54 protein-coding genes, 2 pseudogenes and 1 riboswitch (1 of these 57 only partly in view) are annotated in these 56,664 nt (G+C 72.9%); of the genes and pseudogenes, 36 read left to right on the top strand and 20 right to left on the bottom strand.

All coding sequences use genetic code 11. From position 1 onward, the window contains the following. The 4 genes from DEP02_RS03100 to DEP02_RS03085 form a co-directional block, all read left to right on the top strand. On the top strand, window positions 1-609 hold the end of the coding sequence (locus DEP02_RS03100; RefSeq protein WP_112465769.1) for a S8 family peptidase. The gene continues 942 nt to the left of window position 1, outside the view; only the last 609 of its 1,551 coding nucleotides appear in the window; its start codon lies off the left edge, out of view; its stop codon occupies window positions 607-609. Window positions 610-704: 95 nt separating this feature from the next. Next, window positions 705-2,237, top strand: a complete 1,533-nt coding sequence (locus DEP02_RS03095; protein ID WP_112465768.1) for a S8 family peptidase — start codon at window positions 705-707, stop codon at window positions 2,235-2,237. A gap of 37 nt (window positions 2,238-2,274) precedes the next feature. Next, window positions 2,275-3,663 carry a CoA transferase gene (locus DEP02_RS03090; protein WP_112465777.1) on the top strand — a complete coding sequence of 463 codons (1,389 nt, stop codon included), beginning with the start codon at window positions 2,275-2,277 and terminating at the stop codon, window positions 3,661-3,663. A gap of 99 nt (window positions 3,664-3,762) precedes the next feature. Next, window positions 3,763-4,770 (top strand): CopD family protein, encoded by a 1,008-nt coding sequence (locus tag DEP02_RS03085; protein WP_112465767.1) that lies wholly within the window; start codon window positions 3,763-3,765, stop codon window positions 4,768-4,770. A 31-nt stretch (window positions 4,771-4,801) separates the two neighbouring features. Here DEP02_RS03085 and DEP02_RS03080 read toward each other — a convergent pair whose 3' ends face one another. After that, window positions 4,802-5,509, bottom strand: a complete 708-nt coding sequence (locus DEP02_RS03080) for a VIT1/CCC1 transporter family protein (protein ID WP_112465776.1) — start codon at window positions 5,507-5,509, stop codon at window positions 4,802-4,804. Between the two features lie 169 nt (window positions 5,510-5,678). On the opposite strand from DEP02_RS03080, the gene DEP02_RS03075 reads away from it, so the two are divergent. From DEP02_RS03075 to DEP02_RS03055, 5 genes are all read left to right on the top strand, one after another. Further along, window positions 5,679-6,665, top strand: a complete 987-nt coding sequence (locus DEP02_RS03075) for a DEDDh family exonuclease (protein WP_112465766.1) — start codon at window positions 5,679-5,681, stop codon at window positions 6,663-6,665. Window positions 6,666-6,743: 78 nt separating this feature from the next. Then, entirely contained in the window at window positions 6,744-6,977 is a 234-nt protein-coding gene (locus DEP02_RS03070; protein WP_112465765.1) for a metallothionein, read from the top strand. Between the two features lie 92 nt (window positions 6,978-7,069). After that, complete coding sequence (locus DEP02_RS03065; protein ID WP_198668268.1) at window positions 7,070-7,873, top strand: SURF1 family cytochrome oxidase biogenesis protein; 804 nt, start codon at window positions 7,070-7,072, stop codon at window positions 7,871-7,873. Window positions 7,874-7,967: 94 nt separating this feature from the next. Next, the gene (locus DEP02_RS03060) at window positions 7,968-9,788 is read left to right on the top strand and encodes a glycoside hydrolase family 15 protein (protein WP_112465764.1); all 1,821 of its coding nucleotides are present in this window, start codon (window positions 7,968-7,970) and stop codon (window positions 9,786-9,788) included. Then, window positions 9,773-10,528: an SDR family oxidoreductase gene (locus DEP02_RS03055; RefSeq protein WP_112465763.1), complete on the top strand. Its 756-nt coding sequence runs from the start codon at window positions 9,773-9,775 to the stop codon at window positions 10,526-10,528. Before DEP02_RS03060 ends, DEP02_RS03055 begins: the two co-directional genes overlap by 16 nt. A 109-nt stretch (window positions 10,529-10,637) precedes the next feature. Here DEP02_RS03055 and amaP read toward each other — a convergent pair whose 3' ends face one another. The 8 genes from amaP to DEP02_RS03015 form a co-directional block, all read right to left on the bottom strand. After that, complete coding sequence (gene amaP, locus DEP02_RS03050) at window positions 10,638-11,225, bottom strand: alkaline shock response membrane anchor protein AmaP (RefSeq protein WP_112465762.1); 588 nt, start codon at window positions 11,223-11,225, stop codon at window positions 10,638-10,640. Further along, window positions 11,222-11,893: a DUF6286 domain-containing protein gene (locus tag DEP02_RS03045; protein ID WP_112465761.1), complete on the bottom strand. Its 672-nt coding sequence runs from the start codon at window positions 11,891-11,893 to the stop codon at window positions 11,222-11,224. The genes amaP and DEP02_RS03045 overlap by 4 nt, the downstream gene beginning before the upstream one ends. Then, complete coding sequence (locus DEP02_RS03040) at window positions 11,890-12,228, bottom strand: Asp23/Gls24 family envelope stress response protein (RefSeq protein ID WP_112465760.1); 339 nt, start codon at window positions 12,226-12,228, stop codon at window positions 11,890-11,892. Before DEP02_RS03040 ends, DEP02_RS03045 begins: the two co-directional genes overlap by 4 nt. A 6-nt stretch (window positions 12,229-12,234) precedes the next feature. Continuing rightward, window positions 12,235-12,420 carry a hypothetical protein gene (locus tag DEP02_RS03035; RefSeq protein WP_112465759.1) on the bottom strand — a complete coding sequence of 62 codons (186 nt, stop codon included), beginning with the start codon at window positions 12,418-12,420 and terminating at the stop codon, window positions 12,235-12,237. Window positions 12,421-12,494: 74 nt separating this feature from the next. Further along, the gene (locus tag DEP02_RS03030; protein WP_112465758.1) at window positions 12,495-12,992 is read right to left on the bottom strand and encodes an Asp23/Gls24 family envelope stress response protein; all 498 of its coding nucleotides are present in this window, start codon (window positions 12,990-12,992) and stop codon (window positions 12,495-12,497) included. Between the two features lie 82 nt (window positions 12,993-13,074). Next, window positions 13,075-13,878, bottom strand: coding sequence for an enoyl-CoA hydratase/isomerase family protein (locus DEP02_RS03025; RefSeq protein ID WP_112465757.1), 804 nt, complete (start codon window positions 13,876-13,878; stop codon window positions 13,075-13,077). Between the two features lie 133 nt (window positions 13,879-14,011). Continuing rightward, entirely contained in the window at window positions 14,012-14,233 is a 222-nt protein-coding gene (locus DEP02_RS03020; RefSeq protein WP_198668267.1) for a helix-turn-helix domain-containing protein, read from the bottom strand. A gap of 335 nt (window positions 14,234-14,568) precedes the next feature. Further along, a complete protein-coding gene (locus DEP02_RS03015) occupies window positions 14,569-16,167 on the bottom strand; it encodes an ABC-F family ATP-binding cassette domain-containing protein (protein WP_112465756.1) in 1,599 nt (532 codons plus the stop codon). A gap of 213 nt (window positions 16,168-16,380) precedes the next feature. On the opposite strand from DEP02_RS03015, the gene DEP02_RS03010 reads away from it, so the two are divergent. Then, a complete protein-coding gene (locus DEP02_RS03010) occupies window positions 16,381-16,794 on the top strand; it encodes a VOC family protein (RefSeq protein ID WP_112465755.1) in 414 nt (137 codons plus the stop codon). A 19-nt stretch (window positions 16,795-16,813) separates the two neighbouring features. On the opposite strand, the gene DEP02_RS03005 is transcribed toward DEP02_RS03010, so the two are convergent. From DEP02_RS03005 to DEP02_RS02995, 3 genes are all read right to left on the bottom strand, one after another. Continuing rightward, window positions 16,814-18,454, bottom strand: a complete 1,641-nt coding sequence (locus DEP02_RS03005) for a hypothetical protein (protein ID WP_112465754.1) — start codon at window positions 18,452-18,454, stop codon at window positions 16,814-16,816. A gap of 226 nt (window positions 18,455-18,680) precedes the next feature. Then, window positions 18,681-19,811, bottom strand: a complete 1,131-nt coding sequence (locus tag DEP02_RS03000; RefSeq protein WP_112465753.1) for an alpha/beta hydrolase — start codon at window positions 19,809-19,811, stop codon at window positions 18,681-18,683. Between the two features lie 126 nt (window positions 19,812-19,937). Then, window positions 19,938-20,675, bottom strand: a complete 738-nt coding sequence (locus DEP02_RS02995; RefSeq protein WP_112465752.1) for a class II aldolase/adducin family protein — start codon at window positions 20,673-20,675, stop codon at window positions 19,938-19,940. Between the two features lie 154 nt (window positions 20,676-20,829). On the opposite strand from DEP02_RS02995, the gene DEP02_RS02990 reads away from it, so the two are divergent. From DEP02_RS02990 to cobI, 9 genes are all read left to right on the top strand, one after another. Next, complete coding sequence (locus tag DEP02_RS02990; protein ID WP_112465751.1) at window positions 20,830-22,095, top strand: inorganic phosphate transporter; 1,266 nt, start codon at window positions 20,830-20,832, stop codon at window positions 22,093-22,095. A 32-nt stretch (window positions 22,096-22,127) separates the two neighbouring features. Next, a complete protein-coding gene (locus DEP02_RS02985; RefSeq protein ID WP_112465750.1) occupies window positions 22,128-22,352 on the top strand; it encodes a hypothetical protein in 225 nt (74 codons plus the stop codon). 158 nt (window positions 22,353-22,510) lie between these two features. Continuing rightward, window positions 22,511-22,653: riboswitch (cobalamin riboswitch) on the top strand. Window positions 22,654-22,752: 99 nt separating this feature from the next. After that, complete coding sequence (locus DEP02_RS02980) at window positions 22,753-23,694, top strand: cobalamin biosynthesis protein (protein WP_112465749.1); 942 nt, start codon at window positions 22,753-22,755, stop codon at window positions 23,692-23,694. Next, complete coding sequence (locus DEP02_RS02975) at window positions 23,691-25,199, top strand: cobyric acid synthase (protein ID WP_112465748.1); 1,509 nt, start codon at window positions 23,691-23,693, stop codon at window positions 25,197-25,199. Before DEP02_RS02980 ends, DEP02_RS02975 begins: the two co-directional genes overlap by 4 nt. Next, window positions 25,196-28,900, top strand: coding sequence for a cobaltochelatase subunit CobN (cobN, locus tag DEP02_RS02970; RefSeq protein WP_112465747.1), 3,705 nt, complete (start codon window positions 25,196-25,198; stop codon window positions 28,898-28,900). Before DEP02_RS02975 ends, cobN begins: the two co-directional genes overlap by 4 nt. A 169-nt stretch (window positions 28,901-29,069) precedes the next feature. Next, the gene (locus DEP02_RS02965; protein ID WP_112465746.1) at window positions 29,070-31,061 is read left to right on the top strand and encodes a putative cobaltochelatase; all 1,992 of its coding nucleotides are present in this window, start codon (window positions 29,070-29,072) and stop codon (window positions 31,059-31,061) included. Next, window positions 31,061-31,660 (top strand): cob(I)yrinic acid a,c-diamide adenosyltransferase, encoded by a 600-nt coding sequence (gene cobO / locus DEP02_RS02960; protein ID WP_112465745.1) that lies wholly within the window; start codon window positions 31,061-31,063, stop codon window positions 31,658-31,660. Before DEP02_RS02965 ends, cobO begins: the two co-directional genes overlap by 1 nt. Then, window positions 31,654-33,129 (top strand): cobyrinic acid a,c-diamide synthase CobB, encoded by a 1,476-nt coding sequence (locus DEP02_RS02955; protein WP_112465744.1) that lies wholly within the window; start codon window positions 31,654-31,656, stop codon window positions 33,127-33,129. The genes cobO and DEP02_RS02955 overlap by 7 nt, the downstream gene beginning before the upstream one ends. Then, the gene (cobI, locus tag DEP02_RS02950) at window positions 33,126-33,875 is read left to right on the top strand and encodes a precorrin-2 C(20)-methyltransferase (RefSeq protein WP_112465743.1); all 750 of its coding nucleotides are present in this window, start codon (window positions 33,126-33,128) and stop codon (window positions 33,873-33,875) included. Before DEP02_RS02955 ends, cobI begins: the two co-directional genes overlap by 4 nt. A 23-nt stretch (window positions 33,876-33,898) precedes the next feature. Here the strand turns inward: cobI and DEP02_RS02945 are convergent, their stop codons facing one another. Beyond that, the gene (locus DEP02_RS02945) at window positions 33,899-34,630 is read right to left on the bottom strand and encodes a ZIP family metal transporter (RefSeq protein ID WP_112465742.1); all 732 of its coding nucleotides are present in this window, start codon (window positions 34,628-34,630) and stop codon (window positions 33,899-33,901) included. A 94-nt stretch (window positions 34,631-34,724) separates the two neighbouring features. On the opposite strand from DEP02_RS02945, the gene cobM reads away from it, so the two are divergent. Genes cobM through cobC form a run of 6 tightly spaced genes read left to right on the top strand, consistent with a single transcriptional unit; the run spans window position 34,725 to window position 41,060 of the window. Further along, complete coding sequence (cobM, locus tag DEP02_RS02940) at window positions 34,725-35,543, top strand: precorrin-4 C(11)-methyltransferase (RefSeq protein ID WP_112465741.1); 819 nt, start codon at window positions 34,725-34,727, stop codon at window positions 35,541-35,543. Then, window positions 35,540-36,784 (top strand): precorrin-6y C5,15-methyltransferase (decarboxylating) subunit CbiE, encoded by a 1,245-nt coding sequence (gene cbiE, locus DEP02_RS02935; RefSeq protein ID WP_112465740.1) that lies wholly within the window; start codon window positions 35,540-35,542, stop codon window positions 36,782-36,784. The genes cobM and cbiE overlap by 4 nt, the downstream gene beginning before the upstream one ends. Beyond that, window positions 36,781-38,481 (top strand): precorrin-3B C(17)-methyltransferase, encoded by a 1,701-nt coding sequence (gene cobJ / locus DEP02_RS02930; protein ID WP_112465739.1) that lies wholly within the window; start codon window positions 36,781-36,783, stop codon window positions 38,479-38,481. Before cbiE ends, cobJ begins: the two co-directional genes overlap by 4 nt. Further along, window positions 38,478-39,074, top strand: a complete 597-nt coding sequence (locus tag DEP02_RS02925; protein WP_112465738.1) for a precorrin-8X methylmutase — start codon at window positions 38,478-38,480, stop codon at window positions 39,072-39,074. The genes cobJ and DEP02_RS02925 overlap by 4 nt, the downstream gene beginning before the upstream one ends. Beyond that, the gene (locus DEP02_RS02920) at window positions 39,071-39,997 is read left to right on the top strand and encodes a sirohydrochlorin chelatase (protein WP_112465737.1); all 927 of its coding nucleotides are present in this window, start codon (window positions 39,071-39,073) and stop codon (window positions 39,995-39,997) included. The genes DEP02_RS02925 and DEP02_RS02920 overlap by 4 nt, the downstream gene beginning before the upstream one ends. Continuing rightward, window positions 39,987-41,060: an Rv2231c family histidinol phosphate aminotransferase CobC gene (gene cobC / locus DEP02_RS02915; protein ID WP_112465736.1), complete on the top strand. Its 1,074-nt coding sequence runs from the start codon at window positions 39,987-39,989 to the stop codon at window positions 41,058-41,060. Before DEP02_RS02920 ends, cobC begins: the two co-directional genes overlap by 11 nt. Before the next feature lie 28 nt (window positions 41,061-41,088). Here the strand turns inward: cobC and DEP02_RS02910 are convergent, their stop codons facing one another. Together DEP02_RS02910 and DEP02_RS02905 are read right to left on the bottom strand one after the other, a co-directional pair. Beyond that, entirely contained in the window at window positions 41,089-42,042 is a 954-nt protein-coding gene (locus tag DEP02_RS02910; RefSeq protein ID WP_112465735.1) for an SCO1860 family LAETG-anchored protein, read from the bottom strand. A 209-nt stretch (window positions 42,043-42,251) separates the two neighbouring features. After that, window positions 42,252-42,701, bottom strand: a pseudogene (locus tag DEP02_RS02905) (serine hydrolase domain-containing protein); the annotation flags it as partial. On the opposite strand from DEP02_RS02905, the gene DEP02_RS02900 reads away from it, so the two are divergent. After that, window positions 42,679-43,368, top strand: coding sequence for a Rossmann-fold NAD(P)-binding domain-containing protein (locus DEP02_RS02900; RefSeq protein WP_198668266.1), 690 nt, complete (start codon window positions 42,679-42,681; stop codon window positions 43,366-43,368). The pseudogene DEP02_RS02905 and the gene DEP02_RS02900 overlap by 23 nt on opposite strands. Window positions 43,369-43,548: 180 nt before the next feature. Here DEP02_RS02900 and DEP02_RS02890 read toward each other — a convergent pair whose 3' ends face one another. Continuing rightward, window positions 43,549-44,646, bottom strand: coding sequence for an amidohydrolase family protein (locus tag DEP02_RS02890; protein WP_112465734.1), 1,098 nt, complete (start codon window positions 44,644-44,646; stop codon window positions 43,549-43,551). 109 nt (window positions 44,647-44,755) lie between these two features. Between DEP02_RS02890 and DEP02_RS02885 the strand changes: the two genes are divergently transcribed. The 6 genes from DEP02_RS02885 (at window position 44,756) to thpD (ending at window position 50,078) form a co-directional block, all read left to right on the top strand. Continuing rightward, window positions 44,756-45,859 (top strand): pyridoxal-phosphate-dependent aminotransferase family protein, encoded by a 1,104-nt coding sequence (locus DEP02_RS02885; protein WP_112465733.1) that lies wholly within the window; start codon window positions 44,756-44,758, stop codon window positions 45,857-45,859. A 73-nt stretch (window positions 45,860-45,932) separates the two neighbouring features. Beyond that, the gene (locus DEP02_RS02880) at window positions 45,933-46,460 is read left to right on the top strand and encodes a DinB family protein (protein ID WP_112465732.1); all 528 of its coding nucleotides are present in this window, start codon (window positions 45,933-45,935) and stop codon (window positions 46,458-46,460) included. 315 nt (window positions 46,461-46,775) lie between these two features. After that, window positions 46,776-47,315 (top strand): diaminobutyrate acetyltransferase, encoded by a 540-nt coding sequence (ectA, locus tag DEP02_RS02875; RefSeq protein WP_112465731.1) that lies wholly within the window; start codon window positions 46,776-46,778, stop codon window positions 47,313-47,315. An 84-nt stretch (window positions 47,316-47,399) separates the two neighbouring features. Next, a complete protein-coding gene (gene ectB / locus DEP02_RS02870; RefSeq protein WP_112465730.1) occupies window positions 47,400-48,671 on the top strand; it encodes a diaminobutyrate--2-oxoglutarate transaminase in 1,272 nt (423 codons plus the stop codon). Window positions 48,672-48,729: 58 nt separating this feature from the next. Continuing rightward, complete coding sequence (locus DEP02_RS02865) at window positions 48,730-49,134, top strand: ectoine synthase (RefSeq protein WP_112465729.1); 405 nt, start codon at window positions 48,730-48,732, stop codon at window positions 49,132-49,134. A 5-nt stretch (window positions 49,135-49,139) separates the two neighbouring features. After that, window positions 49,140-50,078 (top strand): ectoine hydroxylase, encoded by a 939-nt coding sequence (gene thpD, locus DEP02_RS02860; RefSeq protein ID WP_112465728.1) that lies wholly within the window; start codon window positions 49,140-49,142, stop codon window positions 50,076-50,078. A gap of 73 nt (window positions 50,079-50,151) precedes the next feature. Here the strand turns inward: thpD and DEP02_RS02855 are convergent, their stop codons facing one another. The 4 genes from DEP02_RS02855 to DEP02_RS02840 form a co-directional block, all read right to left on the bottom strand. Beyond that, window positions 50,152-51,201, bottom strand: a complete 1,050-nt coding sequence (locus DEP02_RS02855; RefSeq protein WP_112465773.1) for an aminotransferase class V-fold PLP-dependent enzyme — start codon at window positions 51,199-51,201, stop codon at window positions 50,152-50,154. A 106-nt stretch (window positions 51,202-51,307) separates the two neighbouring features. Further along, window positions 51,308-52,024, bottom strand: a complete 717-nt coding sequence (locus DEP02_RS02850) for a DsbA family oxidoreductase (RefSeq protein WP_112465727.1) — start codon at window positions 52,022-52,024, stop codon at window positions 51,308-51,310. 79 nt (window positions 52,025-52,103) lie between these two features. Continuing rightward, window positions 52,104-52,607: a GNAT family N-acetyltransferase gene (locus DEP02_RS02845; RefSeq protein ID WP_198668264.1), complete on the bottom strand. Its 504-nt coding sequence runs from the start codon at window positions 52,605-52,607 to the stop codon at window positions 52,104-52,106. Between the two features lie 46 nt (window positions 52,608-52,653). After that, window positions 52,654-54,180 (bottom strand): aldehyde dehydrogenase (NADP(+)), encoded by a 1,527-nt coding sequence (locus tag DEP02_RS02840; protein ID WP_112465726.1) that lies wholly within the window; start codon window positions 54,178-54,180, stop codon window positions 52,654-52,656. A 172-nt stretch (window positions 54,181-54,352) separates the two neighbouring features. Here DEP02_RS02840 and DEP02_RS02835 point away from each other — a divergent pair, with 172 nt between their 5' ends. The 4 genes and pseudogenes from DEP02_RS02835 to DEP02_RS02820 form a co-directional block, all read left to right on the top strand. After that, complete coding sequence (locus DEP02_RS02835) at window positions 54,353-55,126, top strand: IclR family transcriptional regulator (RefSeq protein ID WP_112465725.1); 774 nt, start codon at window positions 54,353-54,355, stop codon at window positions 55,124-55,126. Between the two features lie 3 nt (window positions 55,127-55,129). After that, complete coding sequence (locus DEP02_RS02830; protein ID WP_112465724.1) at window positions 55,130-55,666, top strand: GNAT family N-acetyltransferase; 537 nt, start codon at window positions 55,130-55,132, stop codon at window positions 55,664-55,666. Window positions 55,667-55,734: 68 nt separating this feature from the next. Further along, window positions 55,735-56,301, top strand: coding sequence for a SigE family RNA polymerase sigma factor (locus DEP02_RS02825; RefSeq protein ID WP_112465723.1), 567 nt, complete (start codon window positions 55,735-55,737; stop codon window positions 56,299-56,301). Beyond that, window positions 56,298-56,664 (top strand): annotated as a pseudogene (locus tag DEP02_RS02820) (hypothetical protein); the annotation flags it as partial. The gene DEP02_RS02825 and the pseudogene DEP02_RS02820, both read left to right, overlap by 4 nt.

Raw genomic sequence — 56,664 nt, 5'->3', positions numbered from 1 at the left:
GACGCCGTCAACCGGGCTCAGCTGTACGCACAGCGCAAGGGCACCCTGCACGTGGCCTCGGCGGGCAACTCCAACCATGATCTGGCCGCCAGGTCGATCGAGGACGCCTCCAGCCCGAACGACACCACCCCGGTGACCCGCACGATCGACCCGAAGAAGTGCCTTGACGCACCGGCCCAGCTGCCGGGTGTGGTGACGGTCGCCGCCACCGGTGTGCAGAACCTCAAGTCGTACTACTCCAACTACGGCGACGGCGTCATCGACGTCGCGGCGCCGGGCGGCGACAGGTACCAGATCCCCGACACCCCGTCGGGCAACGGCCGCGTCCTGTCCACGATGCCGAACGGCGAGTACGCCTTCCTGCAGGGCACCTCGATGGCCGCCCCGCACGTGGCCGGTGTGGCCGCGCTGCTGAAGTCGACGCATCCGCGCGCGACGCCCGCCCAGCTGCAGGCCCTGCTCAAGGCCCAGGCGGACAACCCCGGATGCCCGGTCGAGCCCTACGACCCGGACGGCAACGGCACCGTCGACTCGTTCTGCAAGGGCAACAAGCACCGCAACGGTTTCTACGGCTTCGGCGTCGTCAACGCGCTCCGCGCCGTCAAGTGACCGGTTCCGCCCTTCACTTCCTCAAACGAACCCCCCACGTTCCGCATGCCGTGTCGCATGCCGCACTGCAATGGTTCGACAAACTGGAGTTTCACATGAGCGTTCGCCTCAACCGGCGTACCGTCACCATCCCGCTCGGCATGGCCGTCGCCTCCGCTCTCGCGTTCCTGCCGAACGTGGCGTCCGCCGCCGAGGCCGGTCCGCGGGTGCCCGCCGCGCAGAGCACGTCCGCCGCTGACGGGGAGACGCTGAGCTACGTCGTCAACGTCCGTCCCGGGCACAGCTCCGCGTCCGTGCAGAAGGCGGTCGCCAAGGCCGGCGGCACGGTCGTCATCGCCTACGACCAGATCGGCGTCATCGTCGTCCACTCGTCGAAGGCCGACTTCGCCGAGCAGATACGCAAGTACAAGGGGGTCGAGTCGGCCGGCGCCACCCGGACCGCTCCGCTGTCGCCGCAGACGACCACGGAGATGTGGGCGCCGCAGATGCTCACCGACGCGGAGGCGAAGGCCGCGGCCGCGGCGGCCACCGACGGTCAGGAGCCGCTGCAGGAGCTGCAGTGGGACCTGCCGATGATCAAGGCGGACAAGGCGCACGAGGTCACGCTGGGCAGCTCCGAGGTCACGGTCGGCGTGATCGACACCGGTGTGGACGACACCCACCCGGACCTCGCGCCCAACTTCGACCGGGCGGCATCCGTCAACTGCGTGTCGGGCAAGCCGGACACGACCGACGGCGCCTGGCGGCCCAACCCGGGCGAGAGTGCGCACGGCACGCACGTCGCCGGTGAGATCGCCGCCGCGAAGAACGGCATCGGCATGGTCGGGGTCGCCCCGGGCGTGAAGGTGTCCGGCATCAAGGTGTCGACGCCCGGCGGCTGGTTCTACACCGAGGCCGTGGTGTGCGGCTTCGTCTGGGCCGCCGAGCACGGTGTGGACATCACCAACAACAGCTATTACACCGACCCGTGGCAGTTCAACTGCAAGGACGACCTCGACCAGAAGGCTCTGCTGGAGGCCGTGTCGCGAGCCACCAAGTACGCGGAGCGCAAGGGCACGGTCAATGTCGCGGCCGCCGGCAACGACAACTGGGACCTGGCCGGCAAGTCGATCCTCGACGACGGCAGCCCGAACGACGGCACCCCCGGTGACCGGGTGATCGACCCGAAGAAGTGCCTGGACATCCCGGCGCAGCTGCCGGGTGTCGTCACGGTCGCCTCCGTCGGCGCCAAGGGCATCAAGTCGTCGTTCTCCAACTACGGCCAGGGCGTCATCGAGATCGCCGCGCCCGGCGGCGACTCGACCCGCTACCAGACGCCCGACGCCCCCGCCACCAGCGGCCTGATCCTCGGCACGATCCCGGGCGGCGGATACGGCTACATGGCCGGCACGTCGATGGCCTCGCCGCACGTCGCGGGTGTCGCCGCGCTCATCAAGTCGACCCACCCGAACGCCAGGCCGAACCAGGTGAAGGCGCTGCTGGCCCAGGGTGCCGACAAGAAGGAGTGCACGACCCCGTACGACATCAACGGCGACGGCACCGTCGATGCCGAGTGCAAGGGCGGCAAGGGCAACAACTCCTTCTACGGCAAGGGCATGACGAACGCCCTGAACGCCGTGAAGAAGTAGCTGCGGGAACATCAGCCGGTACCGCACAGTGGCGGTCATGACTGATCTTTCCTTCGCGTGGTCCGCGGTGGGTGGCGATCCCGCCCTTCTCGGGCGGGCCACCACCGTGGAGCGGGAAGGCGCGCTTCCGGCGCGCCTTCCCGTGCGGGAGACGGCACGCGCGTGTGTGGGTGCCTGTGCGCTGGCCGCCGCCGAACTGGGCGCGGCGCGGGCGGGGCTCGCCGAGGTGCCGGCGGTGCGGGTCGACGACGGGGCCGTGGCCACGGCGTTCCTCAGTGAGCGGCATCTGCTGGTGGACGGGCGGGCGCCGGTCTCCTTCACGCCGCTGTCGCGGTTCTGGCGGACGGCGGACGGCTGGGTGCGCACGCACGCCAACTATCCGCATCACCGGGAGCGGTTGCTCTCCGCGCTGGGCGTGCCGGACGGCGTGGACCGTGTCGCCTCCGTGCTCGCCGAGCGGTCCGCGCTCGAGGTCGAGGAGGCCGTGTACGCGGCCGGCGGCCTCGCCGTCGCGCTGCGCACCCCCGAGGAGTGGGCCGCGCACGAGCAGGGCGCCGCGGTGGCCGCACGGCCGCTGGTCGAGCGGGAGCGGCTGGATCAGACACACGCGCGCGTACTGCCGCCCGTCCCGGGTGCTCCCCTGCTGCCCGCGGCCGGGCTGCGCGTGCTGGATCTGACCCGGGTGCTCGCGGGCCCCGTCGCCACCCGCACGCTCGCCCTGCTGGGCGCGGACGTGCTGCGCGTGGACGCGCCGGACCGTCCCGAAGAGGCCGGTCTGCACGCGGACACCGGCTTCGGGAAGCGGTCGGCGGTGCTGGACCTCGCGGCCGACCGGGCCGTCTTCGAGGAGTTGCTCGCGGCGGCGGACGTCGTGGTCACCGGGTACCGGCCGGGCGCCCTGGACCGGTTCGGGCTCTCCCCCGAGGCACTGGCCGAGCGGCGGCCCGGGCTGGTCGTGGCCCAGTTGTCGGCGTGGGGCGGGTACGGGCCGTGGGGCGGGCGGCGGGGCTTCGACAGCCTCGTACAGGCCGCCACCGGCATCGCCGCGATCGAGGGCGCGCCTCAGCGGCCCGGCGCACTGCCCGCGCAGGCCCTGGACCACGGTACGGGCTATCTGCTGGCGGCCGCGGCACTGCGCGCCCTGACCGAACAGTCGCAGCAGGGCGGCACCCGGGTGATACGGCTGGCCCTGGCGCGTACGGCGGCCTGGCTGAAGGACGCGGACGCCCCGAAGCCCGCCCACGCCACGGAGGAGGGCTCCTCCTACGACGGCCCCGCTGACGGCCCCGCTCCCTGGCTCACGGAGACCGACAGCCGCATCGGCCGGCTGCGGTACGCCCGCTCCCCCATCGCCTTCACCGACGGTCCGGCCGACTGGCCCCGCCCCCCGTCCCCGTGGGGCTCGGACGCGGCCCGATGGATCTGAGGGGACGGACGGCACGGGAAGTCGTGTCGCGCGGAACGGTGTTGTCCACTTGATGGCGTCCCCTTGCCCCCTTTCGGGGTGGCTGGTGAAGATCCTTGGGTGACGCTCATACCACCGGCCGCCACGGCGGAGGACACGCGCGGGGTCGGGCGGCGGGCCGCGACCGTCCGGACCGTCGCCGTCCTCGTCCTGGTGGCCCTCGCCGCGCTGATACCGCTGCTCGGTCCGTCCGCCGCCCTGCGCGACACCGGGGAGGCCGCCGCGCCCGGGGTCGGTGGCATAGCGGTGTTGCGGACGGTGCTGTTCGCGGCGGTCTGCGTCCCCGTCGGTGAGCTGTTCGTGAAGCGGCTGGCCGCCCGCGTCCCCGAGGCGCCCGGCCGGCTGCCGCCCAGCTGGTCGCCGTACGCGGCCGCCGCCGGTTTCCTCGCCGCCCTGGGCCTGGCCTCCGTGGTGGCCACCGGCAACCTGGTGCCGCACAGCCCGGCCCAGATCGACGTGGGCGGCCTGTACCGGACCCGGGACGGCTCACTGGCCCTGCTGGAGGTCAACGCCTTCCTCGTCATGGGCCTGTGCGCGCTCTCGCGGCGCCCGTCGCGGCAGGTGTGGCCGCTCGCCGCGGTGGTCGTCGCCGAGGCCCTGCGCGCGCACCCCGGCACCGAGAGCAGCCCGTTGGTCGGTACCGCCCTGACCGTCGTGCATCTGCTCTGCGGGGCGCTGTGGGTGGGTGCGCTGCTGTACGCGCTGCGCACGCTGCGGCTGTGGCGCGGCGCGGCGGCGGGCGCCGCCCTGCTGGGCCGCTACGCGCGCGTGGCGGCCGTTCTGCTGGCCGCCGTCACCGCGACGGGCGTGTGGAGCACCCTGCGCCGGATGCCCCCGGACACGGTGCTGCACCAGCTCACGGCGACGGCCTACGGCCGCACCCTGCTCGCCAAGGTGATCCTCATGGCCGGTGTCGCCCTGCTCGCCCTGTGGGCGCGGATCCGGCTGAGCCGGGCCCCCGGCCCGCCGGCCGCGTCCGCTCCCGCCTGGGCGGAGGTCGCCGTGCTCGGCGTGGTGGTCGCGGTGTCGGGGCTGCTGACGGCGCTGCCGCTGCCGATCCGCTGGTGAGCGGTGGGCGGCGGGGTGGGGCGGGGTGCTGTCACACGCCCGCCGCCCCCAGCAAGGTCCCCGCCGCGTAGGTCACCGCCATGGCCAGCGCCCCGCCGCCCACGTTCCGCAGCACCGCCCGGCCGGGCCTGGCCGCGCCCAGCCGCGCGCTGCTCCAGCCGGTGAGGGCGAGGGCGGCCAGGACGGACAGCACGGTGACGCCCAGCCGCCACCCCGGCGGCGGCAGCACGATCGCCAGCAGGGGCAGCAGGGCGCCGACCGTGAACGCCAGGAAGCTCGCCCAGGCCGCGTGCCAGGGATTGGTCAGCTCGTCGGGGTCGATGCCGAGCTCCACGCGCGCGTGGGCCCGCAGCGCGTCCCGTGCGGTGAGCTGCTCCGCCGCCTCCCTGGCCACGTCACGCGACAGCCCCCGCTCCTGGAGCATGTCGGTCAGCTCCCGCAGCTCCGCCTCGGGCTGCTCGCTCAACTCCTGCCTCTCCAGGGCCAGCGCGGCCCGCTCCGAGTCCCGCTGGGTCGACACCGACACGTACTCCCCCGCCGCCATCGACATCGACCCCGCGAGCAGCCCGGCCAGCCCGGCCGTCAGCAGCACCGAACGGGAGTCCGTCGCGCCGGCCACGCCGACGACGAGTCCCGCGGTGGACACGATGCCGTCGTTCGCTCCGAGAACCGCCGCCCGCAACCAGTTGAGCCGCGCTCCGAGCGCACCCCCGTGCGCCTCGTCGTGCGTCGGTTCCATCGGTTCCATCGGTTCCGTCACAGAGCGGAGAATCGCACACTTCGCCCGCCGTGCGGCACTCTGACCGGCGGTCAGCCCCCGTACCGGCCCTTCGGACCACCGTCGGCCGGCCCGGTGCGGGGCCACCGGGGGGCAAGGCTGTCAGTCGGGGACCGTATCCTCAGGGACCATGCTCGAAGACCGCACGCTCGCAGGGTTCTCCGCCACCCCGTGGCCGACCGCGTACCCGAAGGGATACGCGGTCGTCGACGTGGAGACGACCGGTCTGGCGCGGGACGACAGGATCGTCTCCGCGGCGGTCTACCGGCTGGACGCGCGCGGTGAGGTCGAGGACCACTGGTACACGCTGGTCGACCCGGAGCGGGATCCGGGGCCGGTGTGGATCCATGGGCTGACGAGCGAGGCGCTTCGGGGCGCGCCGCTGTTCGCGGACATCGCGGAGGAGTTCGGGGCGCGGCTGGCCGACCGCGTGCTCGTCGCGCACAACGCGGTGTTCGACTGGCAGATGATCGCGCGGGAGTACGCGCGCGCGAAGCGTGAGGCGCCGGTGCGGCAGCGGCTGTGCACCATCGCGCTCGCCAAGGAGCTGGGCCTGCCGCTGCCCAACCACAAGCTGGAGTCGCTGGCGGCGCACTTCGGCGTCGTGCAGCAGCGGGCGCACCACGCGCTGGACGACGCGCGCGTGCTGGCGGAGGCGTTCCGGCCGAGTCTGCTGGCCGCGGCCGCGGGCGGGATGCGGCTGCCGCTGCTGGAGTGCCTGCCGCTGACGGAGTGGTCGGACCGAGCGGTGCCCCGGCAGTCGTCGGGCGGCTACGGCGGCTATCGGCAGAGCAGCTGGCGCCCGTCCCGCAAAAGGCCCGCGTGCCCCTACCCCAACCCGGGCCGCTACGAGGTGGGCAGGCGTCTCAAGCAGGGCATGCGGGTGGCCTTCTCCGGGGACACCTCCACCGACCGCGAGCTGCTGGAGGACCGGGCCGTGGAGGCCGGGCTGCACGTGTCCACCAGCCTGTCCCGGCTGACCAGCCTGCTGGTGACCAACGACCCGGACTCGGGCACGTCGAAGGTGGTCAAGGCGCGGCAGTACGGCACTCCGGTGGTGGACGAGGCGGCGTTCGGGCAGCTGCTGGGGGACGTGGAACCGGCGGACGGCCGCTGACGGGCGTACGGGTGATTGCCGGACGAATCGCCCGCCGCCCGCTCGCCCGCGCGGCGGCCACGGCTCACCCTGTGGCGCATGGCGAGATGTGAAGTGTGCGGCAATGACTACGCAATGACCTTCGAGGTGCACGCCCAGGGCGCGGTGCACGTCTTCGACTGCTTCGCCTGCGCGATCCACCGCATGGCACCGATCTGCGAGCACTGTCGTGTGCAGATCATCGGGCAGGGCGTCGAGGTCGAGGGCCACTGGTACTGCGGCGCCCACTGCGCCCGCGCGGAGGGGAGGGTCGGAATCGTCGACCGCGTGTGAGGACGGCGCGGGCGAGGACAGCGCATGCCAGGACTCCGTATGGGGACACCCCTGCCGAAAACACCCCACGGCCCGGGAGGTACCGTCGTGGGGTGTACCGCTTCCTGTGGACCCGCCAGTGGGTGATCCTCACCATCGTCGCGATCGCACTGATCCCGGCGATGATACGGCTGGGCTTCTGGCAGCTGCACCGCCATGAGCACAAGGTCGCGCTGAACAAGGTGATCTCCGCCTCGATGGCGGCCAAGCCGGTCCCGGTCGAGTCGCTGACCGCGCCCGGCGCGACGGTGAAACACGCCGACCTGTACCGCGAGGTCACCGCCAAGGGCCACTTCGACACCGCGAACGAAGAGGTCGTGCGCCGCCGTACCAACGCCGACGACAAGGTCGGCTACCACGTGCTGACCCCCTTCGTCCTCGAGGACGGCAGGGTCCTCATGGTCAACCGGGGCTGGGTCCCCGCGGACGTCTCGCAGACGGCGTTCCCGAAGATCCCGGCGCCCGAGCGCGGCGAGACCACCGTCACCGGCCGGCTGATGCCCGACGAGACGACCGCGGAGAGCGGCATCAAGAACGTCAAGGGCCTGCCCGACCGCCAGGTGATGCTGATCAGCAGCGCCCAGCAGGCCGACCGGCTCGGCAGGCCGGTCCTCGGCGGCTACATCCAGCTGACCTCGCCCGCGCCCGAGAACGGCAGCCCCCAACTGCTGCCCGCACCCGAGCACAGCGACGTCGGCCCGCACCTGGCGTACGCCGTCCAGTGGTGGCTGTTCGCGGCGGGCGTCCCGGTCGGCTGGGTGGTCCTGCTGCGCCGCGAGGCCCGCGAGCGCGCTCAGGCGGCGGCGAAGGAGGGGGCGCAAGAAGGGGCGCAGGAGACGGAACCGACGTCGGCGTAGCGAAGAGGCACGGGCAGCGAAGAGGTCACGGGCCGTCTCACCCGCGCGGCACGTCCCTGATTGCCGCCCGCGTCCGCCGGGAATCCGGTCATCCGTGCACCCGCGGATCGAGGACTACGCGCTCATCGGCGACGAGCAGACCGCCGCACTGGTCGGCAGGGACGGCTCCGTCGACTGGCTTTGCCTGCCCCGCTTCGACTCCGGCGCCTGCTTCGCCCGGCTGCTCGGCGACGAGGACAACGGCCACTGGCGCATCGCCCCCAAGGGCGCCACCGGCCCCTGCGCCCGCCGCGCCTACCGCCCCGACACCCTGGTCCTCGACACCGAGTGGGACACCCCGGACGGGTCCGTACGCGTCACCGACCTCATGCCGCAGCGCGACCGCGCGCCCGACCTCGTACGGATGGTGGAGGGCCTGAGCGGCCGGGTGACCGTGCGCAGTACGCTCCGGCTGCGTTTCGACTACGGCTCGATCGTCCCCTGGATGCGCAGAGCGGACGACCACCGGGTGGCCGTCGCCGGCCCGGACTCGGCGTGGCTGCGCAGCGAACCGGCGGCCCGCACCTGGGGCGAGGACTTCGGCACGCACTCCGAGTTCACCGTCGCCGCCGGCGAGAAGGTGGCGTTCGTCCTGACCTGGCACCCCTCGCACGATCCGCGCCCGCCGCTGATCGACCCGTACGAAGCCCTTGAGCAGACCGTCGAGGACTGGAGGGCCTGGGCGGCGCGCTGCCGCTACGCCGGCCCGCACCGGGACGCCGTCGTCCGCTCCCTGATCACTCTCAAGGCGCTCACCTACGCCCCCACCGGCGGCATCGTCGCCGCCCCCACCACCTCCCTGCCCGAGGAGCTGGGCGGCGTACGCAACTGGGACTACCGCTACTGCTGGCTGCGCGACTCCACCCTCACCCTGGGCGCCCTGCTGTCGGCGGGCTACCAGGAGGAGGCCGAGGCATGGCGGAACTGGCTGCTGCGCGCGGTCGCGGGCAACCCGGCCGACCTGCAGATCATGTACGGCCTCGCCGGCGAGCGGCGGCTGCCCGAGTACGAGCTGCCGTGGCTGCCCGGCTTCGCCGGCTCCGCGCCCGTACGCGTCGGCAACGACGCCGTCAGACAGCTCCAGCTCGACGTGTACGGCGAGGTCATGGACTCGCTGTCGCTGGCCCGGCGCTCGGGCCTGTCCGCCAAGCCGCACATATGGTCGATGCAGTGCGCGCTGCTGACCTTTCTGCGCGAGGCCTGGCGGCAGCCCGACGAGGGGCTGTGGGAGGTACGCGGCGGCCGGCGCCACTTCGTGCACTCCAAGGTGATGGTGTGGGTGGCCGCCGACCGCGCGGTGCGCACGCTGGAGGAGAACCCGTCGCTGCGTGGCGACCTCGACGACTGGCGGGCACTGCGCGAGGACGTGCACCGCGAGGTGTGCGCCAAGGGCTACGACGCCGAGCGGAACACCTTCACCCAGTCCTACGGCTCCCGCGAACTGGACGCCGCCCTGCTGCTCATCCCCCGGGTGGGCTTCCTGCCGCCCGGCGACCCGCGCGTGCTCGGCACCGTCGACGCGATCCGCGCGGAACTCGGCGAGGGTGGCCTCGTACGCCGCTACAGCACCGACACGAGCAGCGTCGACGGGCTGCCCGGCGGCGAGGGCACCTTCCTGGCCTGCTCGTTCTGGCTCGCCGACGCGCTGCACATGACCGGCCGTACGCAGGAGGCCCGGGAGCTGTTCGAACGGCTGGTGGGCCTCGCCAACGACGTGGGGCTGCTCGCGGAGGAGTACCAGGTGGGCCGCGACGGGGTGCCCGGCCGACAGCTCGGCAACTTCCCGCAGGCGTTCAGCCACATCGGCCTGGTGAACACGGCCCTCGCGCTGTACGGGGGCGAGCGGGCAGGATGGATGCCATGGATCTTGGACTGAAGGACCGGGTGTACGTCGTCACCGGATCGACCCGCGGACTGGGCAACGCCACCGCGCGCGAGCTCCTCGCCGACGGCGCGAAGGTGGTCATCACCGGGCGGGACGAGAAGCGGGTCGCCGAGGCGGCGGCCGAACTGGGCCCGAACGCGGTCGGGGTGGCCGTGGACAACGCGGACCCCGAGGCCGCCGCGCGGCTGATCGCGGCGGCGCGGGACGCCTTCGGCGGCTTCCACGGCGTCCTCGTCAGCGTCGGCGGGCCGCCGCCCGGCTTCGTCGCCGACAACACCGACGAGCAGTGGCAGGCGGCGTTCGAGTCGGTGTTCCTCGGCGCGGTGCGGCTCGCTCGCGCGGCGGCGGCCGAGCTGGAGCCGGGCGGGGTCATCGGGTTCGTGCTGTCCAGCTCGGTGTACGAGCCGGTTCCCGGGCTGACCATCTCCAACGGGCTGCGGCCCGGGCTCGCCGGGTTCGCCAAGTCCCTCGCGGACGAGCTGGGGCCGCGGGAGATCCGGGTGGTGGGGCTGCTGCCGGGGCGTATCGACACGGACCGCGTGCGCGAGCTCGACGCGTTGTCGGCGGACCCCGAGGCCACACGGGCGGCGAGTGAGTCGCGTGTGCCGTTGCGGCGGTACGGGACGCCGCGGGAGTTCGGCCTTGCGGCCGCGTTTCTGCTTTCGCCTGCGGCGTCCTATTTGACTGGGGTGATGCTACCTGTGGACGGCGGGGCCAGGCATGGTTTTTAGCGCCCATTCAGCGGGGTGCCATGTTTTCACGCGTGTGCGGGTCGTTTGTGGCTGGTCGCGCCCACGCGGCAGAGCCGCATGTCGACACAGCCCCGCGCCCCTGGGTAGGTCAGCTCACCCTCTCTGCGCGGTACTTGACGCTGCTCAGTCTTACCTCTGCTGGGAGTGACTGGAGGTTGGCCGAGTCCCTGGCGCGGGTCAGGGACTCGGTCGTGAGGGCGTTCAAAGTGGTCCTCGGGTCCACGTACGGTTCCAGGAGGAGCCGGACGTGGGCCGCGGGGGCGTCACAGCGGCCGGTCAGACGGGTTTGAGCCCTGGTCACGCCGTCCAACTGCTCGGCGTCCGCCGCCAGTACGTCCGCCAGGGCCCGGCCCCGCAGCAGGGCGGTCTCGCCGTCGCCCGTGTCGACCAGCACCTCGGCCAGCCGGCGGCGGCGCAGTACGGCAGCCAGCCACCACAGGGCCAGCAGGAACAGGACGGCCAGGCCGGCGAGGACGGCGGGCCACCACCAGCCGGTCTCGCGCCACCGGGTTCGCTCGGCGGTGGTCAGCAGTACGTCGTGCCGGCCCCGGTGGATCCACCAGGAGGGCGGTCGTGCGCCCAGCCCCACGGCGAGCACCGAACCGCCGCCGACGAGCAGGACCAGTCCGATGACCCCGGTCAGCACCCGGTTGACGATCCTGAGCACCGGTCTCACCCCTTCCGTCCGGGCCGGGTGACGCGCACCGACAGGGCGGGCGGCCGGGTCAGCCCGAGGCCGGCGACCGCGTCGGTGAGCACGGTGTCCAGGTCGGCGCGGACCTCCGCCGGCTCCCGGAAGTGCGAGACCGCGCGTACTGTGGCCCGGCGGCGGCGCAGTCGTACGCGGACCGACCGCACTCCGGAGATCTCCATGGCCCGGTCGCGCAGCACGAGCGCGGCGGCGGCGCGGTGCAGCCCTGCCCGTACGTCGGGGTGGGTGCGCCGCATGGGCAGCAGGCGGCGCAGGCCGGGGGTGACGGCCAGCACGATCAGCCACAGGCCGAGCAGGGCGGTGACGCACGCGCCGACGCGTACCCAGGTGTCGTCCAGGGGGCGCTCGGCCAGTTGCCGGGCCAGTCCGCGGCGCCAGGACAGGGCGGACCGGTCGGCGCGGACGGCCGCGACGTCGTACAGGAACGCGCCCGTGAGGATCAGGAGCAGCAGGGCGACGATGCCGGCGGGCACCCGGCGCGCCGACCAGAAGCGTCCGCCGCGGCCGTCCGCGCCGTGCTGGACGGGCGGGGGTTCGTGGGCGTCGGGGGCCGCGGGCCGTCCGAGGGCGTCGCCCTTCTCGATGACCGGTAGGGGCTGCGTGGTGCTCTCCGAGCCCCGGAACTCGCTCATGGCGTCCTCCCCTGTGCCGCGCCGTGTACGGGTGTCAGGTGCAGCCGCTGCACCCCGACGGCGACCTCCGGCACCCGCATTCCCACCAACGCGCCTACCCGCTCGGCCACTTGACGACGCACCGCGCGGCAGCACGCGCCGATGTCCCGCGGATAGGCGAGGTCGAGGAGGATCCGGACGCGTGCGACGTCGTGGTGCACGACCACCGTGGCCTGCGGCGGTGCGGCGTGCGGCGGCAGCGGGCCGAGCGCCTCGCGGGCCGCCTGTGCGGCGATCTTGGCGACGACGCGGTCGGCGATCGTCGTGGCGCCGCGCTCACCGGGCTCGACGTTCACCGCGGGTCACCGCCGGCGGTCGTCACGGGAGCGGAAGAAGTCGCCGAGTTCCAGATCCCCCTCCAGGAACCGGCCGACGACGAAGCCGATGGCGCCCAGGGCCGCCACCAGCAGGAAGGCGCCGAATCCGCCGAAGTAACCGGCGAAGCCCAGCGCCATGCCGGCGATCATGCCGACCACGGCCATGCTCATCCCGCGCTCCTCAACTGCTCGGCCGGTCCTGTCCTTCGGTGGTGCCGCGTGGTGGCGCCGCGGTCGCCGTCGTGTCACTGGATGCGCGGCTCCGGTTCCTCCTCCTCTTCCTCCGGCAGCTTCACGTCGCCGACGGCGATGTTGACCTCGACGACCTCCAGTCCGGTCATCCGCTCCACCGCCGCGATCACGTTCTCCCTGACCGCTCGGGCCACCTCGGTGATCGACACTCCGTAGTCGACGACGATCTCCAGGTCGAGCGCGGTCTGCACCTCGCCGACCTCGGCCTTCACTCCCCGGGTCACGGACTTCGAACCGCCGGGCACCCGGTCCCGGACGGCCCCGAAGCTCCTCGCCAGGCCGCTGCCCATGGTGTGCACGCCGACGACGTCGCGCGCGGCGAGTGCGGCGATCTTCTCCACCACACCGTCGGCGATGGTGGTCCGCCCCCGGGTGGCGGGCTCTCCCAGTCCGCGCCGGGTCGCGGAGGCCCTGCGGGTCACGGGGGTCTCCGGTACCCCCCGCTCGGCTTCGAGGGCGCTCGTCCGGTCCTGCTCCGTCATGTCGGTCATCGCCGTACGTCCCTTCGGTCGTCGTCCCCGACCCACGGTAGGCGGGCCGACGGGAGCTCGCCCCCGAAGCGGGCGGGAGGGATTACTCCCCGGCGCCGGCCAGGTCCCGCAGGCGTCGGGCCTGGGCCTCGCGTTCGGCGGCGCGCTGCTGCTCGTAGGTGCGTTCCTGGGCGCCGCGCAGCAGTGCCTTGGTCTCGACGACGGCGTCACGGGGCGCCGCCAGGAGTGCGGAGGTCAGGTCCCGTACGGTCGCGTCGAGCTGGTCGAGGGGCACGGCGAGGTTCGCCAGGCCGCTCTGCACCGCCTCCGCGGCACCCACGTACCGGCCGGTGACGCAGATCTCCAGCGCGCGGGCGTAGCCGACCAGCCCCACCAGCGGATGGGTGCCGGTGAGGTCGGGGACCAGTCCGAGGCCGGTCTCACGCATGGCGAACTGCACGTCGTCCGCGACGACGCGCAGATCACAGGCCAGCGCCAGCTGGAAGCCGGCCCCGATGGCGTGCCCCTGGACGGCGGCGACGGACAGGATGTCGTTGCGCCGCCACCAGGTGAACGCCTCCTGGTACTCGGCGATGGTCGCGTCCAGCTCGGCGTCACTGCCGCGCGCGAGATCGACGAACGACGGCTCGCCGTCGAAGCCCTCGGGCGTGAACGCCTGCCGGTCGAGCCCGGCGGAGAAGGACTTGCCCTCACCGCGCAGCAGCACGACACGGACGGAGCCCGGCAGCAGCCGCCCGGCCTCGGTGAGCGCCCGCCACAGGGCGGGGCTCTGCGCGTTGCGCTTGGCCGGGTTGGTCAGCGCCACCGTGGCGACCGCGTCGTCGACGGTGAGCCGTACGCCGTCCTTGTCGAGTACCGGATCGAGGTTGTGCTCGGGCGAAGCCATGGTGCGCCTCCGATGGGTGCGGTCAGCGTGGATGCCCTGCGGGCATCGTAAGTGACTGCACAGTAACCACCCGGCCGGTCGGTGGACCGACCGGGTGACCACCATCGAAAGCCGACGGGCCGCCCGCAGCCGGTCAGACCGACGGGGGCTTTTTGCCCCGTGTCGCCCCGCCACGCCCACGGAGCGTGACGCCCGACTCGCTGAGCATCCGGTGGACGAAGCCATACGAGCGGCCGGTTTCCTCGGCCAACGCCCGAATGCTCGCACCGGCGTCGTACTTCTTCTTCAGGTCTGCCGCGAGCTTGTCGCGCGCGGCGCCGGTCACCCGGCTGCCCTTCTTCAGAGTCTCGGCCACCCGTGCCTCCTCATGGGAAGTGCGCTCTGGTCCCCTCATGATCACCCCTCCGGGCCCCGATGGCCACCCATTCGGCAAGGTCCGTGAGACAGACCTGTGACGACAGGAGCGCATCCCCACGAACGGAATCCGTCATTCCGCACGGTGGTGTCCGTGCCGCTGAACGGGGTCTTCCGCGAAACGCCTGGTCAGCGACGCGCGACGGCCGAGCCCTCGGTTCATAAGGGCTCGGCCGTGAAATCGATGTAGGACACACCTCGATATGAGGAGATCTCACACAGATGATGGATCACCGATGGGCCGAATGATCCATACCCCGTTGATCAGCTGTTCGATCAAGCGAGGGCGACGAGGTCCGCGTAGTCGGCGCCCCACAGGTCCTCGACACCGTCGGGCAGCAGGATGATCCGCTCCGGCTGCAGCGCCTCGACGGCGCCCTCGTCGTGGGTGACCAGGACGACGGCGCCCTTGTAGGTGTGCAGCGCGCCGAGGATCTCCTCGCGGCTGGCCGGGTCGAGGTTGTTGGTGGGCTCGTCGAGCAGCAGGACGTTCGCGGAGGAGACGACCAGGGTGGCGAGCGCCAGGCGGGTCTTCTCGCCGCCGGAGAGGACACCGGCCGGCTTGTCGACGTCGTCGCCGGAGAACAGGAACGAGCCGAGCACCTTGCGGACCTCGACGAGGTCCATGTCGGGGGCGGCCGAGCGCATGTTCTCCAGCACCGTGCGGTCGGGGTCCAGGGTCTCGTGCTCCTGGGCGTAGTAGCCGAGCTTGAGGCCGTGGCCGGGGACGACCGCGCCGGTGTCCGGCTGTTCGACGCCCGCGAGCAGGCGCAGCAGGGTGGTCTTGCCGGCGCCGTTGAGGCCGAGGATGACGACGCGGGAGCCCTTGTCGATGGCCAGGCCGACGTCTGTGAAGATCTCCAGCGAGCCGTACGACTTCGACAGGCCCTCGGCCATCAGCGGGGTCTTGCCGCAGGGCGAGGGGTCGGGGAAGCGCAGCTTGGCCACCTTGTCCTGCCGGCGGACCTCCTCCAGTCCGGACAGCAGCCTCTCGGCGCGGCGGGCCATGTTCTGCGCGGCGACCGTCTTGGTGGCCTTGGCGCGCATCTTGTCGGCCTGGGCGTTGAGCGCGGCGGCCTTCTTCTCGGCGTTGGCCCGCTCCCGCCTGCGGCGCTTCTCGTCGGCCTCGCGCTGCTGCTGGTAGAGCTTCCAGCCCATGTTGTAGACGTCGATCTGGGCGCGGTTGGCGTCCAGGTAGAACACCTTGTTGACGACCGTCTCGACCAGGTCGACGTCGTGGGAGATCACGATGAAGCCGGCTCGGCAGGTCTTGAGGTAGTCGCGCAGCCAGACGACCGAGTCGGCGTCGAGGTGGTTGGTGGGCTCGTCGAGCAGCAGGGTGTCCGCGTCGGAGAACAGGATGCGGGCCAGCTCGATACGGCGGCGCTGACCGCCGGAGAGCGTGTGCAGGGGCTGGCCGAGCACCCGGTCGGGCAGGTTGAGCGCGGCGGCGATGGTGGCGGCCTCGGCCTCGGCGGCGTAACCGCCCTTGGTGAGGAACTCGGTCTCCTGGCGCTCGTACTGCTTGAGCGCCTTCTCGCGGGTGGCGCCCTTGCCGGCGGCGATGCGCTGCTCGTTCTCGCGCATCCTGCGGATCAGCACGTCCAGGCCGCGGGCGGAGAGGATGCGGTCGCGGGCGAGCACGTCGAGGTCGCCGGTGCGGGGGTCCTGCGGGAGGTAGCCGACCGCACCGGAGCGGGTGACGGTGCCGCCGGCGGGGACGCCCTCGCCGGCCAGGACCTTGGTGAGGGTGGTCTTGCCGGCGCCGTTGCGGCCGACCAGGCCGATGCGGTCGCCCCTGGCGACGCGGAAGGTGGCGTTCTCGATGAGGATGCGGGCACCGGCGCGCAGCTCGATACCGGAAGCGGAGATCACGGACAGACTCCAGGGCGGGTGGGGGCGGGATGGGCGGCTGAGGACGTTCCCGCCGTCTAATGCGCGAGGAGAATGGCCATGGGGGGAAGTCTAACGGGGGCGTGCAAGCGGTTTTGCCGTGTGTTCGCGGCGGGGCGTTGTCAGTGGCGGGTGCCACACTGAGCCGCGAACCGGATTCTTCGGCGAAAACCGACGCACGAGGGAGTGATCGGCATGGCAGAGACGGCCGGCGGACGCCCGAGCATGTACCCGACGCTGCTGTACGCGGACGCCAGGGCGGCCGTCAAACAGCTGACGGAGGCCTTCGGCTTCACGGAGCTCTCGGTGTACGAGGGCGAGGACGGCCTCGTCCAGCACGCCGAGCTGGCGCAGGGCAACGGTGCGGTGATGCTGGGCTCGAAGGGCCGCGGCGGCCGCTTCGACGAGGCGATGCGCGGAGCGGGCCCGGCGGGGGTGTACGTGGTGGTGGACGACGTGGACGCCCACCACCGGCGCGCGGTGGACCACGGCGCGGAGATCCTGATGCCCCCGACGGACCAGGACTACGGCTCCCGGGACTACATGGCCCGGGACATCGAGGGCAACATCTGGAGCTTCGGCACGTACGCGCCCCGCATCGAGGGGTGACCCCGCCGTCCCGGCTGCTCTAGCTGCCGCCGGTGTGCACCTGGAAGGCGGCCCGGCGGACGGCCCTGGCCAGGGCCGGGTCGGGGTGGGCGGCGGCGAGGGCGACCAGGACCTGCACGGTGCGGGGGTGGCCGACGGCGCGCACCTCGTCCAGGAGGGCCGGGACGGTGGGCTGCACCGCGGCCTCCATGTGGCGTACGAGCAGGGGGGCCTCACCGTGGTCGGCGACGGCGGCGGCGGTGTCCACCCACAGCCACGTGGCCTCCTCACGGGTGAGGACCCCGTGGGCGTCCTCCGCGTCGACGCCGTCGTGCTCGGCGAGCCACAGCAGGGCGTACGGCCTGAGCGCCGGCTCGTCGAGCACGGACCGTACGTCGGGCTCGGCGGGCGCGCCGACGACCCGCAGCGCCTCGAAGGCGAGCCCGCGCAGCAGGGCGTCCTCGCCCCGGGCGGCACCGAGCAGCTCGGCGACCGCCCTGCCGACGGGCCTGGCCGCCAGCCAGGCCCGGTACTCGGCCCGGGCCGCGTTCGGCCGCAGCTGCGCGCAGCCGCGGAGCATGTCCTCCGCCGACTGCTCGATGTTTCCGGCGGGACTCTGGGCGGCGACACAGATCTGCTCCAGCTTGACCCAGACCGCCCAGCTGCCGAGCGGCGTGAGCGTCGCCTGCCCGCCCCCGTAGGTGAGCGCCCCGACGGACGCGAGCGCCCGCAGCGCCCAGTCGAGCAGAGGCGCGAGCGCGGCACCGCCGACCGGCTCGGCGACGGACGGGGCGGCACCACCGGTGGGGGCGCCGGTCGGCGGTGCCGCGGGGAGCGCCGGGGTGGGGGTGGTGGCGGTGGACGGGGTGCCCTCAACCGAAGGGCCCGCGGGCTCACCGGCCTCGATGGCCGCCGAGGCGGCCGGGTCCGTCGGCCGGTGCGCGGTGCCGGGGCGCGAGCCCCCGGACTCGCCGGCGCCGGTCGTTGCCGGGGCGGCCGGATCCGGATGCCGGTGTGTGGGGGCGGTCTGGGTGGGCTGCGGGTCGTAGGGGATCTCGCAGCGTTCGGTGCGCAGTTCGGTGACGCGCTGCTGGAGGAGGTCGAGGAGCTGGTCGACGGGGACGGGACCGGCGGAGAGCTGGAGGAAGGAGAGGAGCTGGGGCATGGCCGAGACGACATCGGCCACGGCGGCGGGCTCGTGGCCCCCGGGTTCCGGACAGGCGAGCGACCAGGCGTCGAAGAGGGCGACCCAGCCGCGCAGGACGGCGCTGTCGTCGCGGTCCCAGGCACGCAGCCGCCAGCCGGGGCGGGCGCTGCCGCCGTGCACCTCGACCAGGCCGGCGAGACGGGCGGTGTCCCAGTCGGCGCGGACCTGTGCGGCGGCCAGGCCCAGGGCGCCGGCCGCGCGTTCGGCGGACACGTCGGAGAGGGTGGCCTTGCCGTCGTCGGTCGCCCCGTCGTGGCCGGGACCGAGGGCGGCGTCGGCCCAGCGGGCCACACGGGCCGCCCCGGCCAGCCGGGAGCGCGCCATTCCGGCCAGCTCCGCGAGGGCCGGAGTGCCCTCCGGGGGGCGCGGCGCGGCGCGGCGCGGGTGCCGCTGGTTCACGGCTCGGGGGGCGGCGGCCAGGGGTCGTGGGCGGACGAGTCGGAGCCTGGAGTCGCGCGGGATACGGGACGTCACGGGTGCAGTCTTCCGGTTGACGGTCCGAAAACCCAAACGGAATGTCACGCCGGGCGACGGAGATGGCCGAGGGAGGGGCCGGGAAGACGCCGGGGAAGGGTCGGGAGGAGGGCGGCACGACGCCATCAGGCCAGGGCCGAAGCCCGTCGGAGGCCGCGGTCACCGGCCGAAACGGAACCCGGCCGGCCCGGCCCGCCGGCCCGTGGGTCTCCCCTGCCGCACCGGCTCACATCAGCGGCGTCAGGAAGCGCCGCAGCGCCTCCTCGTACCCCTCCGGGTCGGCGTTCCACATCGCGCCGTGCGGAGCGTCCCGCACCGTGTTCAGGGCGACCAGGTTGGGGCGGCGGTCGGCGAGGCGACGGGAGAGCTGCCAGGGGGCCACCTGGTCGCCGGGGCCGTGGAAGATCAGCGTCGGCACCGTGAACCCCTCGGGGTCGGTCGCCTCCGCGAGCCGGTCGCCGTAGAACCCGGCGCGCCCCTGTGCGGCGCGCACCGCGAGCGGCAGCAGCGGCCCCGGGGTGTGCCGGGCCCGGGCCAGGGCCCGCACCGTGACCTCCCAGCTGAGCACCGGGGAGTCCAGCACCAGCCCGGAGACGTACTCGCGCAGCTGCGAGTGGCGGGCGGCCCGCAGGGCCATCGTGGCGCCGGTGGACCAGCCGAGCAGGACGACCCGCTCGGCCCCGTTCCGCACCGCGTGGCGGATCGCCGCGTCCAGGTCGCGCCACTCGGTCTCGCCGAGGTGGTTGAGCCCGTCCGGGGAGCGGGGCGCGCCGGCGTCGCCGCGGTAGGCGAGGGCCAGCACCGGGAAGTGTCGGCCGTGCAGGAACCTCATGACGTTCATGGCCAGTTCGCGGGTGGTGCCCAGACCGTGCACCGCGATCACCCAGGTCCCGCGCACCCCGCGCACGAACCAGGCGGGCAGGGCGCCGAGTTCGCCCAGGACCTCCACGTCGTCGTGGTCCAGGCCGAGCGCGGAGCGGGGGTTGCCGACGTACAGGTTGGGGGTGAGCCACACCTTGTCGCGGGGATGCAGGGAGCCGTGGGTGACGCGTTCCAGGCGGCGTACGACGGTGTCGGGGCGGTGCGGGGCGCCGGGCAGGACGGGGCCGACCACCGCGTGGGAGCCGTTGCCGGCCAGGCCGTAGGTGCCGGGGCGCAGGGAGGCCAGGTCCCGGGTGAGGGTGATCTGGCCCGCGGCCGTGCCGTGCACGGTCAGCCGCGGTTCGGTGGGCAGCGGCCGGCCCGGGACCGCCTTGAGCGCGGCGTCGCTGGCGAGCCGGCCCGCGGCGACGCTCGTCGCGCCGGCCGCCGCCAGGACTGCGGTGACGGCCGCGGCCGTCGCTGTGACTGTGCGCACAGGACCAGTGTCGGGGCGTACCCGGCCACGGGCCAGTGGGAGGAAGGGTCGGGGTGACATGACCCTGCGAGTTCCACCGGAGAGCGGTGTTCATCCCCGCACCGGCCGCACCGGCCGCACCGGCCGCTACCGCCCCGGCTGCCCGTACGCCCGCAGCCGCTCCCCCGCCTGCGCCAGTTGTTCCGGCGTCAGCAGGGCCGGTGTCAGACCGGGCACGGACGACGCCGTCAGCCACAGGCGGCACATCCACTCCAGCTGGGCGGTGCGGTCGTAGGCCTGGTCGAGGGTGGTGCCGTAGGTGATCGTGCCGTGGTTGCGCAGCAGGCAGCCGGTGCGGCCGGCGAGGGCGTGCAGCATGTTCCGGGCCAGCTCCTCGGTGCCGTACGTCGCGTACGGGGCGACCCGGACGGGTCCGCCGAGCGCGCCGGCCATGTAGTGGATCGGCGGCAGCTCGGTGACGAGCGTGGAGACGGCCGTCGCGTGCACGGCGTGGGTGTGGACGACGGCGCGGGCGTCGGTGGTGCGGTGGACGGCGAGGTGCAGGGGCAGCTCGCTGGTCGGCACCAGTGTGCCGAGCACCTGCCGTCCCTCCAGGTCGACGCCGGTCACGTCGTCGGGGGTGAGCCGGTCGTAGGGGACTCCGGACGGGGTGACCAGGATGGTGTCGCCCACGCGTACGGAGACGTTGCCGGAGGTGCCGACGACCAGCCCGTCGGACACCGTGCGGCGGGCCGCCGCGACGAGCGCCTCCCACGCGCCGTCCACCTCCGCCGCACCTCGCGCGCCCCCTGGGTGCCCCGGTACGTCTTCCCGCTCCCGCCGCTGCTCCGTCACGCACTGCTCTGTGATGCGCTGCTCCGTCATGTCCCGATCCTGTCAGGACACGCCCCGGAAGTGACCGGTATCTCCCCGGTGGATCACAGGAACGGACACCGTGACGACCGCCCCAGTTCATCTTCCGTTCACCCGGGTTACCTACGTTCGACGCGCCCATGACGCTCGAACGATTGCCAGGTAAATGGAAAGCTTCTCGCTGATCCTCGCGATTGTGGTGATCACCGCACTCGCGTTCGATTTCACGAACGGTTTCCACGACACCGCCAACGCGATGGCCACCACCATCTCCACCGGCGCACTCAAGCCCAAGGTCGCGGTGGCCATGTCCGCCGTGCTGAACCTGGTGGGCGCTTTCCTCTCCGTGGAGGTCGCCAACACGATCTCCAAGGGGCTCGTCGACGAGAGCGGCATTCGTCCCGAGGTCATCTTCGCCGCCCTGGTGGGCGCGATCCTCTGGAACCTGCTGACCTGGCTGGTCGGGCTTCCGTCCAGCTCCTCGCACGCCCTCATGGGCGGTCTGATCGGCGCCACCATCGCCTCGGCCGGTGTCAGCGCGGTGCACGGCGGCGTCCTGATCACCAAGGTGCTCATCCCGGCGATCGCCGCCCCGCTCGTCGCGGGCATCGCCGGCCTGCTCTCGACCCGGCTGACGTACCGCCTCGGCAGGAAGTCGGACGGCAAGGCGGCCGAGAAGGGCCACCGCGCCGGCCAGATCGCCTCCGCGGGCCTGGTCTCGCTGGCCCACGGCACCAACGACGCGCAGAAGACCATGGGTGTCATCACCCTCGCCCTGATCACCGGCGGCGCTCTCGCCCCCGGTTCCAACCCTCCCACCTGGGTCATCGTCTCCGCGGGTGTGGCCATCGCGATCGGCACCTACCTCGGCGGCTGGCGCATCATCCGCACCATGGGCAAGGGCCTGACCGACCTCCAGCCGCAGCAGGGCTTCGCCGCCCAGACCAGCGCGGCCACCGCCATCCTGGCCTCCTCCCACCTCGGCTTCTCCCTCTCCACCACGCACGTCGTCTCCGGCTCGGTGATGGGCGCCGGCCTGGGCCGCAAGGGCGGCGTCGTCCGCTGGTCCACCGCGACCCGCATGTTCATCGCCTGGGGTCTCACGCTGCCGGCCGCCGCCCTGGTCGGAGCCGGTGCGGAGGCCGTGACGCGCCTCGGCGACTGGGGCACCGCGGCCGTCGCCGTGTTCCTGGTGGCCTCCAGCGCCGCGATCTGGAAGATCTCCCGCCGCGAGATCGTCGACCACACCAACGTCAACGGCGACACCCCCGTCGACGGCGCCGAGGAGCCCGCCGGCGTGGTCACCCAGGCCATGGCCGCCGTCACCCCGCCCCCGGCCTCCCCGGTGACCGAGGAACTCACGGCGACGATCCCCGCCCCGGCGCCCGCGCCCGTCACGCCCGCGACGACCCCGCCGGCCCCCGCCGTCTGAGCCGGCGGCCAGGCAGAAGGAAGAGAAACACCATGGACATCGACTGGGCGGCCCTCAGCTCCGTCTTCGGCGTCAGCCTCGGCGTATCGGTGGGCCTCGTGGCCCTGTTCACCCTCGGCATCGCCGGTCTCTCCCGTCGCGAGCGGGCCGTCGCCCAGGGCAGCGGCAGCGGAGCGCTCGCGGTCACCGGCGCCTACGTCTGCTTCGCCGCGTGCGCCGCCGCGGTGGCGTACGGGATCTATCTGATCGTGGCCTGATCATGGCCTGAGCCGGCAGGCGCGAGCCGCACCGCCCGTTCTGCCCGGGGCGTCCTGGAGACGCCCCGGGCAGAACGGGCGTTTTCGTGCGCCGGTCGTGCGCGGTGGTGTGGGTCTCATCTCACTGCGCCTGCGCAGGTCAACGGCAAGTTGACGGGTGTTCGCGGAGCGTGGTGGACTGCCGGGGCCATGTACGGCGGCAGGAGAGGAAGCCCGGTGCGAATCCGGCGCGGTCCCGCCACTGTGACCGGGGAAGCAACTCCCCGGGAGCCAGGAACTCTCACCGCCGGTCTCGTCGAACCAGGGCGTGGACACCCTGAGTGAGGACATATCGCCATGCGCGGCTGCCGACCGAGGTTCACCAGCGACACCCCGACCGCACCCACGACCGACTGACCCGATGGGTGCCGATCGCGTCTTCGCGTACGGCGCCACCGCCGGCCTCCTCGGTGACCTGCTCCTCGGCGATCCCCGCCGCGGGCACCCGGTCGCCGTGTTCGGACGGGCCGCGGGTGCCGTGGAACACGTGCTGTGGCGGGACCACCGCGGCTGGGGCGTCCTGCACACCGCTGTGTGCGCGGGGGGCGCCGTGGCGACGGCCGCGCTGGCCGCGTCCGCCGTACGCCGCTCCCGTACCGCCTCCGCCGCGCTGACCGCCGCGGCCACCTGGGCCGTCGTCGGCGGCACCTCGCTCGCGCGGGAGGCGCGGGCGATCGGGCAGGCGCTCGAGGCCGGGGACGTCGAGGGCGCCCGGACGCGGCTGCCGCACCTGTGCGGGCGCGACCCGCAGGCGCTGGACGCCGACGGGATCGCCCGGGCCGTCGTCGAGTCCGTCGCCGAGAACACCTCCGACGCGGTGGTGGGCGCACTGGTGTGGGGCGCCGTGGGCGGCGTGCCCGGGCTCGTCGGCTTCCGGGCCGTCAACACCCTGGACGCCATGGTCGGGCACAAGTCCCCCCGCCACCGCCGCTACGGCTGGGCCTCGGCCCGCCTCGACGACGTGGCCGGCTGGCCGGGGGCGCGGCTGACCGCCGCCCTCGCCGCCGTGGCCGGTCCCGATGCGCGGGGTGCCCTGCGCGCCTGGCGTGCCGACGCCGGCAAGCACCCGAGTCCCAACGCCGGTCCGGTCGAGGCCTCGTTCGCCGGAGCGCTCGGGGTGCGGCTGGGCGGCACGCTCGCGTACGGGGGGCGCGTGGAGCACCGCCCGGTACTCAACGGCTCCGGGCGCGCCGTCCAGGCGGGGGACATCGAACGGGCCGTACGACTCTCCCGGCGCGTGAGCTGGCTCGCGCTCGGCGTGTGCGCGGGCGCACGACTGCTGAAGAGAGGACGGGCGTCATGAACGGCGGTCTGCTCGTCGCCGGTACCACCTCCGACGCCGGGAAGAGCGTCGTCACGGCCGGGATCTGCCGGTGGCTGGTGCGGCAGGGAGTCAAGGTCGCGCCCTTCAAGGCGCAGAACATGTCCCTCAACTCCTTCGTCACCCGCGAGGGCGCCGAGATCGGGCGGGCGCAGGCCATGCAGGCCCAGGCGTGCCGGATCGAGCCGACCGCGCTGATGAACCCGGTGCTGCTCAAGCCCGGCGGTGAGCGGAGCAGCCAGGTGGTGCTCCTGGGGAAGCCGGTGGGCGAGCTGAGCGCGCGCGGCTACCACGGCGGGCGGCAGCAGAAGCTGCTCGGCACGGTGCTGGACTGCCTCGCCGAGCTGCGGCGCACGTACGACGCGGTGATCTGCGAGGGGGCGGGCAGTCCGGCGGAGATCAATCTGCGCCGGACCGACATCGTCAACATGGGGATCGCGCGGGGCGCGCGGCTGCCCGTGCTGGTCGTCGGCGACATCGACCGCGGCGGCGTCTTCGCCTCCTTCTTCGGCACGCTCGCCCTGCTGTCCCGCGAGGACCAGGAGCTGGTCGCCGGGTTCCTGGTCAACAAGTTCCGGGGCGACGTCTCGCTGCTGGAGCCGGGCCTGGAGATGCTGCACGGGCTCACCGGGCGGCGCACGTACGGTGTGCTGCCGTTCCGGCACGGGCTGGGCATCGACGAGGAGGACGGACTGGCGGTGTCGATGCGCGGGGCCGTACGGGAGTCCGCTGTGGCGCCCCCGCTGGGCGAGGACGTACTGCGGGTCGCCGTCTGCGCGATTCCGCTGATGTCCAACTTCACCGACGTGGACGCGCTCGCCGCCGAACCGGGCGTCGTCGTACGGTTCGTGGACCGCCCGGAGGAGCTGTCCGACGCCGACCTCGTCATCGTGCCCGGCACCCGGGGCACGGTCGGGGCGCTCCAGTGGCTGCGCGAGCGGGGCCTCGCGGAGGCCCTGCGCCGCAGGGCTGCCGAGGGACGGCCGGTCCTCGGCATCTGCGGCGGCTTCCAGATCCTCGGCGAGCACATCGAGGACGAGGTCGAGTCACGGGCCGGGCGGGTGAACGGCCTCGGGCTGCTGCCCGTACGGATCCGATTCGCCCGCGAGAAGACCCTCACCCGGCCCGAGGGCGAGGCCCTGGGCGAACGGGTCGAGGGCTACGAGATCCACCACGGGGTCGCCGAGGTCACCGGCGGTGTTCCCTTCTTGGACGGCTGCCGGGTCGGGGCCGTCTGGGGCACGCACTGGCACGGCTCGCTGGAGTCGGACGGCTTCCGGCGGGCCTTCCTGCGCGAGGTGGCGGCCGCCGCGGGCCGCCGCTTCGTACCGGCCGCCGGCACCTCCTTCGCCGCGCTGCGCGAGGAGCAGCTCGACCGGCTCGGCGACCTGATCGAACAGCACGCGGACACGGACGCGCTGTGGCGGCTCATCGAGTCGGGCGCGCCGCAAGGACTGCCCTTCATTCCACCGGGAGCGCCCGCATGAGCACAGTGTTGTTGTTGTCGACCGCCGACACCGATCTGCTGGCGGCCCGCGCCTCGGGCGCCTCCTACCGGATCGGCAACCCGACCCGGGTGAACGTCACCGAGGAGCTGCCCGGGCTGCTCGACGGCGCGGACATCGCCGTCGTACGGCTGCTCGGCGGCAAGCGCGCCTGGGAGGACGGGCTCGCCGCGCTGCGGGCCTCCGGCGTCCCGGCCGTGCTGCTGGGCGGAGAGGCCGTACCGGACGCGGAGTTGATGGCCGAGTCGTCGGTGCCGGCGGGGGTGGTGGCGGAGGCGCTGCGGTACCTCGTCGAGGGCGGCCCGGCGAACCTGGCCGAGCTGGCCCGGTTCCTGTCGGACACGGTGCTGCTGACCGGCGAGGGGTTCGAGGAACCGCGGAAGATGCCGGAGTACGGCGTCCGCGGCGGCCGCGCCTTCACGGAAGGCCGCCCGACCGTCGGCGTGCTCTTCTACCGCGCCCACGAACTGAGCGGCAACACCGCCTTCGTGGACACCCTGTGCGACGCGATCGAGGCATGCGGCGCCAACGCCCTCCCGGTGTACTGCGGTTCGCTGCGCGGTGCCGACGCGGGACTGTACGAGATCCTGGGGCGGGCCGACGCCCTGGTCGCCACCGTCCTCGCCGCCGGCGGCACGCACGCCTCGCAGGCGTCGGCGGGCGGCGATGCGGAGTCCTGGGACATCGGGGCGCTGGCCGAGCTCGACATCCCGGTGCTGCAAGGGCTCTGCCTGACCTCGTCGCACGCCGCGTGGGACGAGTCGGACGCGGCCCTGTCCCCCATGGACGCGGCGATGCAGGTCGCGATCCCGGAGTTCGACGGACGGCTGATCACGGTCCCGTTCTCCTTCAAGGAGCAGGGCCCGGACGACGTACCGGTGTACGTGGCCGACCCCGAGCGGGCCGCCCGGGTGGCCGGAATCGCCGTACGGCACGCGCAGTTGAAGCACAAGCGGAATGCCGAGAAGAAGATCGCGCTGGTCTTCACGGCGTACCCGACCAAGCACTCGCGGGTCGGCAACGCGGTGGGACTGGACACCCCGGCGTCCGCGGTACGGGTGCTGGACGCGCTGCGGGACGCGGGGTACGTCGTCGAGGGATACCCCGACAACGGCGACGAGTTGATCCACCGCCTGATCGAGGCCGGCGGCCACGACGTGGAGTGGCTGACGGAGAATCAGCTGGCCGCCGCGCCCGCACGGGTGCCGCTCGCCGACTACCGGGCGTGGTTCGACCAGCTCGGCCCCGAGCTGCGGGACGCGATGCTTCAGGCGTGGGGTGAGCCGCCGGGCTCGCTGTACGTCGACGGCGACGACATCGTGCTGGCGTCGCTGAGGTTCGGGAACGTCGTCGTGATGATCCAGCCGCCGCGCGGCTTCGGCGAGAACCCGATCGCGATCTACCACGACCCCGACATGCCGCCGTCCCACCACTACATGGCGGCCTACCGCTGGCTGGAGAACAGTTTCGGCGCGGACGCGGTCGTGCACATGGGCAAGCACGGCACGATGGAGTGGCTGCCGGGCAAGGGACTGGGCCTGTCGCGCGGGTGCGCGCCGGACGCGGTGCTGGGCGACCTGCCGCTGATCTACCCCTTCATCGTCAACGACCCCGGCGAGGGCACCCAGGCCAAGCGGCGCGGGCACGCCACGGTCGTCGACCACCTCGTCCCGCCGATGGCACGCGCGGACACCTACGGCGACCTGGCCAAACTGGAACAGTTGCTCGACGAGTACGCGCTGGTCTCCGACCTGGACCCGGCGAAGGCGCCGACCGTGCGGGCGCAGATCTGGACGCTGGTGACCGCCGCCCAGTTGCACCACGACCTGCGCGTGGACGAGCAGCCGGACGACGACGAGTTCGACGAGTTCGTCATGCACATCGACGGCTATCTGTGCGAGATCAAGGACGTGCAGATCAGGGACGGCCTGCACATCCTGGGCGGCGGCCCGGTGGGCGAGCCCCGCGTGAACCTGGTCCTGGCCGTGCTGCGGGCCTCGCAGGTGTGGGGCGGACAGGCGAACGCGCTGCCGGGACTGCGGGCCTCGCTGGCGGAGCACTTCGGGCTGGTGGAGAAGGAGTTGCTGGCCGAGCCGGGTGCGCCGGTGAAGGTGCCGGTGGAGCTGACGGACCTGGTCGAGGCCCCGCCCGTCTCCCACCACCACCCTTCCAAGGAAGGCGCTTCGCGCCCCTTCATCCCCGCGCGTACCGCCTCCGACGCGATCGACCTGCTGGAGCAGCTGTGCCGGCGGATCGCGGAGGGGCTGGAGGAGCGCGGCTGGGCGGCTTCCGGGAGCGGGACTCTGGTACGGGAGGTGCTGGGCGTCGAACTGCCGGAAGCGGTGGCCGTGCTGGACTTCGCCTGCACCGAGGTCGTGCCCCGGCTCGCCCGTACGACGGACGAGATCGGGAACATCCTGCGGGCGCTGGACGGCGGTTACGTCCCGGCGGGCCCGTCCGGCTCCCCGACCCGGGGCCTGGTCAACGTCCTGCCGACCGGCCGGAACTTCTACTCGGTCGACCCCAAGGCGATTCCGTCCAGGCTGAGCTGGGAGGTCGGCCAGTCGCTCGCGGACTCGCTCGTGCAGCGGTACCTGCAGGACACGGGCGAATACCCGAAGTCGGTCGGCCTGACGGTCTGGGGCACGTCCGCGATGCGCACCCAGGGCGACGACATCGCCGAGATCCTGGCCCTGCTGGGCTGCCGCCCGGTGTGGGACGACGCCTCACGCCGGGTGACCGGCTTCGAGGTGGTCTCCCTGGAGGAGCTGGGCCGGCCGCGCATCGACGTCACGGTCCGCATCTCGGGCTTCTTCCGGGACGCGTTCCCGCACGTCGTCGGCCTGATCGACGACGCGGTACGGGCGGTGGCGGAGCTGGACGAGCCCGCCGAGTCCAACTACGTGCGGGCGCACGTGGAGGAGGACACCGCCGAACACGGCGACCGGCGGCGTGCCACGGCCCGGATCTTCGGTTCCAAGCCCGGGGCGTACGGCGCGGGACTGCTGCCGCTGATCGACGCGCGGAACTGGCGCAGCGATGCGGACCTCGCCGAGGTGTACGCGGTGTGGGGCGGTTACGCGTATGGGCGCGGGCTGGACGGGCGAGCCGCGCGCGGGGACATGGAGACGGCGTTCCGGCGGATCGCGGTGGCGGCGAAAAATGTGGACACGAGGGAGCATGACCTCGTCGACGCGGACGATTACTTCCAATACCACGGCGGCATGGTCGCCATGGTGCGGCACCTGACGGGGACGAGCCCGGAGGCGTATGTCGGGGACTCCGCCGTACCGGATCAGGTGAAAACGAGGACCCTCGGCGAGGAGACACACAGGGTCTTCCGCGCCCGCGTCGTGAATCCAAGGTGGATGTCAGCGATGCGCAGGCATGGCTACAAGGGGGCTTTCGAGATGGCGGCGACCGTGGACTACCTCTTCGGGTACGACGCCACGGCGGGCGTGGTCGACGACTGGATGTACGAGAAGCTGGCGTCCGAGTACGTGTTCTCGCCGGAGAACCAGGACTTCATGCGGAAGTCGAATCCCTGGGCCTTGAGAGGCATCACCGAGCGCTTGCTGGAGGCGGCGGACCGCGGGCTCTGGGCGGAGCCGGACCAGGAAACCCTGGACCGGCTCCGGGCAACCTACCTCGAGCTTGAGGGAGATCTGGAGGGAGACGGATGATCTCCCACCGAATCCCCGCGTGTGCGGGGAGCACGACGGCGAACTGCGCCCCCAATTGCTGGACCGCGGACCATCCCCGCATGGGCGGGGAGCAGACCTTGACCATGCCATGGCTACAGCTGACTTCTGGCCAGCCCTGTGACATGCCACCCGAAGGAGTGATCACCGCGTGAACACGCCCTATCCCTTCACCGCCATCGTCGGTCAGAGCGACCTCCGCCTAGCTCTGCTCCTCAACGCGGTGAGCCCCAAGGTCGGTGGCGTGCTGGTGCGCGGCGAGAAAGGCACCGCCAAGTCCACCGCAGTGCGGGCACTTTCGACGCTGTTGCCAGAGGTGGACGTCGTCTCCGGATGCCGCTTCTCGTGCGCCCCAGACTCCCCCGACCTCGCCTGCCCAGACGGGCCGCACGAGCCTGGGACATGCGAGTTTCGCCCGGCTCGGATGGTGGAATTGCCCGTAGGCGCCTCCGAGGACCGGCTCATCGGCGCACTTGACATCGAGCGGGCACTCGCGGATGGCGTAAAAGCCTTCGAGCCCGGTCTGCTCGCCGATGCTCACCGCGGGATCCTGTACGTCGACGAAGTGAACCTCTTGCACGACCACCTCGTCGATCTCCTGTTGGACGCCGCTGCCATGGGGGCCTCCTACGTCGAGCGCGAAGGCGTTTCCGTACGGCATGCCGCCGGCTTCCTGCTGGTCGGCACCATGAACCCCGAAGAAGGGGAGCTCAGGCCTCAGCTCCTCGATCGCTTCGGGCTGACCGTGGATGTCGCGGCCTCACGGGAACCAGAGCAGCGGGTGGAAGTCGTGCGGCGGAGGCTGGCGTACGACGACGACCCGGTCGGATTCGCGGCACAATGGGTCGACGAGGAGGCCAGCGTACGCCAACGCATCATTGCGGCAAGGAAGTTGTTGCCATCCGTGCGGCTCGGTGACGAGGCGCTGCGGCAGATCGCGGCCACGTGCAGCGCTTTCGAGGTGGACGGCATGCGCGCCGACATCGTCATGGCCCGGACCGCCACCGCGCTGGCCGCGTGGGCCGGGCGGACCGACGTGCTCGCCGAGGACGTGCGGCAGGCCGCGTTGCTGGCCCTGCCCCACCGGCGGCGGCGGAATCCGTTCGATGCGCCGGGGCTCGACGAGGACAAGCTCGACGAGACGCTCCAGGAGTTCGAGGGCTCGGAGGACGACGATCCCGACCCCGGTCCGGACGGCGGCCCCGGCGGTGGTGGCGGGCAGCCCGCGCCCGACGACGACAGCGGCGGCGGTCCGCAGGGCGGTGAGAGCGGCGGGGAGCCGCAGCCGTCCGGTGCCGGCGCGGGTGAGCAGTCCGCCGTACGCGCCTCCGAGCCGTTCCGTACGAAGGTGCTGAGCGTGCCCGGCATCGGCGAGGGTGCCTCCGGGCGGCGTTCCCGGGCGCGTACCGAGCACGGGCGCACCACCGGGGCGCGGCGGCCGCAGGGCGCACTGACCAAGCTGCACCTGGCGGCCACCGTGCAGGCCGCCGCGCCGCACCAGCAGGCGCGGGGCCGGTCGGGGCCGGGGTTGGTGATCCGGCGGGACGATCTGCGGCAGGCGAGCAGGGAGGGCCGCGAGGGCAACCTCGTGCTGTTCGTCGTCGACGCCTCCGGGTCGATGGCCGCACGGCAGCGGATGAGTGCCGTGAAGGGGGCCGTGCTGTCGCTGCTGCTGGACGCCTATCAGCGGCGGGACAAGGTGGGACTGGTGACCTTCCGGGGGTCGGGTGCCGAGGTGGCGCTGCCGCCGACCTCGTCCGTCGACGCGGCGGCGGCCCGGCTGGAGTCGCTGCCGACCGGTGGGCGGACTCCGCTCGCCGCCGGGCTGCTCAAGGCGCACGACGTGCTGCGCGTGGAACGGTTGCGGGATCCGGCGCGGCGGGCGCTGGTCGTAGTCGTGACGGACGGGCGGGCCACGGGTGGCCCGGAGCCGGTCGCTCTCGCCGGGCGTGCGGCGCGGCTGTTCGCCGCCGAGGGGATCGCGTCGGTGGTCGTGGACTGCGAGTCGGGGCCCGTACGGCTGGGGCTGGCCAGGCGGCTCGCGGGTGAGCTGGGCGGTACGGCCGTCACGCTCGACGAGCTGCGGGCCGACTCGATCGCCGGGCTGGTCAGGGAAGTCCAGGGCAACAGGAGGGCCGCGTAATGCCGCAGGGACAGCCGAGTGTCGTACCGGACGACGGGCTGACGACCCGTCAGCGGCGCAACCGGCCGCTCGTCGTCGTGCACACCGGGGTCGGCAAGGGCAAGTCCACCGCCGCCTTCGGGCTGGCCTTGCGCGCCTGGAACCAGGGCTGGCCGATCGGGGTGTTCCAGTTCGTCAAGTCGGCCAAGTGGCGGGTCGGCGAGGAGCGGGCGCTACGGGTGCTGGGCGACTCCGGCGAGGGCGGGGGCGTCGACTGGCACAAGATGGGCGAGGGCTGGTCCTGGGTGCAGCGGGACGCCCAGATGGACAACGAGGCCAAGGCCCGCGAGGGCTGGGAGCAGGTCAAGCGGGACCTGGCCGCCGAGACGTACCGGCTGTACGTGCTCGACGAGTTCGCGTACCCGATGCACTGGGGCTGGGTCGACACCGACGAGGTCGTGGACGTGCTGCGGGACCGGCCCGGGACCCAGCACGTGGTGATCACCGGGCGCAACGCGCCGCAGAAGCTGGTCGACCTCGCCGATCTCGTCACCGACATGTCCAAGGTCAAGCATCCGATGGACGTCGGGCAGAAGGGGCAGAGGGGCATCGAGTGGTGACGTCCCCGTCCGTGCCCCGGCTGGTCATTGCCGCGCCCTCGTCGGGGAGCGGCAAGACCACCGTTGCCACGGGGTTGATGGCCGCGCTGGCCCGGCGGGGACTGTCCGTGTCCCCGCACAAGGTGGGGCCGGACTACATCGACCCCGGGTATCACGCGCTCGCGACCGGGCGTGCGGGGCGGAACCTGGACGCGTATCTGTGCGGGTCCGAGCTGGTCGGGCCGTTGTTCCTGCACGGGGCGCGGGGGTGTGACATCGCCGTCGTCGAGGGTGTGATGGGGCTGTACGACGGGGCCGCCGGGGAGGGTGAACTGGCGTCCACCGCGCATGTGGCCAAGTTGCTGCGGGCGCCGGTGGTGTTGGTGGTCGACGCTTCGTCGCAGTCTCGGTCGGTGGCGGCGTTGGTGCATGGGTTCGCGTCCTGGGATCCGGAGGTGCGGGTCGGGGGCGTGATTCTGAACAAGGTGGCCTCCGAGCGGCATGAGGTGCTGTTGCGGGAGGCGCTGGACTCGGTGGGGGTGCCGGTGTTGGGGGTGCTGCGGAGGGCTCCGCAGGTGGCCATGCCCTCTCGGCACCTGGGGCTGGTGCCGGTTGCCGAGCGGCGGGCGGAGGCGGTGGAAGCCGTTGCGTCGATGGCGGCGCAGGTCTCCGACGGGTGTGATGTGGAGGGCTTGGTCGCGCTGGCGCGGAGTGCGGGTGCGTTGTCGTGTGCGGCTTGGGGTGCGGCTGAGGCTCTGTGCGTTTCGCCCCCGCCGCCCCTTCCCCTTCCCGCCCCTGGGCGCTTCGCCCCCAGACCCCCGGATCGGCCTGAACGGCCTCGTCCTCAATCGCCGGACGGGCTGTCGGGTGCCGGCCCAGCGCCCAAGGTTGCTGTCGCCGGTGGCTCGGCCTTCAGCTTCTCCTACGCCGAGCACACGGAACTGCTCACCGCCGCCGGTGCCGAAGTCGTCCCCTTCGATCCCCTCCGCGACGAGCAACTGCCCGGAGGAACCCGCGGGTTGGTCATCGGCGGTGGTTTCCCCGAGGTGTACGCCGCCGAGTTGTCCGCCAACGAACCCTTGCGGAAAGCCGTCGCCGGGCTCGCGCTCAGCGGTGCTCCCGTCGCCGCCGAGTGTGCCGGGCTTCTCTACCTCTGCCGGGAGCTCGACGGGCAGCCGATGTGCGGAGTGCTGGACGCCGCCGCCCGGATGACCGGGCGGCTCACCCTCGGCTACCGGGACGCCGTGGCGGTCAGTGACAGCGTGCTCGCAGGTGCCGGGGAGCGGATGCGCGGCCACGAGTTCCACCGGACCGTCGTCGAGCCCGGCTCGGGCACGGGGCCGGCGGCTCCCGCCTGGGGGGTGCGCGCTCCTGAGCGCCGGGTCGAGGGGTTCGTACAGCGCAACGTGCACGCGAGTTATCTGCACACCCACTGGGCCGCCGCGCCCGGTGTCGCCCGTCGGTTCGTCGAGAGGTGCCGGACGTCATGAGCAGCAGGCTGATCGGGGTGGGGGTCGGGCCCGGCGACCCCGAGCTGGTGACCGTCAAGGGCGTCAACGCGCTGCGCGCGGCCGACATCGTCGTCGTACCCGTCATGGCTGCATTCGATGGAGAAGATGGCGGCGAGCGCGGGCGCGCCGAGGCGACCGTGTTGCACTACGTGCCCGAGGAGAAGGTCGTCCGGGTGGTGTTCGCGCTGAACGAGCGGTCCGACCGGGCGCGGCGCGAGGCGGCGTGGGACGCGGCCGGGGAGCGGGTCGCCGGTCTGCTCGGGAAGCACGGCTGCGTGGCCTTCGCCACCATCGGTGACCCGAACGTGTACTCCACCTTCACGTATCTCGCGCAGACCGTCGCCGATCTGGTGCCGGGGACCGTCGTCGAGACCGTGCCCGGGATCACCGCGATGCAGGATCTGGCGGCGCGGTCGGGGGCCGTGCTCACCGAGGGCACCGAGCCGCTCGTCCTGGTGCCCGTCACCGCTGGGACCGCCGTGCTCAAGGAGGCGTTGAGCGGGCCCGGGACGGTTGTGGCGTACAAGTTCGGGCGGCAGGCGCGGGAGGTCGCCGAGGCGTTGCGGAACAGCGGGCGGGTCGACGGTGCGGTGTGGGGGTCGGCGCTCGGGCTGCCGGAGGAGTCGATCCGGCCGGCCGCGGATCTCGACGGGGCTCCGCTGCCGTACCTCTCCACTCTCATCTCGCCCGCGCGGCGCGACGGCGGGCGGGGCGGCAAGCTGTGAGCCCTGTCCGGAAGGTGGGCTGGTCAGCCCGACAGTCCGACCACCACCCAGATGAACGCCACTCCCGCGACCGTGCACAGCAGGGTCGAGCGGGCCGGGTGTTCGTGGTGGGCCTCGGGGAGGATCTCGGCCGCCGCGAGGTAGAGCAGTGCTCCGCCGAAGAGGCCGAGATAGCCGCCGAGGAACCACGTCGGGATGGTGACGAAGGTGGTCGATGCGGCGCCCGCCACCGGGGCCAGCGCGTCCGCCACGAGCATGGCGACCGCCTTGCGGCGCGCGTTGCCGTACAGCCGGGTGACGGTGAACGTGTTGAAGCCGTCCGCGAAGTCGTGGGCGATGACCGCGAGCGCGACCGTGGCTCCCATGCCGCCGCCCACCTGGAAGGCCGCGCCCATCGCCACGCCGTCCATGGTGCTGTGGCCGACCATCGCGGCCGCCGCCGTCAGGCCCACCTCGGGCGTGCGGTGGTTGTGCTGCTCGTCGCCGCCGTGCGCGGCCTGCCGTGCGGCCAGCAGGCGCTCCACCAGGTGGGCCAGCAGGAAGCCGGCCATGAACAGCAGCAGGGCCGCCGGTACGCCGAACACCTCCCCGCCGGCCGCGTGCAGTGCCTCGGGGAGCAGGTCCAGACCGACCACGCCCAGCATCAGGCCGCCGGCCAGTCCGAGGACCAGATGGCGGCGGTCGGTCACCCGTTGTGCCGCCCAGCCGCCGGCCAGCGTCATCAGGAACGCGCCGAGCGCGACGTAGACCGCCATGTGCTCTTGCTATCGGATCAGCCCCCGGTCGCGCGCATCCGGCCACCGCTGCACCCCCAGACACCGTGATTTTTCGCACGAGAGGACCCGACCCATGGCCGATGCCCCCGCCGGCAAGGTGACCTTCGTCGGTGCCGGTCCCGGCGCCGCCGACCTGTTGACGTTCCGCGCCGCCCGCGCGATCGCCGAGGCCGATGTCGTGATCTGGGCGGCCAGTCTCGTACAGGCCGAAGTGCTCGAACACGCGCGCGAGGGCGCGGAGGTCCTGGACTCGGCGGCCCTGTCCCTGGAGGACGTCGTCGCCGTGTACGAGCGGGCGCACCGGGAGGGGCTGCGCGTGGCCCGTGTCCACTCCGGTGACCCTGCCCTGTGGGGCGGTACGCAGGAGCAGCTCGACCGGTGCGCGGAGATCGGGATCGCGACGGAGGTCGTGCCGGGTGTCTCCTCCTTCTCCGCCGTCGCCGCGCTCGCCCGGCGTGAGCTGACCATCCCGGAGGTCGCGCAGTCGGTGGTGCTCACCCGGCTCGGCGGCGGCAAGACGCCGATGCCGCCCGGTGAGGAGGTGCGCGAGTTCGCCCGGCACGGCACCACGATGGCCGTCTTCCTGTCGGCGGCCCGCAGCGGCCGGCTGGTGCGGGAGCTGCTGGAGGGCGGCTATCCGACGTCCACGCCGGTCGTGGTGGCGTACCAGGCGACCTGGCCGGAGGAGCTGGTCGTCAAGTGCACGGTGGGCACGCTGGAGGAGACGGTCAAGGAGCACAGGCTCTGGAAGCACACACTGTTCCTGGTCGGTCCGGCGCTGGACGCGCACGGCACCCGCTCGCACCTGTACCACCCCGGCCACTTCCACGGCTACCGCAAGGCCGACCCCGAGGCCCGCAAGGCCCTGCGCGCGCGGGGTGCGAGCACGTGATCACGGTCGTCGGTGCGGGGACGGGGGCGGCGTACGACACTCAGGTGCTCGCCGGTGCCGGGCTCGTCGTGGGAGGGCGGCGCCATCTGGACGCCGTACGGCTGCCGGAGGGCGCCGAGCGGGTCGTGCTCGGGCCGCTGGAGCCCGCGCTCGACGTGGTGGAGCGGTACGTCGACAAGGGGCGGCGTGTCGTCGTGCTGGCCTCGGGCGATCCGGGGTTCTTCGGGGTCGTGCGGGTGCTGGCCGAGCGGTTCGGGCCGGGGCGGCTGGACGTGCGGCCCGGGATGTCCTCCGTCGCCGTCGCCTTCGCGCGGCTCGGGCTGCCCTGGGACGACGCGGTGGTGGTCAGCGCGCACGGGCGGGACCTGCGGACGGCCGTCAACGTGTGCCGGGCGCGGCCGAAGGTCGCCGTGCTGACCGGGCCGGGGGCCGGGCCCGCCGAGCTGGGCGCCGCGCTGGCCCGCACGCCCTCCGGCGACCGGGTGCTGGTCGTGGCCTCCGCGCTGGGTGATCCGGCGCGCGAGCGCGTGGAGCGGGTCACGCCCGCCCAGGCCGCCGGCCGGGACTGGGGTACGGCGGTGAGCGTGGTGCTGTGCCTGGACGAGGCACGGGCGCTGGGACCCGTACGTACGGTCGCTGGGCAGCCGCCCGGCCCGTCCCGGTGGGCCCTGGAAGAGACCGGGTTCGCACACCGCGACTCGATGGTCACCAAGTTCGAGGTGCGGGCGCTGGCGCTGGCCCGGCTCGGGCCGCACCTGGGTGACCTGGTCTGGGACGTGGGGGCCGGGTCGGGGTCGGTGGCGGTGGAGTGCGCGCGGCTCGGGGCGGCCGTCGTCGCGGTGGAGAAGGCGGCGGACGGGGTGGAGCGGATCCGGGCCAACGCCGATGCCCATGGGGTCGATGTGGCGGTGGTGCACGGTACGGCGCCCGTCGTGCTGTCCGGGCTCGACGATCCCGACGCCGTGTTCGTGGGCGGCGGGGGGCGTGAGCTGCCGGACATCGTCGGCGCGTGCGCGCGGCGGGCCCGGCGGACCGTCGTGGTCTCCATGGCGGCGCTCGACCGGGTGCCGGCGGCGCGCGAGGCGCTCACGGTCGCCGGGTTCGCCTGCGACGGGGTGCTGCTGCAGTCGTCCCGGCTGGCGCCGCTGCCGGGGGACGTGACCCGGCTGGCGGCGGCCAATCCCGTGTTCCTGCTGTGGGGCGTGCGGCCCCCGGCGTCCAGTAAAGGAGTTTTCCAGTGATCGGCCTCATTTCCGCCACCGCGGCGGGCGCGGCTGCGCGGGACCGGTTGGCGGCCGCGTGGCCGGAGCGTACACGGGTGTACGAGGGGCACGTCGGGGACGCCGTACGGGCCGCGTTCGCCGAGTGCGAGCAGTTGGTGTGCTTTCTGGCGACGGGGGCGGTGGTCCGGCTGATCGCGCCGCTGCTGGGTGGGAAGGCGTCCGACCCGGGTGTGGTGTGCGTGGACGAGGCCGGGCGGTTCGCCGTGTCGCTGGTCGGCGGGCACGGCGGCGGGGCGAACGAACTCGCGGTGGCGGTGGGTGAGTTGCTGGGGGCCGAGCCCGTGGTGACGACTGCGACGGACGCCGTGGGACTGCCGGGGCTGGACACGCTGGGGCTGCCGGTGGAGGGGGACGTGGCCGGGGTGTCGCGGGCGCTGCTCGACGGAGAGCCCGTGGCTCTCGACCGTGAGGTGCCGTGGCCGTTGCCGCCGCTGCCGGTGGCGGCGCGGGGGCCGTACACCGTGCGGGTGACGGACCGGGCGGTCGAGCCGGGCGAGCGCGAGGTGGTCCTGCGGCCGCCGTCCCTCGTGGTCGGCGTCGGTGCCTCCGGGGGTGTTCCCGTGGAGGAGGTGCTGGGGCTGGTCGAGGGCGCGTTGCGGGACGCGGGGCTGTCCGTGCGGTCGGTCTCCTGCCTCGCCACCGTCGACGCCAAGGCCGGCGAGCCGGGTCTCGTCGCGGCGGCCGGGCGGCTGGGGGTGCCGCTGGTGACGTACTCCGCCGGGGAGTTGGCGGCGGTCGACGTGCCGAACCCGTCCGCCGCGCCGCTCGCCGCCGTCGGTACGCCGTCGGTCGCGGAGGCCGCCGCGCTGGTGGGCGGGGGTGAACTCCTGGTGCCCAAGAGGAAGTCGGAGCGGGCGGACGGGCAGCCGGCCATGGCCACGTGTGCGGTGGTACGGCGGCCGGGGCGCGGGCGGCTCGCGGTCGTCGGGCTCGGTCCGGGCGCCCGGGACCTGCTGACCCCGCGCGCGAAGGCGGAGCTGCGGCGGGCTTCCGTGCTGGTGGGGCTCGACCAGTACGTCGACCAGATCCGCGACCTGCTGCGGCCCGGCACCCGGATCCTTCAGTCGGGGCTCGGGGCGGAGGAGGAGCGGGCGCGGACGGCGGTCGCCGAGGCCCGGCGCGGGCACGCCGTGGCGCTGATCGGCAGCGGGGACGCCGGGGTGTACGCCATGGCCTCCCCCGCGCTCGCCGAGGCGTCGGACGACATCGACGTGGTCGGCGTGCCGGGGGTCACGGCGGCGCTCGCGGCCGGGGCGGTCCTCGGGGCGCCGCTCGGGCACGACCATGTGTCGATCAGCCTCTCCGACCTGCACACGCCGTGGGAGGTCATCGAGCGGCGGGTGCGGGCGGCGGCGGAGGCCGACCTGGTCGTGACCTTCTACAACCCGCGCTCCCGGGGCCGCGACTGGCAGCTGCCCGAGGCGCTGGCGATCCTCGCCGGGCACCGGGAGCCGACGACACCGGTCGGTGTCGTACGCAACGCCTCGCGGCCGGACGAGTCCAGCCGGCTGACGACGCTGGCCGGGCTGGACCCGGCGACGGTCGACATGATGACGGTCGTGACGGTCGGCAACACGGCGACCCGTGAGATCGCGGGGCGGATGGTCACGCCGCGGGGCTACCGCTGGCAGGAGACCCGGGAGGACCCGAAGTGAACCGCGTCGTCCACCCCATCGAGCAGGAGTCCTTCCGCCGGCTGCGCGCCCGCCTGGACACCTCGCACTTCCCGCCGCTGACGCGGGCGGTGGTGGAGCGGGTCATCCACTCCGCCGCCGACCTGGAGTACGCCTCCGACCTCGTCATGGACGAGGGTGAGCTGGTGCGGGCACACACGGCGCTGCACGCGGGGGCGCCCGTGGTCGTGGACGTGGAGATGGTGGCGGCCGGGATCACCCGGCGCGACACCGTCTGCCGTCTGAAGGACGCCGGGCCGGGTCCCGGGCTGACGCGTTCGGCGCACGCGGTCCGGCTGGCGTACGAGGACGTCGGCCCGGGCGCCCTGTGGGTGATCGGCTGCGCCCCGACCGCCCTGGAGGAGCTGCTGAGGCTGGACGCCTCCCCCGCACTCGTCATCGGTCTGCCCGTCGGTTTCGTCGGGGCGGCCGAGTCCAAGGCCGCGTTGCGCGGGAGCGGGCTGCCCGCGGTGAGCAACGTGTCCGAGAAGGGCGGTTCGGCGGTCGCCGCCGCCGCGCTCAACGCCCTGCTGTATCACCCCACTTCGCTTGAATCGTCTGAGGAGACCCTGTGACCACCCCGCCGCCTCCCGCCCTGCTCATCGCCGGTCACGGCACCCGGGACGAGGCCGGAGCCGAGGCGTTCCGTGACTTCGTGAGGGAGTTGGGCCGCCGCCACCCCGAACTGCCCGTCGCGGGCGGCTTCATCGAACTGTCCCCGCCGCCGCTGGGCGAGGCGGTCGCCGAGCTGGTGGGGCGGGGGGTGCGGCGGTTCGCCGCCGTACCCCTGATGCTGGTGTCCGCCGGGCACGCCAAGGGCGACATCCCGGCGGCGCTGGCCCGCGAGAAGCAACGGCACCCGGGGATCTCGTACACCTACGGCCGTCCGCTGGGCCCGCACCCCGCGCTGCTGAGCGTGCTGGAGCGGCGGCTGGACGAGGCGGTGGACCCCTCCTGGGACCGCTCCGAGGTGACGGTGCTGCTGGTGGGGCGCGGGTCGACGGACCCGGATGCCAACTCCGAGGTGTGCAAGGCGGCGCGGCTGCTGTGGGAGGGGCGCGGGTACGCGGGCGCGGAGACGGCGTTCGTGTCGCTGGCGGCGCCGGATGTGCCGAGCGGTCTCGAGCGGTGCGCGAAGCTGGGCGCGCGGCGGATCGTGGTCCTCCCCTACTTCCTGTTCACGGGCATCCTGCCGGAGCGGGTGCGGCGGCAGGCGGCGGACTGGGCGGCGGTCCACCCGGAGGTCGAGGTGCGCTCGGCGGACGTGATCGGGCCGGAGCCGGAGCTGCTGGACCTGGTGATGGAGCGGTACGAGGAGGCGGTGAAGGGCGATCTGCGGATGAACTGCGACTCGTGCGTGTACCGGATCGCGCTGCCGGGCTTCGAGGACAAGGTGGGGCTGCCGCAGCAGCCGCACTACCACCCGGACGACGACGGCCACCACCACGGGCACCACGAGCACCACCACGACGGACACGCGCACTCACATGCGCACTGAGAATCGGGCGCCGGGCCGCCACGACCTGCGGCACCACGGGGACGCGGAGGTGCGGGACGACGGCTCCGCGCTGGTGGACCTCGCCGTGAACGTGCGGGCGGACACTCCGCCGGCATGGCTGCGGGAGCGGATCACCGCCTCGCTCACCGGTCTCGCGGCCTATCCGGACGGGCGGGCCGCGCGGGCGGCGGTGGCGGCGCGGCACGGGCTGCCGGTGGAGCGGGTGCTGCTGACGGCGGGGGCGGCGGAGGCGTTCGTGCTGCTGGCGCGGGCGTTGAAGGTGCGCCGCCCGGTCGTCGTGCACCCGCAGTTCACGGAGCCGGAGGCGGCACTGCTGGACGCGGGGCACACGGTGGACCGGGTGCTGCTGCGGGAGGAGGACGGCTTCCGGATCGACCCGGCGGCCGTCCCCGAGGACGCGGACCTGGTGGTGGTCGGCAACCCGACGAACCCGACGTCGGTCCTGCACCCGGCCTCGACGCTCGCCGAACTGGCCCGACCTGGCCGGGTGTTGGTGGTCGACGAAGCCTTCATGGACGCGGTGTCGGGCGAACGGGAGGCGCTGGCGGGCCGGACCGACGTGCCCGGTCTGGTGGTGCTGCGCAGCCTGACGAAGACATGGGGGCTGGCGGGCCTGCGCATCGGCTACGTGCTGTCCGCCCCGGAGGTGATCGCGGAACTGGAGCGGGCCCAGCCCCTGTGGCCGGTGTCCACGCCGGCGCTGGCGGCGGCCGCGGCGTGCGTGGAGCCGCGGGCACTGGCGGAGGCGGAGGAGGCCGCCCGCCGTATCGCGGAGGACCGGGCCCGCCTGGTGGCGGGCCTGGCCTCCTTCGCGGGGGCGGGGGTGCGGGTGGTCTCGCCGGCCGAGGGTCCCTTCGTACTGGTCCGTATGCCGGGAGCTTCGGACGTACGGCAGCGGCTCCGCACCCTGGGCTACGCGGTGCGGCGCGGGGACACGTTCCCGGGGCTGGACGAGGAGTGGCTGCGCCTGGCGGTACGGGACCGGGAAACGACAGCCGGCTTCCTGGCGGCCCTGTCCACGGCCCTGGACGTACCGACGTAGGACTCCGCCCCAGCCCCCGCCCCTCCCCCTAACTCCTGCGCTTGCGGGTCAGCGCCACCACTCCTCCACCGAGTGCGAGCAGCACTGCCGAGCCTCCCGCCAGATAGGGGGTCAGGGAGTTGCTGCCCGTTTCCGCCAGGTCGGGCTCGGCCGCGGGGGCGCCTTGGGGGTTGGCGCCGGGGGCGCCCTGGGGTTCGGCGTCGGGGGCGCCCTGGGGCTTGACGTCGGGGGCGGGGGGTGCCGCGGACTCTTCGGGGGCCGTGGGAGCCTCGCAGGTCGCCCTGGCGAGGGTGATGGTTCCTTCCACCTCGGCGACGTTGAGCTTCAGCGGGTTGACGGAGACCTTGAGTTCCAGGGCCGTTGCCGCAGCCGTGCGGGAGGTGGTTTCGCGCTGGGACAGGTCCAGGCGGACCTCGCCGACGCCCGGCACGTGGACGTCGGTCGTGCCACCGGGGGTGACGGTCACCCGTTTACCGAGGACGGTGACCGGACCCAGGACGTTGGACGTGGCGACCGGGGGCCTGCCCGCCTCGCAGGTCGCCCTGGAGGTGACCTGGTCGACCTCGATGACGGACAGCCGGGGCAGGCCGGGGACGTGGAGCTTGGCGTGGGCCAATTCGACCGTGCCCTCGGCCTTGTCCTCCGAGACGGTCGCGTCGGCCTTCGCCACGTCCGCGCGGAGCACGCTGAAGGGTTTTCCGCCGTCGACGCCGTCGAGCCGGGCGGTCAGCGCGGTCTGCTGTGCGCTCTGCGGTGCCTGCACCTCGTTGAGGGAGACGGCGAGCGGGACGTTCACCGTCTTGTTGAGCAGGGACACGTCGAGGCCGGTGCGCAGCACGGAGGCGCCGGCGCGACCGTCCTGCGCGCCGGTCGCATGCGCGGCGCCCGCTCCGGCCAGCGCCACCGGGCCGGCTGCCAGGACGGTGGCGGCGGCGACGGTGACGCAACGGCGTGCGGGCATGCGAAAGGTGTGGCCGTTCAAGGTGTGGGACCCCCAGAAGAGAATGCTTGGGACCCGGTAAGAATTACGCACCGAGAGTGAACGGTCAGCGATCCTGGGTTACTTCACCCTTTCGTGGGGTTTCCGCCCATCTTTTCGATTCTTCTGGCACGGGTGTTCCCACCGGTCACCCCCGTGGCAGATGGCGGTCAACAGCCATCTGCGCCAGTGACCTTCGCACCGCACCGACCAGCGATGCCGTGCTCCGGGTCGGCGAAGCCGAGGGAGCCGCCCCGGCCGGTGTGGCCGAAGGCGTTCGGGCCGGTCATGGGGTTGGCCTCGGTGGGCAGCATGTAGCCGGTGCTGAAGCGGCTCGGTATCAGCATCACCCGGTCCTTCCCGCCGGCCTGCTCCCTGGTCGCCGACGCCAGGGTTCCCGGAGCGAGCAGGCGTCCGCCGTCCACCTCGCCGATCAGCGCGGCGTACATGCGCGCCAGTGCGCGTGCGGTGCCGATGCCGTTGGAGGCCGGGAGTTCCACGGCCTGCACCTCCGGTGAGCCGAAGTCGATCTCCGCCGGATCGGTGACCGCGAACGCCCTGTTGCTGAAGGAGTCCGGGTCGCGCCGGGCGGCGACCTGCTCGCGGAGTTCCCCGGGAAGCGACTCGGCGGGCACGGTGGTGAGGTCGACGTCCGGCCGCCTCCCCTGCGAGATCAAGGCCGGCTTCAGCTTCCGCTCGCCACCGCTCGCCTACGACCGCCGCGACGTCGCCGCCCAACAGGATGTCGTAGCACGGCACTTCGCCCACGTCGGCTGGGAGACTCCACGCCTGCTGCGGGCGATGCGCACCGCCCCGGACTTCCTCTTCGACTCCATGGGCCAGGTCCGCCTCGACAGCTGGTCGCGCGGCAGCGTGGCCCTGCTCGGCGACGCCGGATACTGCGCGACTCCGCTGACCGGCCTCGGGACCAGCCTTGCCCTGGTCGGCGCCTACGTCCTGGCCGGTGAACTCGCCGCCACCGAGGGCGACCACGGTGCCGCCTTCCGCCGCTACGACACAGTGATGCGCCCGTACGTGAGCCAGGCGCAGCAGCTGCCGCCCGGCGGAGCCGCCGGGTACGCTCCATCGGGCCGGCTCGGCATCCGGCTGCGCGATCTCTCGATGCGGTCGATGACCCGCTGGCCGATGCGGAACCTGCTCGCCGCGCAGTTCGCCAAGGCCGGGTGCATCGCACTGCCGGAGTACCGTCTCGCCACGGACATACGGGATCGGCCCCAGCCACGGGCCGGCGAACGTGTGGACAGGGTCGAGCGCACACCAGACGGCCTCGGCACGCCCCACCGGATGAGCGTCGGAACAGAGGACTGATCGAGCGGCCCGGTCCCGAAGCCGGCATCCCTCGCGACGCCGTCATTCCCCTCCCGGGGGTCGAGACCGTTCCTCTTCGGACCCAGCACGCGGTGACGCTCCAGACCGGGGAGGTCAGCGGTTACGAGTGGCGGTCGTTCGAGAACACAGCTTCGCCGACCGTGCGCGCCGAGCCGGCTCTCAGCCGACCACCCTCCCGTTCAGCACCACCCGCCGAGGTGCCGCCAGTGCGCGTACGTCCGCGCGTGGGTCCTCGTCGTAGACCACGAGGTCGGCGGGGGCGCCCTCGGTGAGGCCGGGGCGGCCGAGCCACTGGCGTGCGGCCCACGTCGTCGCCGACAGGGCCTCCAGGGGTGGGATGCCTGCCGTGACCAGTTCGGCGACCTCGGCCGCGACCAGGCCGTGGGGCAGGGAGCCGCCGGCGTCGGTGCCGACGTAGACCGGGATGCCGGCGTCGTAAGCGGCGCGGACGGTGTCGTAGCGGCGCTCGTGCAGGCGGCGCATGTGGGCCGACCAGCGGGGGTACTTGGCCTCGCCGCCGTCGGCCAGCTTGGGGAAGGTGGCGATGTTGACCAGGGTGGGGACGATCGCGACGCCGCGTTCGGCGAAGAGCGGGATCAGGTCCTCGGTCAGGCCCGTGGCGTGCTCGACGCAGTCGATGCCCGCCTCGACCAGGTCCTGGAGGGAGTCCTCCGAGAAGCAGTGCGCGGTCACGCGCGCGCCCAGGCGGTGGGCCTCCGCTATCGCCGCCTCGACGGCCTCGCGCGGCCAGCAGGCCGACAGGTCGCCCAGGTCGCGGTCGATCCAGTCGCCGACCAGCTTGACCCAGCCGTCGCCGCGCCGGGCCTCCTGGGCGACGTACGCGACCAGGTCCTCGGGTTCGATCTCCCACGCGTAGTTGCGGATGTAGCGGCGGGTGCGGGCGATGTGGCGGCCCGCACGGATGATCTTCGGCAGGTCCTCGCGGTCGTCGATCCAGCGGGTGTCCGAGGGCGAGCCCGCGTCCCGGAGGAGGAGGGTGCCGGCGTCGCGGTCGGTCAGGGCCTGCTTCTCGGAGACGTCCTCGGGGACCGGGCCGTGGGCGTCCAGGCCGACGTGACAGTGCGCGTCGACCAGGCCGGGCAGGGCCCAGCCCTCGACGGTACGGATGTCGCGGGCGCCGGCGGGGCGGTCGTACGTGACCCGGCCGCCGACCACCCACAGCTCGTCCCGGACCTGGTCGTCCTGCGGTCCGGCGAGCACTCGCCCCTTCACGTGCAGCACCGCGTGATCGCTCATGCATCGCACCTTAGTGAGCCACCGCTCGCCCTGTCCCACCCGGTCCGGTGCGGGACGGGGCGACTACTCTCGATGCGTCTGCCCACGCCCGCATGGAGAGAACACCACCGTGACCCATCCCTTCCTGGACCTCGCCCCGCTGGGCGCCGACCGCTTCGCCTCGATCGAGGACCGGGTGGCGCGGCTGCTGGCCACCGAGCAGGATGTCGTGATCATGCAGGGCGAGGCGCTGCTGCCGCTGGAGGGTGCGATCCGGGGAGCGGCCGGTCCCGGCACGACGGCGCTGAACGTGATCACGGGGCCGTACGGGCAGACGTTCGGCAACTGGCTGCGGGACTGCGGGGCGACGGTGTACGACCTGTCGGTCCCGTACCACACGGCGGTCACGGCGGACCAGGTCAAGGAGGCCTTCGCCGAGCATCCGGAGATCGACTTCGTGTCGCTGGTGCACGCGGAGGCGGCGACCGGCAACACCAATCCGGTGGCGGAGATCGGTGAGGTCGTACGGGAGCGGGGTGCCCTGTTCCACCTGGACGCCGTGGCGTCGGTCGGCGCCGAGCCGGTGCTGCCGGACGCGTGGGGCGTGGATCTGTGCGTGATCGGGGCGCAGAAGGCGATGGGCGGGCCGGCCGGGGTGTCGGCGGTGTCGGTCAGTGAGCGTGCCTGGGCCCGGATGGCGGCGAACCCGCGGGCGCCGCGCCGCTCCTATCTGTCCCTGCTGGACTGGAAGGAGCGCTGGATCGACGGCGGCCGCACCGCGCTGCTGCACGCGCCGGCGCAGTTGGAGATGCTGGCGCTGGAGGCCTGCCTGGAGCGCATCGAGGCGGTGGGGCCGGACGAGGTGATGGCCCGCCACCGCCGCGCCGCCGCGGCGACCCGTGCGGGCGCGTCGGCCCTGGGCGGTGGCCTGGAGCCGTACGTCCACGAGGCCTCCGAGGCGGCCCCGGTCGCCACGACCCTGCGCGCCCCGGCCGGCGTCGCGGCCTCCGACCTGGTGGCCCGGGCCCTGGAGACGGACCCGGCCCTCCCGCTGGCCGCGGGCGGCGGCCCGCTCGCCAAGGAGATGATCCGCGTCAACCACTACGGCGCGGACGCCACCCGGGAGGCCGTGGAGGCAAGCCTGACGGCCCTGGCCACCGCCCTGACCGACCACGGCACGGACGTGGACGTGGAGGCCGCCCGGCACGCGGTCGCGGGGACGTGGCGCCGGTAGCCGGCCGGGGGCAGGGCGGGCGGGGCTGAAAAGGCGGGGGCGCCGGGCACCCCGCCCGTGCCATGCTCGCCCCATGCCCGCTGACGCACCGCAGACCCTGCCCGACGGCCGCCCGGTTCCGCTGATGACCGGGCCCGAGCGGCCCATGCTGGAGAGCTGGCTGGACTTCCACCGGGCCACCCTGGAGCTGAAGTGCGCCGGGCTGGACGACGCGCAGGTGCGGACGGCATCGGCGGAGCCCTCGTCGCTGACGCTGCTCGGGCTCGTGCAGCACCTCGCGGAGGTGGAGCGGAACTGGTTCCAGCGGGTGGTGGGCGGGCTCGACGTGCCGCCGGTGTTCGGGGAGGAGACCGGGTACGCGCTCGATCCGGCGCGCGGGCTCGGGGAGGCGCTGGACGTGTGGCGGCGCGAGATCGCCCGCGGGCGGGAGGTGTGCGCGGGCAGGGGTCTGGACGACACCGGGCGGATCGCCGGCGGGGCGATGGCGGGGGTGGAGGTCAGTGTGCGGTGGGTGTTCGTCCACATGATTGAGGAGTACGCGCGCCACAACGGACATGCCGACATTCTCCGGGAGCGTATCGACGGGGTTAGCGGTGCTTGACAGCAGCTTTACATCAGGGCAATTCTTTAATTCAATTAGGAGTAGCCGCCCGTCTTCTTCTGCCCCGTTTTTCGCAACCTAAACGCAAAGGTTTTGCGAACATTCCGAGGTGCATTCCCAAGGGCTCCCGCAAGAGTTATCCAGCTGTGACGCGCTCCACAAGTGCGGCCCTTTTGCCCGGTAATGAACGGGCAAACCGGCACATCATGCAGGCTCCTCGCGTAGCCGTACGCCCGCGTGATAACACACAGGCGCGATTCATGTAAGCCCCAAGGGCGATGCATTTTTGAATTCCTCTCGGTAAGTTCATTTCGCATGACTGCCGCACAAGCAGACCTGCAAGCCTCTCATACCGAATTGCCGGAGACCCCACGCATCGAGCGTCCCACCGTCGCCGACGGCGCCGCGCTCTGGCGGCTCGCGAAGGACTCCGGGACGCTGGATGTGAACTCTTCGTACAGCTATCTGCTGTGGTGCCGCGACTTCGCCGCCACGTCCGCGGTGGCGCGCGGCGCGGACGGTGAACCGGTCGGTTTCGTCACCGGGTACGTGCGGCCCGACAGCCCGCACACCCTGCTGGTGTGGCAGGTGGCCGTCGACGCCGGCCACCGCGGCCGGGGCCTGGCCGCCCGGCTGCTGGACGGGCTCACCGCCCGGGTCACCGCCGAGCGCGGGCTCACCGCGGTCGAGACCACGATCACCCCGGGCAACACCGCCTCCGAGCGGCTGTTCACCTCCTACGCCGCCCGGCACGGCGCCACGGTCGAGCGCGAGGTCCTGTTCGACACCGGGCAGTTCCCGGACGGGCCGCACGACCCGGAGGTCCTCTACCGGATCGGTCCGCTGTCCTTCTGAGACCCGGCCGCTCCCCCGCCCGCCCCCTTCCAGACCCCATCTCTCCGACTCCCTCTCACTCCCCACACCGAGGAGCGATTCGCCGTGACCATCACCCAGCCCGACCTGAGCGTCTTCGAGACCCTGGAGTCCGAGGTGCGCAGCTACTGCCGTGGCTGGCCCACCGTCTTCGACCAGGCGCGCGGCAGCCGCATGTACAACGAGGACGGCCACGAGTACCTCGACTTCTTCGCGGGCGCCGGCTCGCTCAACTACGGCCACAACAACCCCGTACTGAAACGGGCGCTGCTCGACTACCTGGAGCGCGACGGCGTCACCCACGGGCTCGACATGTCGACCACCGCCAAACGCACGTTCCTGCGGACCTTCCAGGACCTGGTCCTGCTCCCCCGCGATCTGCCGTACAAGGTCATGTTCCCGGGCCCGACCGGCACCAACGCGGTCGAGTCGGCGCTGAAGCTGGCCCGGAAGGTGAAGGGCCGCGAGGCCATCGTGTCGTTCACCAACGCCTTCCACGGCATGTCGCTGGGTTCCCTCGCCGTCACCGGCAACGCCTTCAAGCGGGCCGGCGCCGGCATCCCGCTGGTGCACGGCACGCCGATGCCGTTCGACAACTACTTCGACGGCACGGTCCCCGACTTCCTGTGGTTCGAGCGGCTGTTGGAGGACCAGGGCTCCGGGCTCAACAAGCCGGCCGCCGTGATCGTCGAGACCGTGCAGGGCGAGGGCGGCATCAACGTCGCCCGGGCCGAGTGGCTGCGCGCTCTCAAGGAGCTGTGCGAGCGGCAGGACATGCTGCTGATCGTCGACGACATCCAGATGGGGTGCGGGCGCACCGGGGCCTTCTTCTCCTTCGAGGAGGCCGGGATCGTGCCGGACATCGTCACCGTGTCGAAGTCCATCAGCGGCTACGGTCTGCCGATGGCACTGTGCCTGTTCCGGCCCGAGCTGGACCTGTGGGAGCCGGGCGAGCACAACGGCACCTTCCGCGGCAACAACCCCGCCTTCGTCACGGCCACGGCCGCGCTGGAGGCGTACTGGACCGACGGCTCGGCGATGGAGAAGCAGACCCGCGCCCGCGGTGAGCAGGTCGAGCAGTGGCTGGTCTCGATCGCCGAGGAGAACCGCGCCGACGTCAGTGAGTTCCGGGGCCGGGGCCTGGTGTGGGGCCTGGAGTTCCACGACAAGGGCCGTGCCGAGCGGATCGCCCGGCGCGCCTTCGACCTCGGGCTGCTGGTGGAGACCTCCGGCCCGGAGGGCGAGGTCGTCAAGCTGCTGCCGGCCCTGACCATCACCCCCGAGGAGCTGGACGAGGGCATGCGTGTCCTCGCCCGCGCGGTCCGCGAGACCGCCTGAACACCCGACCGAGCAAAGAGCAACGAGCGACCCAGCCAGCTAGGAGGCACGTACCACCGTGATCGTCCGTTCGTTCAAGGACATCGAAGGCACCGACCGGCACGTCAAGTCGAAGTCCGGCACCTGGGAGAGCAAGCGCATCGTCCTCGCCAAGGAGAGGGTCGGCTTCTCCCTGCACGAGACGGTCCTGTACGCCGGCACGGAGACGTCGATGTGGTACGCCAACCACGTCGAGGCCGTCGTCTGCGTCGAGGGCGAGGCCGAGCTGACCGACCGCGAGACCGGGAAGACGTACACGATCACGCCCGGCACCATGTACCTCCTCGACGGGCACGAGCGGCACACGCTGCGCGTCAAGGAGGACTTCCGCTGCATCTGCGTGTTCAACCCGCCCGTGACCGGACGGGAGGACCACGACGAGAACGGCGTCTACCCCCTGCTCACCGAACCCGAGGAGGTGTGACCCCCATGACCGTCACCACGAACACCACGAACACCACCAACAGCACGAACAGCACCACGAACACGGTCACCGACCTCTACCCCACCCGCGGCGCCACCGAGGTGACCGTCCCCCGTCAGGACCCCGTCGTCTGGGGCGCTCCCGACACGCCCGGCCCGATCTCGGCGGCCGACCTCCAGGCGTACGAACGCGACGGTTTCCTCGCCATCGACCAGCTGATCACCGAGGAGGAGGTCGCCGTCTACCGGCGGGAGCTGGACCGGCTGGTGAGCGACCCGGCGATCCGGGCCGACGAGCGCTCGATCGTCGAGCCGAAGTCCCAGGAGATCCGCTCGGTCTTCGAAGTGCACCGGATCAGCGAGGTGTTCGCGCGGCTGGTGCGCGACGAGCGGGTGGTCGGCCGGGCGCGGCAGATCCTCGGCTCGGACGTGTACGTCCACCAGTCGCGGATCAACGTCAAGCCGGGCTTCGGAGCGAGTGGTTTCTACTGGCACTCGGACTTCGAGACCTGGCACGCCGAGGACGGCCTGCCGAACATGCGCACGGTCTCCGTCTCGATCGCACTGACCGAGAACTTCGACACCAACGGCGGCCTGATGATCATGCCGGGGTCGCACCGGACGTTCCTCGGCTGTGCGGGGGCCACGCCGGAGGACAACTACAAGAAGTCGCTGCAGATGCAGGACGCGGGCACCCCGTCCGACGAGGCGCTGACGAAGATGGCCTCGGAGCACGGCATCAGGCTGTTCACGGGCAGGGCCGGTTCCGCGACCTGGTTCGACTGCAACTGCATGCACGGCTCCGGCGACAACATCACGCCGTACCCGCGCAGCAACGTGTTCATCGTGTTCAACAGCGTGGAGAACACGGCGGTGGAGCCGTTCGCGGCGCCGGTGCGCAGGCCTGAGTTCATTGGGGCGCGGGACTTCACGCCCGTGAAGTGATCGCGCCGTGACTGCCGGGCAGTGGCCTCCTCCTGCGGGACGGGGGGCCACTGCCCGTTGTCGTCGTGGGTCCTCACCCGGCCAGTACGTCCAGCAGGCGGTCGACGTCCGCGGGCGTGTTGTAGAGGTGGAAGGCGGCCCGCAGATTGCCCGCGCGGGCGGAGAGCTCGATGCCGGCGCCGCTCAAGTCACCCTGCCGGCGACCGAGTCCGGGCACGGAGACGATCGGCGAGCCGGGTGCGGGAACGGGCTCGTGACCGAGGGAGTGCAGGCCGGTGCGGAACCGTTCGGCGAGGGCGAGGTCGTGGGCGCGTACGGCGGACACGCCGAGTTCCTCGACGAGTTCGAGGGAGCGGCGGGCGCCGGCGTAGCAGAAGAGTGCGGGACTCTCGTCGAACCGCCGTGCGGAGTGGGCGAGTTCGTCTACGGGACCGTAGCAGCTGTCCCAGGGTCGTTCCCCCGCCACCCAGCCGGCGAACAGCGGGCTGAGGCCGCCGAGGTCGTCGGGGACGACCAGGAAGGCCACGCCCCGCGGGCACAGGAGCCACTTGTAGGCGACGGCGGAGACGTAGTCGTGGGCGTCCGCGTCGAGGTCCAGCCAGCCGGCGGCCTGGGAGACGTCGACGTAGGTGCGCGCCCCGTGCTCGCGCGCGGCCTCACGGATCGCGGACAGGTCGGCGATCCGGCCGTCCGCCGACTGGGCGGCGCTGACCGCGACCAGTGCCGTGCCGGGCCGTACCGCCTCGGCGACCTGCTCCAGCGGGACGCTGCGCACCTTGAGGTCGCGGCGGATGTGGAAGGGGTTCACCAGCGAGCTGAAGTCTCCCTCCGCGGTGAGGACTTCGGCGCTCTCGGGCAGCGAGGCGGCGATCAGCCCGGTGTGGACGGCGACCGAGGCGCCGGCCGCCACGCGGTGGCCGGGGACCCCGGTCAGCCGGGCGAAGGAGGCGCGGGCGGCCTCGACGTCGGCGAACATGTCGGTGGGCTGCCCGGCGGCGGCCGCGTCCACGGCGGCGCGCAGGGCCGTCACCGCACGGGCCGGGAGCAGCCCGAGGGCCGCGGTGTTCAGGTAGGTGTTCTTCGGGGCGAACTCGGCACGGACGAGGCTCTCGAAGGTCTCCATGGCACCACTGTGCGGCCCGGCGCGGTCGCAGTCCATCGCGTATTCCTGCACGGCACACCCAAGCGCCGCTCATGTGTCCGCGCCGACCAGGGCAGGCGCGCCGGTCTCAGCTCTGCGACACCGCGCATCCGTCCGGTCCGCAGGCGTCCCCGCCGCCGTCCTGGAGGAGGGTGAGCGGCGAGCGCTCGCCCCAGGCCTGGGCGAGCGCCCGGGTGAAGACCTCGGCGGGCTGGGCTCCGGAGACGCCGTACTTGCGGTCGAGCACGAAGAACGGCACCCCGGTGGCGCCGAGCTGCGCGGCCTCCCGCTCGTCGGCGCGGACCTCGTCGGCGTAGGCGTCGGGGTCGGCGAGCACCTTGCGGGCCTCGTCGGCGTCGAGCCCGGCGGAGACGGCCAGTTCCACCAGCCGTTCGTCGCCCTCGGAGAAGACTGAGCGCTCCTCGGCGAAGTTCGCCCGGTACAGCGCGTCCAGCAGTTCGCTCTGCCTGCCGTGCTCCTTGGCCAGGTGCAGCAGGCGGTGCATGTCGAAGGTGTTGCCGTGGTCGCGGCCCCGGGTGCGGTAGGCGAGCCCCTCGGCGGCGGCCTGCTGCCCCAGGTTCTCCTCCCCTGCCTGTGCCTGCGCCTCGCTCATGCCGTACTTCTTGGTGAGCACGGTGAGGACCGGCTGGATGTCGTCCTTGGCCCGGTGCGGGTCCAGCTCGAAGGACCGGTGCACCACCTCGACCTGATCACGGTGCGGGAAGTCCGCGAGCGCCTTCTCGAAGCGCGCCTTTCCCACGTAGCACCAGGGACAGGCGATGTCCGACCAGACCTCGACGCGCATGCTCTCGGCTCTCTCCCGCTCGTACGGAAGCGGAGGGAGACCCCCTCCGCCATGTACGTGAACCTTCAAGCGGCCTGTTTCATTCCCCGGGCACCGCGTACCGCAGACGCAGGTGGTGGTCGCCTTCGGTGAGTGGGTGGTCCGGGTCCTGGGTCCAGCCCCGGCGGGTGTAGAAGTGCTGGGCGCGGTGGTTGTCCACGTGGACCTCCAGGACGGCGGTCCGCTTGCCGTCGGTCCGCCACTGCTCGACGCAGGCCGTGTGCAGGGCCGTGCCGATGCCGGAGCCCCAGCGGTCGGGATCGACGTGGAACTGGAACAGCGTGACCGTGTCCGCGGCGCTGTCCGGCGGGGTGCGGAAGGAGGCGAGACCGACGACGCGGCCCTGGTCGACGGCGCACAGGACGTGCCCGCCGGGCCGTTCGACGGCACCTCGCCAGACCGCGGCCCAGTCGGTGCCGTCGTCCGGGGTCCCTTCCGGGTAGTACGTCGCCCGGGCCCGCGCGTGCAGCGCGGCGATGGTCTCCGCCTCGGCGGGCACGGCTGTACGTATCACCGGGCGTCCGCGCCCGCTGTCATCGATCATGCGACGGAGGACGCGGACGCCACCGCTGTGGTTCCCCCCGGCGGGGTCAGCGCTCCAGGCGTCCGTTGAAGCGGCGGGGCAGGCCGAGGGGGTTGTCGTCGCGCAGCTCGGGCGGGAGGAGGGCTTCCGGGGCGTTCTGGTAGGCCACCGGACGCATCCAGCGTTCGATCGCCGTGCCGCCCACGGAGGTGGACGTGGACGTCGTCGCCGGGTAGGGGCCACCGTGGTGCTGGGCGGGGGCCACCGCGACGCCGGTCGGCCAGCCGTTGACGAGGACGCGTCCGGCGAGCGGGGTCAGCTCGGCCAGCAGTGCGGCGCCGCGCCCCTGGCCGGCCGCCTCCTCGGTGGACAGCTGCACGGTCGCGGTGAGGTTGCCGGGCAGGCGGGACAGGACGGCGGTGGCCTCGGCCTCGTCCTCGTAGCGGGCCACCACGGTGACCGGCCCGAAGCACTCCTCCAGGAGCACGTCGTACGCGCCCTCGCCGGTCAGCTTCCCGGCCGGGACCGTCAGGAAGCCCGCGCTGACCGTGTGCTCGCCGCCCGCGCCGGGGGTGACCGGGGAGTCGACGCCGGGCAGTCCGGTGCGCTCGGCGATGCCGGCGAGGAAGTTGTCGCGCATCCGGCGGTCGAGCAGGACGCCCGGGTCGGTGTCGCCGACGGCCTCGGTGAGCGACTTGACCAGGGCGTCGCCCGCCGCCCCGGACGGCACCAGCACCAGGCCCGGCTTGACGCAGAACTGTCCGACGCCCATCGTCATCGAGCCGGCCAGGCCGGCCCCGATGGCCTCCGCCCGCTCGGTCGCCGCCGCCTCGGTGACGAGCACCGGGTTCAGCGAGCCCAGCTCGCCGTGGAAGGGGATCGGCACCGGCCGCGCGGCGGCGGCGTCGAACAGGGCCCGGCCGCCGCGTACGGAGCCGGTGAAGCCGGCCGCGGCGACCAGCGGGTGCTTGACGAGCTCGACGCCCGCGTCGAAGCCGTGGACGAGACCGACCACGCCCTCGGGGACTCCGTGCTCGGCGGCGGCCCCGCGCAGCACCTTGGCGACCAGCTCGGACAGGGCCGGGTGGTCGGGGTGGGCCTTGACGACGACCGGGCAGCCCGCGCCGAACGCGCTCGCGGTGTCGCCGCCGGCGACGGAGAAGGCGAAGGGGAAGTTGGATGCGGCGTAGACGGCGACGACGCCGAGCGGCACCTTGTGGCGGCGCAGGTCCGGGATCGGCGGGGTCGCGGTGTCGTCGGGGTGGTTGATGATCACGTCGAGGAAGGCGCCCTCGTCGACGATGTCCGCGAAGGCCCGCAACTGGTAGCAGGTGCGGGCCAGTTCCCCGGTGAGCCGGACCGGGCCGAGCGCGGTCTCGGCGTCGGCGGCCTCGACGAGCTGGTCCCGGGCCGCCTGAAGCCGGTCGGCGGCGGTGCGCAGGAAGGCCGCGCGCACGGTCCGGTCGGCGAGCGCGCCGCGCGCCTCGTGGGCGGCGCGTACGGCGGTGTCCACCTCCTGGGCCGTGGCCTCCACCGCGACCTGTTCCCGCTGCTTTCCGGTACGGGGGTCGACACTCCAGACTGGTGCTGCCACCGCGGATCCCTCCACATGTCTTGCCGCAGTATCCGACCGGTCCCTACGGTCGGCCCGGTCGGCCGTATTCGGATCACCCACCAGGGCGTTCGATATACTGAACACTGTCTCTGATGATGAATACGGTGAGACTATAACTGCAGCTTCTCGTCGAACGAAGGGGTCAAGGGCGATGTCGGCAGGCGAGGCAGGCGGCGGGGCGCAGGTCAAGTCCGCGGTGCGGACCGTGGAGTTGCTCGAGTACTTCGCCGGCCGGCCCGGTATGCACTCCCTGGCCGAGGTCCAGGAAGCCGTCGGCTATCCCAAGTCCAGCCTGTACATGCTGCTGCGCACACTCGTCGAGCTGGGCTGGGTGGAGACCGACGCGACCGGCACGCGCTACGGCATCGGCGTGCGCGCGCTGCTCGTCGGCACCTCCTACCTCGACGGCGACGAGGTGGTCGCGGCGGCCCGCCCGACGCTGGACCGGCTGTCCGACGACACCACCGAGACCATCCACCTCGCCCGTCTGGACGGTACGAACGTCGTCTACCTGGCCACCCGCCAGTCGCAGCACTACCTGCGCCCCTTCGCCCGGGTCGGCCGCCGGCTGCCCGCCCACTCCACCGCGCTCGGCAAGGCGCTGCTGAGCACGTACTCGGACGAGCAGGTGCGCAAGCTGCTCCCGGAGACGCTGCCCTCGCTGACCGAGCACACCATCACCGACCGCGAGAAGCTCATCGAGGAACTGCACCGGATCCGTGAGCAGGGCTACGCCGTCGACCGTGAGGAGAACACCCTCGGCCTGCGCTGCTTCGGCGTGGCGATCCCGTACCGCACCCCGGCCCGGGACGCGGTCAGCTGCTCGATCCCCGTGGCACGCTTGACGCCCGCGCACGAACAGATGGTGAAGGACGCCCTGTTCGACGCCCGTGACCGTCTGCTGCTCGCCACCAGGAGGCTGTGAGCCATGAACGTCGCGCTCCGCGAAGTCCACGACAGCGATCTGCCGGTGTTCTTCCGGCAGATGAACGACCCGGAGTCCCTGCGGATGGCCGCCTTCACCCCGAAGGACCCGGCCGACCGCGACGCCTTCGACGCGCACTGGCGCAGGCTGCGCGCCTCGTCCGACACGCAGCGCACGATCCTGGCGGACGGTGACGTGGTCGGCAGCGCCGCCGTCTACGGCGAGCCGGGCGAGCGCGAGGTCACCTACTGGGTGGACCGCGCCTACTGGGGCCGGGGCATCGCGACGGCCGCACTGCGCGCCCTGCTGGCCGAGGTGCCCGAACGCCCGCTGTACGCACGCGCGGCGGCGGACAACGCGGGCTCGCTGCGGGTACTGCACAAGTGCGGCTTCCGGGAGTCCGCGCGGGCCAGAGGGTACGCGCAGGCGCGGGGCGAGGAGATCGACGAGGTGGTGCTGACGCTGCGGGACGCCAAGGAGCAGGAACCGACGGGGAGTTCGGCCCGTCATGCGACGTTCGAGGGTCCGGACGGGCGCTGATAAAGTCCCGGGACCCATACCCGGCGCACACCTGTTCGACGTCGGGGAGCCGTTGTGAGAGGGAGACCGTGGGGACAGTCGTCGACGACGCCGCCTCCGTGGAGTTCCACGCCTTCTTCGAACGCCACCACGCCGAACTGGCCCGGCTGGCCCATCTGCTGACGGGCGAGGCGGACGCGGCGGACGACCTGGCGGCCGACGCCCTGCTGGCGCTGTGGCACCGCTGGGACCGGGTGCGCGCGGCGGACCACCCGGTGGCGTACGCGCGCGGAGTGGTCGCGAACCTGGCCCGTACCCGGATCCGCGGCGCGGTGCGCGAACGGCGCCGGATCGCCCTGTTCTGGTCGCAGCGCGAGGAGCGGACCGAGAACCCGGACGTGGCGGGTGCCGTCGACGTCCAGGAGGCGCTGCGCCGGCTGCCGTTCCGCAAGCGGGCCTGTGTGGTGCTGCGGCACGCCTTCGACCTGTCCGAGAAGGACACCGCGCAGGCCCTGGGTGTGAGCGTGGGTACGGTGAAGAGCCAGACGTCGAAGGGGATGGCCGAGCTGCAGCGGCTGCTCGGCACGCGGGACGCTCCGCGCAGGGTGCACGCGGCGATGGCACGAACCGGGGACGCCGGAGGAAAGGACCGATGACCATGCGGCGGGACGTGCACGAGGAGCTGCGCGCCCGGCTGCACGAGGCGGCCGGGGCGCACGAGCCCGACCGCGCGCGCATCCTGGCGCGGATCGAGCGCGGCATGGCCGGACAGGTCCGCCCCGGCCGTCGGCTCGTGCGCCCGGCAGCGTGGGGCTGGCTGCGGGTGGCGGGCGCCACCGCCGCGGTCGCCGGGGTGCTGGCGGCCGGCGGCTACGCGGTGGCCTCCGCGGTGAAGGACGACCCCGTGCCGGAGCGGCGGACGGTGGCCTCCTCCGGCACGCCCGCGCCCACACCCACGCCGTCGCCGGACGCGACCAGCCGGACGCCCGCCCCGCCGGCCGGCCCCACGCCGGGCGCCG

The sequence above is a fragment of the Streptomyces triticisoli genome (genome assembly GCF_003270085.1).
GTDB classification, from domain to species: domain Bacteria; phylum Actinomycetota; class Actinomycetes; order Streptomycetales; family Streptomycetaceae; genus Streptomyces; species Streptomyces triticisoli.
Note: the sequence above shows the minus strand (reverse complement) of the source record. Positions and strands in the feature narration are given on the sequence as shown.

Coding starts and splice junctions, on each gene's coding strand:
- DEP02_RS03095 (WP_112465768.1), top strand. CDS start 705: ATGAGCGTTCGCCTCAACCGGCGTACCGTCACCATCCCGCTCGGCATG.
- DEP02_RS03090 (WP_112465777.1), top strand. CDS start 2,275: ATGACTGATCTTTCCTTCGCGTGGTCCGCGGTGGGTGGCGATCCCGCC.
- DEP02_RS03080 (WP_112465776.1), bottom strand. CDS start 5,509: ATGGAACCGACGCACGACGAGGCGCACGGGGGTGCGCTCGGAGCGCGG.
- DEP02_RS03075 (WP_112465766.1), top strand. CDS start 5,679: ATGCTCGAAGACCGCACGCTCGCAGGGTTCTCCGCCACCCCGTGGCCG.
- DEP02_RS03070 (WP_112465765.1), top strand. CDS start 6,744: ATGGCGAGATGTGAAGTGTGCGGCAATGACTACGCAATGACCTTCGAG.
- DEP02_RS03055 (WP_112465763.1), top strand. CDS start 9,773: ATGGATCTTGGACTGAAGGACCGGGTGTACGTCGTCACCGGATCGACC.
- DEP02_RS03045 (WP_112465761.1), bottom strand. CDS start 11,893: ATGAGCGAGTTCCGGGGCTCGGAGAGCACCACGCAGCCCCTACCGGTC.
- DEP02_RS03035 (WP_112465759.1), bottom strand. CDS start 12,420: ATGAGCATGGCCGTGGTCGGCATGATCGCCGGCATGGCGCTGGGCTTC.
- DEP02_RS03030 (WP_112465758.1), bottom strand. CDS start 12,992: ATGACCGACATGACGGAGCAGGACCGGACGAGCGCCCTCGAAGCCGAG.
- DEP02_RS03025 (WP_112465757.1), bottom strand. CDS start 13,878: ATGGCTTCGCCCGAGCACAACCTCGATCCGGTACTCGACAAGGACGGC.
- DEP02_RS03010 (WP_112465755.1), top strand. CDS start 16,381: ATGGCAGAGACGGCCGGCGGACGCCCGAGCATGTACCCGACGCTGCTG.
- DEP02_RS02995 (WP_112465752.1), bottom strand. CDS start 20,675: ATGACGGAGCAGCGCATCACAGAGCAGTGCGTGACGGAGCAGCGGCGG.
- DEP02_RS02990 (WP_112465751.1), top strand. CDS start 20,830: ATGGAAAGCTTCTCGCTGATCCTCGCGATTGTGGTGATCACCGCACTC.
- DEP02_RS02985 (WP_112465750.1), top strand. CDS start 22,128: ATGGACATCGACTGGGCGGCCCTCAGCTCCGTCTTCGGCGTCAGCCTC.
- DEP02_RS02980 (WP_112465749.1), top strand. CDS start 22,753: ATGGGTGCCGATCGCGTCTTCGCGTACGGCGCCACCGCCGGCCTCCTC.
- DEP02_RS02975 (WP_112465748.1), top strand. CDS start 23,691: ATGAACGGCGGTCTGCTCGTCGCCGGTACCACCTCCGACGCCGGGAAG.
- cobN (WP_112465747.1), top strand. CDS start 25,196: ATGAGCACAGTGTTGTTGTTGTCGACCGCCGACACCGATCTGCTGGCG.
- cobO (WP_112465745.1), top strand. CDS start 31,061: ATGCCGCAGGGACAGCCGAGTGTCGTACCGGACGACGGGCTGACGACC.
- cobI (WP_112465743.1), top strand. CDS start 33,126: ATGAGCAGCAGGCTGATCGGGGTGGGGGTCGGGCCCGGCGACCCCGAG.
- DEP02_RS02945 (WP_112465742.1), bottom strand. CDS start 34,630: ATGGCGGTCTACGTCGCGCTCGGCGCGTTCCTGATGACGCTGGCCGGC.
- cobM (WP_112465741.1), top strand. CDS start 34,725: ATGGCCGATGCCCCCGCCGGCAAGGTGACCTTCGTCGGTGCCGGTCCC.
- cobC (WP_112465736.1), top strand. CDS start 39,987: ATGCGCACTGAGAATCGGGCGCCGGGCCGCCACGACCTGCGGCACCAC.
- DEP02_RS02890 (WP_112465734.1), bottom strand. CDS start 44,646: ATGAGCGATCACGCGGTGCTGCACGTGAAGGGGCGAGTGCTCGCCGGA.
- DEP02_RS02880 (WP_112465732.1), top strand. CDS start 45,933: ATGCCCGCTGACGCACCGCAGACCCTGCCCGACGGCCGCCCGGTTCCG.
- ectA (WP_112465731.1), top strand. CDS start 46,776: ATGACTGCCGCACAAGCAGACCTGCAAGCCTCTCATACCGAATTGCCG.
- thpD (WP_112465728.1), top strand. CDS start 49,140: ATGACCGTCACCACGAACACCACGAACACCACCAACAGCACGAACAGC.
- DEP02_RS02855 (WP_112465773.1), bottom strand. CDS start 51,201: ATGGAGACCTTCGAGAGCCTCGTCCGTGCCGAGTTCGCCCCGAAGAAC.
- DEP02_RS02850 (WP_112465727.1), bottom strand. CDS start 52,024: ATGCGCGTCGAGGTCTGGTCGGACATCGCCTGTCCCTGGTGCTACGTG.
- DEP02_RS02845 (WP_198668264.1), bottom strand. CDS start 52,607: ATGATCGATGACAGCGGGCGCGGACGCCCGGTGATACGTACAGCCGTG.
- DEP02_RS02835 (WP_112465725.1), top strand. CDS start 54,353: ATGTCGGCAGGCGAGGCAGGCGGCGGGGCGCAGGTCAAGTCCGCGGTG.
- DEP02_RS02830 (WP_112465724.1), top strand. CDS start 55,130: ATGAACGTCGCGCTCCGCGAAGTCCACGACAGCGATCTGCCGGTGTTC.